Origin of the sequence: Roseobacter sp. N2S, from assembly GCF_031454055.1 — a bacterium.
In the GTDB taxonomy this organism is placed as follows: domain Bacteria; phylum Pseudomonadota; class Alphaproteobacteria; order Rhodobacterales; family Rhodobacteraceae; genus Amylibacter.
In genome coordinates, this window is sequence record NZ_JAVDQB010000016.1 from 1 (window position 1) to 57,230 (window position 57,230).

Annotated in this window: 61 protein-coding genes and 1 pseudogene (1 of these 62 running past the window's edge); 29 read left to right on the forward strand and 33 right to left on the reverse strand. The window is 56.3% G+C overall.

The window, feature by feature from the left end; all coding sequences use genetic code 11:
* From GGE09_RS21975 to GGE09_RS22035, 14 genes are all read left to right on the forward strand, one after another.
* Positions 1-184: hypothetical protein (locus GGE09_RS21975; RefSeq protein ID WP_309748280.1), on the forward strand; the 184-nt coding region annotated here is incomplete at its 5' end.
* 225 nt (positions 185-409) lie between these two features.
* Positions 410-2,038, forward strand: coding sequence for a Mu transposase C-terminal domain-containing protein (locus GGE09_RS21980; protein ID WP_082894773.1), 1,629 nt, complete (start codon positions 410-412; stop codon positions 2,036-2,038).
* Positions 2,016-2,873 (forward strand): TniB family NTP-binding protein, encoded by an 858-nt coding sequence (locus tag GGE09_RS21985; RefSeq protein WP_229678661.1) that lies wholly within the window; start codon positions 2,016-2,018, stop codon positions 2,871-2,873. The genes GGE09_RS21980 and GGE09_RS21985 overlap by 23 nt, the downstream gene beginning before the upstream one ends.
* Positions 2,870-3,829, forward strand: a complete 960-nt coding sequence (locus tag GGE09_RS23475; protein ID WP_111368995.1) for a TniQ family protein — start codon at positions 2,870-2,872, stop codon at positions 3,827-3,829. Before GGE09_RS21985 ends, GGE09_RS23475 begins: the two co-directional genes overlap by 4 nt.
* A 268-nt stretch (positions 3,830-4,097) precedes the next feature.
* Positions 4,098-4,849, forward strand: a protein-coding gene (locus GGE09_RS21990; RefSeq protein WP_205388207.1) for an IS5 family transposase whose coding sequence is annotated in 2 segments (ribosomal slippage) — positions 4,098-4,428 and positions 4,428-4,849 — 753 coding nt in all. Because the reading frame shifts where the segments join, the coding sequence is not laid out codon by codon here.
* 444 nt (positions 4,850-5,293) lie between these two features.
* Positions 5,294-6,289 carry a TAXI family TRAP transporter solute-binding subunit gene (locus tag GGE09_RS21995; protein ID WP_114275069.1) on the forward strand — a complete coding sequence of 332 codons (996 nt, stop codon included), beginning with the start codon at positions 5,294-5,296 and terminating at the stop codon, positions 6,287-6,289.
* Positions 6,290-6,364: 75 nt separating this feature from the next.
* Positions 6,365-8,245, forward strand: coding sequence for a TRAP transporter fused permease subunit (locus GGE09_RS22000; RefSeq protein ID WP_114275068.1), 1,881 nt, complete (start codon positions 6,365-6,367; stop codon positions 8,243-8,245).
* Positions 8,246-8,337: 92 nt separating this feature from the next.
* Positions 8,338-9,717, forward strand: a complete 1,380-nt coding sequence (locus GGE09_RS22005) for an aromatic ring-hydroxylating dioxygenase subunit alpha (RefSeq protein WP_205388206.1) — start codon at positions 8,338-8,340, stop codon at positions 9,715-9,717.
* Positions 9,714-10,529: an SDR family NAD(P)-dependent oxidoreductase gene (locus GGE09_RS22010; protein WP_162792917.1), complete on the forward strand. Its 816-nt coding sequence runs from the start codon at positions 9,714-9,716 to the stop codon at positions 10,527-10,529. The genes GGE09_RS22005 and GGE09_RS22010 overlap by 4 nt, the downstream gene beginning before the upstream one ends.
* Positions 10,530-11,096 (forward strand): 3-phenylpropionate/cinnamic acid dioxygenase subunit beta, encoded by a 567-nt coding sequence (locus tag GGE09_RS22015; RefSeq protein ID WP_114275066.1) that lies wholly within the window; start codon positions 10,530-10,532, stop codon positions 11,094-11,096. It abuts the gene before it with no gap.
* Positions 11,097-11,116: 20 nt separating this feature from the next.
* Complete coding sequence (locus tag GGE09_RS22020; protein ID WP_114275065.1) at positions 11,117-11,338, forward strand: hypothetical protein; 222 nt, start codon at positions 11,117-11,119, stop codon at positions 11,336-11,338.
* A gap of 10 nt (positions 11,339-11,348) precedes the next feature.
* Positions 11,349-11,753 (forward strand): hypothetical protein, encoded by a 405-nt coding sequence (locus GGE09_RS22025; protein ID WP_114275064.1) that lies wholly within the window; start codon positions 11,349-11,351, stop codon positions 11,751-11,753.
* 9 nt (positions 11,754-11,762) lie between these two features.
* Positions 11,763-12,989 (forward strand): FAD-dependent oxidoreductase, encoded by a 1,227-nt coding sequence (locus tag GGE09_RS22030; RefSeq protein ID WP_114275071.1) that lies wholly within the window; start codon positions 11,763-11,765, stop codon positions 12,987-12,989.
* 48 nt (positions 12,990-13,037) lie between these two features.
* Positions 13,038-13,358 (forward strand): 2Fe-2S iron-sulfur cluster-binding protein, encoded by a 321-nt coding sequence (locus tag GGE09_RS22035; protein ID WP_114275063.1) that lies wholly within the window; start codon positions 13,038-13,040, stop codon positions 13,356-13,358.
* Between the two features lie 3 nt (positions 13,359-13,361).
* On the opposite strand, the gene GGE09_RS22040 is transcribed toward GGE09_RS22035, so the two are convergent.
* Positions 13,362-13,811 carry a MarR family transcriptional regulator gene (locus GGE09_RS22040; RefSeq protein ID WP_114275062.1) on the reverse strand — a complete coding sequence of 150 codons (450 nt, stop codon included), beginning with the start codon at positions 13,809-13,811 and terminating at the stop codon, positions 13,362-13,364.
* A 112-nt stretch (positions 13,812-13,923) separates the two neighbouring features.
* A pseudogene (locus GGE09_RS22045) lies at positions 13,924-15,228 on the reverse strand (TRAP transporter permease).
* A 380-nt stretch (positions 15,229-15,608) separates the two neighbouring features.
* Here GGE09_RS22045 and GGE09_RS22050 point away from each other — a divergent pair.
* From GGE09_RS22050 to GGE09_RS22095, 10 genes are all read left to right on the forward strand, one after another.
* Positions 15,609-15,764 carry a hypothetical protein gene (locus GGE09_RS22050; protein WP_162792915.1) on the forward strand — a complete coding sequence of 52 codons (156 nt, stop codon included), beginning with the start codon at positions 15,609-15,611 and terminating at the stop codon, positions 15,762-15,764.
* A gap of 45 nt (positions 15,765-15,809) precedes the next feature.
* Positions 15,810-15,875, forward strand: a complete 66-nt coding sequence (locus GGE09_RS23480) for a hypothetical protein (protein WP_405048576.1) — start codon at positions 15,810-15,812, stop codon at positions 15,873-15,875.
* A 593-nt stretch (positions 15,876-16,468) separates the two neighbouring features.
* Entirely contained in the window at positions 16,469-16,807 is a 339-nt protein-coding gene (locus tag GGE09_RS22060; protein WP_067294723.1) for a DUF736 family protein, read from the forward strand.
* A 336-nt stretch (positions 16,808-17,143) separates the two neighbouring features.
* Complete coding sequence (locus tag GGE09_RS22065; RefSeq protein WP_114275059.1) at positions 17,144-17,404, forward strand: WGR domain-containing protein; 261 nt, start codon at positions 17,144-17,146, stop codon at positions 17,402-17,404.
* Between the two features lie 537 nt (positions 17,405-17,941).
* A complete protein-coding gene (locus GGE09_RS22070; protein ID WP_205388205.1) occupies positions 17,942-18,118 on the forward strand; it encodes a hypothetical protein in 177 nt (58 codons plus the stop codon).
* A gap of 459 nt (positions 18,119-18,577) precedes the next feature.
* Entirely contained in the window at positions 18,578-19,135 is a 558-nt protein-coding gene (locus GGE09_RS22075) for a hypothetical protein (RefSeq protein WP_114275058.1), read from the forward strand.
* Complete coding sequence (locus GGE09_RS22080) at positions 19,128-21,089, forward strand: relaxase/mobilization nuclease domain-containing protein (protein WP_114275057.1); 1,962 nt, start codon at positions 19,128-19,130, stop codon at positions 21,087-21,089. The genes GGE09_RS22075 and GGE09_RS22080 overlap by 8 nt, the downstream gene beginning before the upstream one ends.
* A gap of 15 nt (positions 21,090-21,104) precedes the next feature.
* Positions 21,105-23,045, forward strand: a complete 1,941-nt coding sequence (locus GGE09_RS22085) for a type IV secretory system conjugative DNA transfer family protein (protein WP_309748282.1) — start codon at positions 21,105-21,107, stop codon at positions 23,043-23,045.
* Between the two features lie 285 nt (positions 23,046-23,330).
* Positions 23,331-24,088 (forward strand): IS5 family transposase gene (locus GGE09_RS22090; protein ID WP_114273000.1). Its coding sequence is split into 2 segments (ribosomal slippage): positions 23,331-23,652 and positions 23,652-24,088, totalling 759 coding nucleotides; the frame shifts between segments, so codons are not numbered across the junction.
* 26 nt (positions 24,089-24,114) lie between these two features.
* Positions 24,115-24,396: a hypothetical protein gene (locus tag GGE09_RS22095; RefSeq protein WP_114273001.1), complete on the forward strand. Its 282-nt coding sequence runs from the start codon at positions 24,115-24,117 to the stop codon at positions 24,394-24,396.
* A gap of 17 nt (positions 24,397-24,413) precedes the next feature.
* Here GGE09_RS22095 and GGE09_RS22100 read toward each other — a convergent pair whose 3' ends face one another.
* The 15 genes from GGE09_RS22100 to GGE09_RS22170 form a co-directional block, all read right to left on the reverse strand.
* The gene (locus GGE09_RS22100) at positions 24,414-25,118 is read right to left on the reverse strand and encodes a hypothetical protein (RefSeq protein ID WP_114273002.1); all 705 of its coding nucleotides are present in this window, start codon (positions 25,116-25,118) and stop codon (positions 24,414-24,416) included.
* A 243-nt stretch (positions 25,119-25,361) separates the two neighbouring features.
* On the reverse strand, positions 25,362-26,336 hold the full coding sequence (gene virB11, locus GGE09_RS22105) for a P-type DNA transfer ATPase VirB11 (RefSeq protein WP_114273003.1): 975 nt from the start codon (positions 26,334-26,336) through the stop codon (positions 25,362-25,364).
* A gap of 1 nt (position 26,337) precedes the next feature.
* Positions 26,338-27,777 (reverse strand): TrbI/VirB10 family protein, encoded by a 1,440-nt coding sequence (locus GGE09_RS22110; RefSeq protein ID WP_114273004.1) that lies wholly within the window; start codon positions 27,775-27,777, stop codon positions 26,338-26,340.
* Between the two features lie 2 nt (positions 27,778-27,779).
* Positions 27,780-28,502, reverse strand: a complete 723-nt coding sequence (locus tag GGE09_RS22115; RefSeq protein WP_386630527.1) for a TrbG/VirB9 family P-type conjugative transfer protein — start codon at positions 28,500-28,502, stop codon at positions 27,780-27,782.
* 4 nt (positions 28,503-28,506) lie between these two features.
* Positions 28,507-29,163: a virB8 family protein gene (locus GGE09_RS22120; RefSeq protein ID WP_114273005.1), complete on the reverse strand. Its 657-nt coding sequence runs from the start codon at positions 29,161-29,163 to the stop codon at positions 28,507-28,509.
* A 34-nt stretch (positions 29,164-29,197) separates the two neighbouring features.
* Positions 29,198-30,211: a type IV secretion system protein gene (locus GGE09_RS22125; protein ID WP_114273006.1), complete on the reverse strand. Its 1,014-nt coding sequence runs from the start codon at positions 30,209-30,211 to the stop codon at positions 29,198-29,200.
* Positions 30,211-30,594, reverse strand: coding sequence for a hypothetical protein (locus GGE09_RS22130; RefSeq protein ID WP_082894779.1), 384 nt, complete (start codon positions 30,592-30,594; stop codon positions 30,211-30,213). The genes GGE09_RS22125 and GGE09_RS22130 overlap by 1 nt, the downstream gene beginning before the upstream one ends.
* Positions 30,591-31,358, reverse strand: a complete 768-nt coding sequence (locus GGE09_RS22135; RefSeq protein WP_064224147.1) for a type IV secretion system protein — start codon at positions 31,356-31,358, stop codon at positions 30,591-30,593. Before GGE09_RS22135 ends, GGE09_RS22130 begins: the two co-directional genes overlap by 4 nt.
* A complete protein-coding gene (locus GGE09_RS22140) occupies positions 31,355-32,464 on the reverse strand; it encodes a lytic transglycosylase domain-containing protein (protein WP_201039625.1) in 1,110 nt (369 codons plus the stop codon). Before GGE09_RS22140 ends, GGE09_RS22135 begins: the two co-directional genes overlap by 4 nt.
* Entirely contained in the window at positions 32,461-32,658 is a 198-nt protein-coding gene (locus GGE09_RS22145; RefSeq protein ID WP_082894780.1) for a hypothetical protein, read from the reverse strand. The genes GGE09_RS22140 and GGE09_RS22145 overlap by 4 nt, the downstream gene beginning before the upstream one ends.
* Positions 32,655-35,030 (reverse strand): type IV secretion system protein B4, encoded by a 2,376-nt coding sequence (locus GGE09_RS22150; RefSeq protein ID WP_064224148.1) that lies wholly within the window; start codon positions 35,028-35,030, stop codon positions 32,655-32,657. Before GGE09_RS22150 ends, GGE09_RS22145 begins: the two co-directional genes overlap by 4 nt.
* Positions 35,020-35,298, reverse strand: coding sequence for a type IV secretion system protein VirB3 (locus tag GGE09_RS22155; RefSeq protein WP_064224149.1), 279 nt, complete (start codon positions 35,296-35,298; stop codon positions 35,020-35,022). The genes GGE09_RS22150 and GGE09_RS22155 overlap by 11 nt, the downstream gene beginning before the upstream one ends.
* Before the next feature lie 4 nt (positions 35,299-35,302).
* The gene (locus GGE09_RS22160) at positions 35,303-35,587 is read right to left on the reverse strand and encodes a TrbC/VirB2 family protein (RefSeq protein WP_064224150.1); all 285 of its coding nucleotides are present in this window, start codon (positions 35,585-35,587) and stop codon (positions 35,303-35,305) included.
* A 15-nt stretch (positions 35,588-35,602) separates the two neighbouring features.
* A complete protein-coding gene (locus tag GGE09_RS22165) occupies positions 35,603-36,232 on the reverse strand; it encodes a lytic transglycosylase domain-containing protein (protein WP_114273007.1) in 630 nt (209 codons plus the stop codon).
* Entirely contained in the window at positions 36,180-36,527 is a 348-nt protein-coding gene (locus GGE09_RS22170) for a hypothetical protein (protein WP_064224151.1), read from the reverse strand. The genes GGE09_RS22165 and GGE09_RS22170 overlap by 53 nt, the downstream gene beginning before the upstream one ends.
* Positions 36,528-36,685: 158 nt before the next feature.
* Here GGE09_RS22170 and GGE09_RS22175 point away from each other — a divergent pair, with 158 nt between their 5' ends.
* On the forward strand, positions 36,686-37,243 hold the full coding sequence (locus GGE09_RS22175) for a hypothetical protein (RefSeq protein ID WP_064224152.1): 558 nt from the start codon (positions 36,686-36,688) through the stop codon (positions 37,241-37,243).
* Position 37,244: 1 nt separating this feature from the next.
* Here the strand turns inward: GGE09_RS22175 and GGE09_RS22180 are convergent, their stop codons facing one another.
* The 15 genes from GGE09_RS22180 to GGE09_RS22250 all read right to left on the reverse strand — a co-directional run bounded on the left by GGE09_RS22180 (position 37,245) and on the right by GGE09_RS22250 (position 53,444).
* The gene (locus tag GGE09_RS22180; protein ID WP_064224153.1) at positions 37,245-37,739 is read right to left on the reverse strand and encodes a helix-turn-helix domain-containing protein; all 495 of its coding nucleotides are present in this window, start codon (positions 37,737-37,739) and stop codon (positions 37,245-37,247) included.
* Between the two features lie 254 nt (positions 37,740-37,993).
* Positions 37,994-38,902 carry a DMT family transporter gene (locus GGE09_RS22185; protein WP_064224154.1) on the reverse strand — a complete coding sequence of 303 codons (909 nt, stop codon included), beginning with the start codon at positions 38,900-38,902 and terminating at the stop codon, positions 37,994-37,996.
* 135 nt (positions 38,903-39,037) lie between these two features.
* Complete coding sequence (locus tag GGE09_RS22190) at positions 39,038-40,318, reverse strand: Rieske 2Fe-2S domain-containing protein (protein WP_064224155.1); 1,281 nt, start codon at positions 40,316-40,318, stop codon at positions 39,038-39,040.
* A 501-nt stretch (positions 40,319-40,819) separates the two neighbouring features.
* Positions 40,820-42,721: a TRAP transporter fused permease subunit gene (locus tag GGE09_RS22195; RefSeq protein ID WP_064224157.1), complete on the reverse strand. Its 1,902-nt coding sequence runs from the start codon at positions 42,719-42,721 to the stop codon at positions 40,820-40,822.
* A complete protein-coding gene (locus GGE09_RS22200; protein ID WP_064224158.1) occupies positions 42,718-43,701 on the reverse strand; it encodes a TAXI family TRAP transporter solute-binding subunit in 984 nt (327 codons plus the stop codon). Before GGE09_RS22200 ends, GGE09_RS22195 begins: the two co-directional genes overlap by 4 nt.
* Positions 43,702-43,890: 189 nt before the next feature.
* Positions 43,891-44,418 carry a MarR family winged helix-turn-helix transcriptional regulator gene (locus GGE09_RS22205; protein ID WP_309748283.1) on the reverse strand — a complete coding sequence of 176 codons (528 nt, stop codon included), beginning with the start codon at positions 44,416-44,418 and terminating at the stop codon, positions 43,891-43,893.
* Between the two features lie 98 nt (positions 44,419-44,516).
* Positions 44,517-46,277, reverse strand: a complete 1,761-nt coding sequence (locus tag GGE09_RS22210) for a thiamine pyrophosphate-binding protein (RefSeq protein ID WP_064224159.1) — start codon at positions 46,275-46,277, stop codon at positions 44,517-44,519.
* 21 nt (positions 46,278-46,298) lie between these two features.
* Complete coding sequence (locus tag GGE09_RS22215) at positions 46,299-47,771, reverse strand: aldehyde dehydrogenase family protein (protein ID WP_064224160.1); 1,473 nt, start codon at positions 47,769-47,771, stop codon at positions 46,299-46,301.
* A 70-nt stretch (positions 47,772-47,841) separates the two neighbouring features.
* Positions 47,842-48,279, reverse strand: a complete 438-nt coding sequence (locus GGE09_RS22220) for a hypothetical protein (protein ID WP_064224161.1) — start codon at positions 48,277-48,279, stop codon at positions 47,842-47,844.
* Between the two features lie 9 nt (positions 48,280-48,288).
* Positions 48,289-49,281: an ABC transporter substrate-binding protein gene (locus GGE09_RS22225; protein WP_235602398.1), complete on the reverse strand. Its 993-nt coding sequence runs from the start codon at positions 49,279-49,281 to the stop codon at positions 48,289-48,291.
* Complete coding sequence (locus tag GGE09_RS22230; protein WP_082894781.1) at positions 49,278-50,468, reverse strand: Gfo/Idh/MocA family protein; 1,191 nt, start codon at positions 50,466-50,468, stop codon at positions 49,278-49,280. The genes GGE09_RS22225 and GGE09_RS22230 overlap by 4 nt, the downstream gene beginning before the upstream one ends.
* A complete protein-coding gene (locus tag GGE09_RS22235; protein ID WP_064224162.1) occupies positions 50,458-51,396 on the reverse strand; it encodes a PDR/VanB family oxidoreductase in 939 nt (312 codons plus the stop codon). The genes GGE09_RS22230 and GGE09_RS22235 overlap by 11 nt, the downstream gene beginning before the upstream one ends.
* Positions 51,397-51,804: 408 nt before the next feature.
* Positions 51,805-51,981 (reverse strand): hypothetical protein, encoded by a 177-nt coding sequence (locus GGE09_RS22240; RefSeq protein ID WP_309748284.1) that lies wholly within the window; start codon positions 51,979-51,981, stop codon positions 51,805-51,807.
* A 294-nt stretch (positions 51,982-52,275) separates the two neighbouring features.
* Positions 52,276-52,455 carry an integrase core domain-containing protein gene (locus GGE09_RS22245; protein ID WP_064224163.1) on the reverse strand — a complete coding sequence of 60 codons (180 nt, stop codon included), beginning with the start codon at positions 52,453-52,455 and terminating at the stop codon, positions 52,276-52,278.
* Between the two features lie 230 nt (positions 52,456-52,685).
* Positions 52,686-53,444 carry an IclR family transcriptional regulator C-terminal domain-containing protein gene (locus tag GGE09_RS22250; RefSeq protein WP_064224198.1) on the reverse strand — a complete coding sequence of 253 codons (759 nt, stop codon included), beginning with the start codon at positions 53,442-53,444 and terminating at the stop codon, positions 52,686-52,688.
* A gap of 104 nt (positions 53,445-53,548) precedes the next feature.
* Here GGE09_RS22250 and GGE09_RS22255 point away from each other — a divergent pair, with 104 nt between their 5' ends.
* Genes GGE09_RS22255 through pcaF form a run of 3 tightly spaced genes read left to right on the forward strand, consistent with a single transcriptional unit; the run spans position 53,549 to position 56,160 of the window.
* Entirely contained in the window at positions 53,549-54,268 is a 720-nt protein-coding gene (locus GGE09_RS22255; RefSeq protein ID WP_064224164.1) for a 3-oxoacid CoA-transferase subunit A, read from the forward strand.
* Complete coding sequence (locus GGE09_RS22260; RefSeq protein WP_064224165.1) at positions 54,268-54,960, forward strand: 3-oxoacid CoA-transferase subunit B; 693 nt, start codon at positions 54,268-54,270, stop codon at positions 54,958-54,960. The genes GGE09_RS22255 and GGE09_RS22260 overlap by 1 nt, the downstream gene beginning before the upstream one ends.
* Positions 54,961-56,160 (forward strand): 3-oxoadipyl-CoA thiolase, encoded by a 1,200-nt coding sequence (pcaF, locus tag GGE09_RS22265; protein ID WP_064224166.1) that lies wholly within the window; start codon positions 54,961-54,963, stop codon positions 56,158-56,160. It begins immediately after the preceding gene.
* Positions 56,161-56,170: 10 nt separating this feature from the next.
* Here the strand turns inward: pcaF and GGE09_RS22270 are convergent, their stop codons facing one another.
* Positions 56,171-57,085 carry a LysR substrate-binding domain-containing protein gene (locus GGE09_RS22270; protein WP_082894783.1) on the reverse strand — a complete coding sequence of 305 codons (915 nt, stop codon included), beginning with the start codon at positions 57,083-57,085 and terminating at the stop codon, positions 56,171-56,173.
* A gap of 75 nt (positions 57,086-57,160) precedes the next feature.
* Here GGE09_RS22270 and pcaD point away from each other — a divergent pair, with 75 nt between their 5' ends.
* Positions 57,161-57,230: the start of a 3-oxoadipate enol-lactonase gene (gene pcaD / locus GGE09_RS22275; protein ID WP_064224167.1), read on the forward strand. Its footprint extends 713 nt past the window's final position; the window shows 70 of its 783 coding nt (coding positions 1-70); it begins with the start codon at positions 57,161-57,163; its stop codon lies beyond the right edge, outside the window.

Here is a 57,230-nt window from a genome sequence, read left to right on the forward strand (position 1 = left end):
GTCGGTCGGATATGAAATTCGTGACATGGTGTTCCTCCAGATTGTGTTCATGGATGTTCGTGACATGGTGTTCCTCCAGATTGTGTTCATGGATGTTCGTGACATGGTGTTCCTCCAGATTGTGTTCATGGATGACGGGAGCCTCCTCTGTTCCTGCCGTTCCACCATAAACGTAGAGGTCTAATTTTATGGGTGTCAAGTTCAAATTTGAGTAACATCAACGCCTTTTCCACAATTCGTGTCGTTGTGCCCTAATTAAAGAGAATAGAGGCTAATTTTTCCCTGACTTTTCAATGGCTGCTTGTACCTCTATTTGTGGCATTGTACCTTTAATTAGGATACTGTACCCTAATTTAGGATACAAGATTATCTGTGGATAACTTTCGGCGATTTGTGATGAAGACGCGCTGTGAAATCTGAAGCCGTTGCGAAACATCGTGCTGCTATTCTGCGGCCGCTTCTTGAGCTTGAAAAAAAGGGCGACCCAATTGGTCGTGCCATTGGCGACGCGGCATGGGAGTTGGGTCTTTCCAAAAGCTATACTTGGAAGCTTTACCGTCGTCTCAAAGAGAACGATGCTCGATCCGTTGCGCTGCAACCGGGTCGGCGCGGGCCTAAACCTGGAAAAGGGCGTCTTGCTCCGGATGTGGAGCGCATCATCAGCACCACCCTTAGCCGCTACTATCTGGTTCGAGAACGTTCAAGTTTTTTGCGCATTTGGCGTGAGATACGCTCAGAGTGTGATGCAAAGGGCTTCCAGCCTCCGACCCGTCGAACAGTTAAGCGGCGGCTAGATGCGATGGACCAGCGTAAGGTCATCTCAAAGCGACATGGCGCGGACGTAGCTGGACAATTGTTCGCAGCGCGTCCTGGCAAACTCGACGTTCCCGACCCACTCGACGTCGTGCAAATCGATCATACCAAGGCCGATGTATTTTTGGTCGATCACATCGATCGACAGCCTCTTGCGCGGCCGAACCTGACGATGGCGATCGATGTCACCACGCGTGTGGTGTTGGGCGTATACGTGAGTTTCGATGCACCGTCCGTTCTGTCGGTTGCGCTTTGTCTCGACCATTGCGTGCGCCGAAAGACAGTGCATGTGCCCGGCACCCTTGAAGAGCTTACCTGGCCTACGGCTGGTATTCCGAAGGCTGTTCATGTGGACAATGCCCAGGAGTTCCGCAGCAGAGCGTTCAAGTCCGCGTGCGAGGATTGGGGCATTGATGTTTCCTATCGTCCCAAGGGCGGCAAGCATTACGGAGGTCACATTGAGCGCTTGATCGGTACAACTATGGGTTCGGTTCACGTATTGCCTGGAACCACGCACTCGTCACCCAAAGACAAGGGTGACTATAACAGCGAACAAAACGCGACTTTGACGCTTGCTGAGTTTGAAGACTGGCTTCATCTTGAAATCTGTCGGTATCACAACACCCCGCATCGGGCTCTTGGCCGGACACCTCTTGCTGCCTGGAGCGATTTGGGTGGCGATACAGCAGGGCGGCAAGTTGTCGATGTGGACGCGTTTCGATCGAGCTTCATGCCTTTTGAATGGCGCAAGCTTGGCCGCACAGGGATCACGCTTTTTGAAGTGCGCTACTGGAATGATGCGTTTGCGTCCTTGATCGGGCGGGGCAAAGAGAAGGCGCAAGTCAGATTTGATCCGCGGAACCTATCGAAGATTTGGGTGCAGGTAGACGATGGTCGCATGATCGAAGCGCGCTACCGAAATCTCAGTCATCCCGAAATCTCTCTTTGGGAAAGTCGCCGCGCCCGCAAAGAATGGAAAGAAAAGCACGGTGGGCGGATCCACGAAAAGGCGCTGTTTGATATGGTAGACGCGCAAAGGCGTCTGGCCGAGGCAGCGCGCCAGAAAACCAAGGCAGCCAGGCTGGGTAAAGAGCGGGATGCGCGCCTGTCAAAGGCCCCAAAGCAGCGCGACCCTTCTCGTGAAATGTTCGCGATTGATACCGGCAACCCTGATCTTCCAACCTATCCCATAGATGAATTTCATGACCCAAAACGAAAGAATTGACCGCATTCGCAGCGACCATTGGATCGCTTTTGATCGTGCAACGATTGTCCTCAATCGATTGACATCATTGATGGAAACACCGCGACAAAGTCGCATGCCAGGTTTGATGGTCTATGGGAGCTCTGGCATCGGGAAGACGATGATCGCCAAACGTATGGCGAGCAAGTATCCCACTCAATACAAGAGTGATCTCGGGATCACCAAGACACCTGTATTGCTGCTTCAGGCACCACCCGCGCCGGATGAGAGAAGGTTCTACCAACACTTACTATCTACGATTGGCGCGCCCATGTGGGGGCGTCGCACAGTCTCGGAACTGGAGGTTCGGGCGCTGAACCATCTCAGAGACATGGACCTGAAAATGCTCATGATTGACGAGGTGCACAATCTGCTTGCCGGCAGTTACAGGGAGCAACGTCGGTTCCTCAACATGCTACGGTTCCTCGCAAATGAGCTTAGCGTATCGCTCGTGGTCTTTGGCGTTAACGAAGCGCTTGATGCCGTCCGTGGCGATGACCAGCTTGCGCGCCGGTTGGATGAACATTTTTTGCCGCTTTGGGAAGACGATGTAGAGTTCTCACGTCTGATCCAAACACTGATCGCGGCCATGGCGCTGGAAAAACCTTCGGGCCTGACCGTTGCTTCGCTCCGAACCATCCTGAAGGTGACCGGCGGGGTCACGTCCCGCGTCTTTATCATGATTAAGTCTCTGGCCATCGATGCGATTCATTCTGGGGAAGAGAGGATTACGGATGAGGCTGTCGCGACATGGCGGCCGACCTGGAACAAACATGCGTGGACGGTTCCGCTTGAGACGGCCGTTGAGGCCGAGTGACCATCAAGCTTCTGCCCCGCCGACCACCACCCCTATGCGATGAACTGCTTTCGAGCTGGCTTACCCGGCTGGCACAAGCCAATCACTGTTCAACCGAAGAACTGTGCGGCTATCTTGGCTTGCAAAGGGGCAGGGTGCCCGACCGCTCGAGCGACCTTGAGCAAGTTTGTGTAGACCGATTGTGCGCGGCTGTTGGAAGAAAACGTACCGAGATTGCGGCGATGACATTGCCAAATTTGAGCGCCCGCTCATTGAACTATCTGGCAACACATGACTTTCAGACCTGCACATATTGCCAAGAGCAAACGCCGGATCTGGTATTGCGCCACTGGCGGTTTGCTTGGTCGACAAACTGTGAAAGTTGCGGTCGGTCTCTGGTATCGACATGTCCGCATGCTGGTATCTCAAAGCGTATGAAAGCGCGTGCGGTTCAGGGGGCTAAAAGATTGGCGTCAGCTGTAGTCTCTGGCGACCAACAAAGCCTGCATCAGTTCAGACAAACGTCAGACCTTCTGCGATTGTGGAAATTGGCGGATGCAGATGCGCTGATCTCTGAGAACCAAGCCCAAAGAACAATTGTTCTCGCTGCGATTGAACTCGGATCAAAGCACCCGTTGCTTCGCACTGCCTATCGGGTGGCGCGAAACAACCGGGCAGCGCGGAGTCTGTTGCGTACGTTTCCGCGACAGAGTGAGGCTTTGGAGAATCTCCAGAGCTGGGCCCGACTTCATGAATATCGATATGCAGACCAGGGAGCCATAGGCCGCCGAGCTAGAACACGAGGGCTCGGAACAACTGGACTTGTGCCATCCGAGAGAGCGCTTCATGCGGCACGACGCGCAATTGAAGAACTCGGCTCCAACACTGATCGACATGCACTTCTGCTCCGCGCGCAAGAGATTTGGCAGACGGAACCACTCATCCGAAGGTCGCCGAAACCTGTGGACATATCCTAAATAGAGGCACAGAAATCGCCAAAATAGGCCAGAAGCGGTAATTTCTCTTTTATTAGGGTACTACGACACCCATCCTTCCGCACTGAGGTTTGTTCTGCGATTGAAGCCCTTCATTGATTTGAGGGAGTTTCTCGATGGGAGCTACAAGCGAGTTTCTCACACCTGTGCCACGGCGATCAGATGGCAAGCGGGAGTGGCCATTGGATCTGTTCAGGCTTCCCAAATCCTGTGAGTTCTGAATCAAGGTTGCAAACAGAGGAGGGCAACCTTGACCCGTCATGTCTTGACCGACGCCCAATGGGCGATCATCGAACCTTTCTGCCTTGGCAAGGCCACAGATCCCGGCCAAACCGGACGCGATCCACGCCTGTTCATGGAAGCTGTGTTGTGGATTGTGCGAACCGGTGCGCAATGGCGGGAACTGCCCGTCGAATTCGGGAAGTGGAATTCTGTCTTCAAACGGTTCCGGCGGTGGGTGAAAGCTGACGCTTTTTACAGCATGTTCAGGACCTTGGCTGCGGACGCCGATTTCGAATACGCGATGATCGACGGTTCCATCGTCAAGGTCCACCGCTCCGGCCAGGGCGCAAAAGGGGGACTCAGAGCCAGGCCATAGGGCGCTCGCGCGGCGGCATGACGACGAAGATCGTTGCCCTGACCGACGCGCTTGGCAACCTTGTCGATTTCCGCCTGTTGCCGGGGCAAGCGCATGACCTGCGCGGCGTGCCGGAGTTGATCGACAGCCTCGCCGCAGATCACCTGCTTGCGGACCGCGCCTTCGATGCCGATTGGCTCCGAACCGCGCTGGCCGAACGGAGCATTGCCCCGGTCATTCCGCCAAAATCCAACCGCCGCTTTCCTGCCGAGTTCGACAAGGAAACCTACAAATGGCGTCATCTGATCGAAAACCATTTCGGAAATCTCAAGGAAAACAGAGGCATCGCCATGCGCTCGTGCAAGACCGACCAGAGCTTCAAGGCGTTCATTTCACTGGCCGCATCAATCACTCAACTCAGATGAACGTCAACAGGCCCTAGCTTCGTGCGTTTGAAAAGGAGTCCCGCCTGCTTACCGCAGTTGACCGGATTGCACTGCGAAGCAGGGAAGAACTCTGACGAGCTGGCATCTAATGTCATATTTAAGGGCAACAAACGGCGCCCAACGCGACAGCCGTGCATCGCATTTCCGGGGCGCGCTTGCGCAGGCTGTGCTGAATGTCACTTGACCAGTTCGCCGGGCGATAGCTGACGAAATGCAGTCATGTTCATACGGCCCACATAACTACATGTATTAAAATGAATTATCATCAAAAATTTGCCAGGCGGACTGTCTACTCTCCGGAATATAATAAACATGTTGACTATAATTTGGGCCGATGCTAAACCTTGACCTGCGACAAATCGTCGGATTCGACATCGCACCGGGCAGGGAGGAAAGCCCGGACGACCAATCAGGGAGGACTACATGAATATTCTTGTGAAGACCGTGGCGGCAGGGATTCTGTCGGTTGCGGCAATTTCGTCTGCTGCACATGCAGAGCTGAAAAGCATCACGATCGGGACGAATCCTGCTGGATCGACGTTCTTTCTGATCGGTGGCGGCCTGGCTAAAATGTATCAGGAAACGCTCGGAGTTCGATCGACGGCACAACCGCAGGGCGGATCATCGATCTATCTGCCGATGATCAACAACGGCGAAATGACGCTGGGCCTGTCATCGTCGATGGATGCCGGGCTGGCCTATACTGGTGAGAGCTTTCCCGAGGCGAGCAAGGATCTTCGCACGCTTGGCCGGATCTGGATATTGCCATACGCCTTCATCGTTTCGGGCAATTCCGGCATCAGCAAGATGGAAGAGCTGAAGGGCAAGCGGATCATGGGCGACATGCCCACCAACGTTGCCCTGACCCAGCTTAACAAGGCCATGCTGAAAAGCGCCGGCCTTACGCCTGAGGATGTCGATTTCGCCAAGTCAGGCGGCTTGCTGGATGGCATTCGAGCCGTGGTCGAGGGCCGGGCCGATGCTGCGCCGGTTGCCGTGACGATGCCCCAACTGATCGAGGCAAACGGTTCTGCTGCCGGGGGTATCCGCGTGGTTGCGAACGGTGTGGCCGCAGATGAGGCATTCTATGGTGCCGAAGTGCCGGGAACCCGTCTGGGAGTCGCCAAACCTGTCGCCACACGACCATTTATCGTGGGTGAAACCAGTATCGTAAACTACGACACCCTGCTGATGACCAGCACTGTGATCTCCGATGACGATGCCTATACCCTGACCAAGGCGCTCTATGAAAACTGGGAAAAGCTGACGAAGGATTACCCCCCTTTGCGCAGCGTTGCGCAGGCAGCACTTGCGCTTGAGGAGCCGACGGTTCCTTACCATCCCGGCGCGGTCCGCTTTTACAAAGAGGTCGGCCTCTGGACTGATGCACACGAGGCCGCCCAGGCGCGTCTGAAGTAACCCCCCCCACGATCTGCAACCCTCGTCCCCCCTCGCGCGCGGAGCCGTGTGAAGGGGGCAACAAGGAGCCATGTGATGACAACGCTCAATCAGCGAGTGCTGGATCTGTTCGTGATCCTGTTGTGTGGCCTGGCCATAGCCTGGGTCATGAATATCCCGGAAATGCTGGGCGTTTCGCTGGTCACCCAGCAGATAATCGCCATCATCGTCGGCTTGGCAATCGGGATTGCGTTTCTAAAACACCCATATTCGGACCGCAGTGCGCCAGTGGATCTGGCACTGGCACTTGCCGCCAGCGCCAGTTGGTTCTGGTATGCGCTGAACTTCGAAGAGTGGATGTTGATGATGGCCTATCGCACTCCTGCTATGTGGGTGCCGGGCATTCTGGCGATCGGCCTGATGATGGAGGCGCTGCGCAAATCGGGCGGTGTTATCATCACCGGACTGGTTGGCGTGATTGTCGCCTACGGCTTTCTGGGCAACCATCTGCCTGGCGTGTTTCAGGCCGAAGTGTTTCCGCCCGCCAAAACGGTCCTCTATCTTTATGCCGATAGCAGCGGAATTCCGGGTATCGTCCTGAGGATTATCATCAACCTGGTGCTGCCTTTCATTCTCTTCGGCAAGATGATGGAAGTTGCGGGCGGAATGACATTTTTCACCAATCTGGCAATGCGAATGCTGGGCCGTTGGCGGGGTGGACCGGCCAAAGGTGCATCGTTCGCCTCGGCCGCGTTCGGGATGCTTTCCGGCTCAACTGTCGCCAATATTCTGTCGACCGGGATCGTCACCATACCGTTGATGAAAAAGACCGGCTTCAAGGACTACCAGGCCGCCGCAATCGAGGCCGTCGCCTCGAACGGAGGCCAGATCATGCCGCCGGTCATGGGGGCCACGGCGTTCATCATCGCCGAGTTTCTGCAAATTCCATATAGCGAGGTTGTCCTGGCCGCGATCACCCCGGCGCTTCTCTATTACATCGTTCTTTTCGTGAAGATCGACGCGATCGCATCCCGCGAAAACATTCGGGGGCTCGGTGACGAGGAATTGCCGAGCCTTAAGGAAACGCTGAACGGAAGCTGGGTGTTTTTCGTCCCGCTGGTCATCATGATCTATCTGATGTTCATTGTGGGCTATGATCCCGGCCGTTCGGCCATCGTGGTCACCGGGATCCTGTTTCTGGCCTATGTCGTGCGCAGCGAGTTCCGCCCGAAAATGGCGGACATCTGGGCGGTGATCAAGGGATCGGGAACCGAATCTATCCCCGTCATCCTGATCGGCGCGGGCGCCGGTGCCGTGATCGGCGTGATGAATTCCTCCGGCTTTGCCTTCCAGCTTACGCTTCTTCTAACCCATCTCGCCTCTGCCTACGGCTTGTTCATGATGCTGTTGGTCGCGGCTCTGGTGTCGATTGTGCTGGGAATGGGGATGCCGACCGTGGCCGTTTATGTCGTGCTGGTCACCATTGTAGCGCCGACGGTGATTGACCTGGGTGTAGACCCGCTCGGGGCGCATCTGTTCCTGTTTTACTTCGGCCTGATGAGCATGATTACCCCTCCGATCGCCATGGGCAGCATCGTGGCCGCTCAGGTCGCAGGAGCGAATATGTGGACGACCGGCTATTATGGTTTGCGTCTGGGGATCAGTGCCTATCTGCTGCCCTTCCTGTGGGTCTATAATCCCGCGCTTCTGCTCGATGGCACGCCCGTGCAGATCGGCATCGTCCTGGCGAACTGCGCGGCGGCGGTCATGCTTTTACGGGCGTCGATGCTGTCGAGCACACTGTCGTTCATACCGGAATGGCTCAACGCGGTGCTGTTAATCGTGCTGGCGGTGATCTGCGGCGGGGCAACCGTCTGGTTCGGCCATGACAGTATCATTGCGCTGGCATTCTCCGCATTGGGCCTATTGCCGACCCTGATGAGGCTCGCCCGTTCGCACCCGGCAAAGACCGCCTGATCCCGGCCAGCCGGGTGCTGGCCTGAGAGCCCAATCCAACCTGCTGCGTCAGTGAATTCTTTCAGGCAGCAAACAAGAACTGGAGACTATGAATGAACAAGGTATTCGACGCCACCAGCATGACAGATCTGGACGAAGGCGTTCTGGATCGCGGCGCTTTCGTCAGCGAGGAAATCTATCGCCAGGAGCTTCAGACGGTTTTCACCCGCGCCTGGCTGTTTGTCGGCCATGAAAGCCAGATCCCCAATCCGGGCGATTTCTTCAGCTCGCGGATGGGTGAGGAATCGGTGATTTTGGTCCGCGACAAAGCCAGCGTGATCCACGTCTTTCTGAACTCCTGCCGCCATCGCGGTATGAAGGTCTGCCGCTACGACCAGGGCAACACCTCGCTCTTTACCTGCCCATACCATGCCTGGACCTATGCGACAGACGGCAAGGTGCGTGGCATCCCGCAATATAAAGAGTTGTACGACGGCGTTCTCGATCGCGAAAAGTGGTCGCTGATCGAAGTGCCCAAAATGGTCAATTACAAGGGAACGATCTGGGCCTCGTGGGATGAGAACGCGCCGGATTTCGAAACCTATCTTGGCGAGGCGAAGCTGCATTTGGATCAGGCGCTCGACTGTCGTGACGGGCGGCCGGGCGGCTCAGAGGTGATCGGCGTTCATAAATGGGTCTTTCCGTCGAACTGGAAATTTGCTGCTGAAAACTTTCTGGGCGATTCCTATCACAATCCAAGCCACCGCTCGGTGGATCTGATCGGTATCGGACCATCGGCCCGGCAGGGCATCAAGGGTCGGCGGGATAATGAGCTGGAGATGGCAAAGCATGTCTGGATCGGCTTTGCCGCGGGGCATGGTGTGCATTCCGCCGTGCAGGCGATGGGGGCCGAATATGTCAGCCAGTTCGCCAACGACCCGGAAATCGAGGCCTATTTCCGTCATTGTCATGAAGAGCGCAACCAGCGTCTGGGGGATGACGCCCGGTTGCTGCCGTTTACGGGCACGATTTTTCCGAACACGTCCTATCACGGGCGTCAGCCACGCAATTTGTGTGTCTGGCATCCGCACAGCCCGACCGAAACCGAGGGCTGGCGGTTCTTCTTTGTCGATGCCGACGCCCCGACCAAGGTCAAGGATTTCCTGCGCCGGTTCTACATGCGTTATTCCGGGCCTGCCGGAATGACCGAGCAGGACGATATGGAAAACTGGCTGTATGCGACCAAGGCCAGCACCGGCACCATCGCGCGGCGCTATGCGTTCAACTACCAACTTGCCCGCGATCAGGCCCATTTGGACCCTGAGGTGAACGGTCTGACGGTGCGGGGCAGGGTCAACACGAAAATGACCGAGCATATGGCCCGCGGATATTACCGGCGCTGGAAGGCCTATCTGGACTGCGCCGACTGGGATGAGCTGCTCGGTCGTAACGACCCGCGCTTTGCCGCCACCAAGAAGGGATCGCCGCAATGACGCGCGGGGTTGTCATCGTCACGGGTGGCACGTTTGGTCTCGGGCGCGAAATTACCCTATGCCTCGCGGCGAAGGGCTATTCGGTCGTGGCCTTCGGGCTTGAGACGCCACAGGTTTCCAGCACCGCGCAAAATGCCATTCCCGGCCTTCGGGCCGAGGCCGAGGCACACGGTCTGGATGTGGCCCTGCTGGAGGCCGATGTCTCCGATGAAACGGATGTCGCACACGTTCTCGCGGCGACGCTGGAGCGTTATGGCCGGATTGACGGGCTGGTCAACAATGCTGCGATCGGCCCCTTGGGCACGATCCTGGACACGGAGCCAGATCTTTGGAACCGGATCGTCGCGGTCAATCTGCGCGGCCCCTATCTGATGGCCCGCGCGGTGATCCCGCACATGGCCGAACAAGGCGGCGGCTGCATCGTCAACGTGGGGTCTGGCGCCGGATGGGGCAAGGAGAACATGGCGGCCTATGCCACAACCAAGGGCGGGATCATTGCCCTGTCGGCCGCCATGGCGCTTGACCACTTCCACGACCGGATCCGTGTCAACACCGTCATTCCCGGCGGCGGGGGCATCGTCGCGGGGATGAGCCTTGGGCGTGTGCAGGGGGATCGCACAAAACTTGGCCCTGACGCGGTGGGCACCGTCGCCGGACGCGTCGCCAATGGCACCGATCTTGGCAATGCCATTGCCTATCTGATGTCGCCCGAGGCCGAAGCGGTCAGCGGCACGATTATCGATGTCGGCTGTTTTGCGCATCAGGGCAGCTCAACACCCAACAAGCGCAAGATTTTGAAGGAGAAAACCTGAATGGATATCAAGGAACATACCCCCACGATCATCCGCGACGACGCCTATTTCCGTCTGCGTCAGGAGGTTGAGGAATTCTTTTACGACGAAGCGGCCATGCTTGATGAACGCAGGTTCGACGAATGGCTGGACCTGATGCACGACGACATCGTGTATTTCATGCCGATGCGCCGCAACGTCAAATTCGGCATGCATCAAGACCGTGAGGATACGCTTCTAGAAGAAGGCATGAGCTGGTTCAACGAAGACAAATGGACGCTTGAAAAGCGGGTCGAACAGATCATGACGGGTGTTCACTACGCAGAGGAACCGCTGTCACGGGTGTCACATCTGGTGACCAATGTGCAGGTAACCTCGGCTTTCCCCGATGCCGCCAATGCGACTGAAATCAACACGAGTTGCCGCTTCTATATCTATCAGAACCGGGTGGAGCACGAGCATTACAGTTTCGTTGGTCGCCGCTATGACACCCTGGTCCGCGATGGCGGCCGGATGCAGGTGCGGCACCGCCGGATCATTCTCGATCAGAATGTTCTGCTGGCGAAATGCCTGACGGCGTTTTTCTGATCCTCAACGGAGTACCAATCATGCAACCCAAAGGGAATGTCGATATCGGTATCGGCGTAGATCTGATGCAGATCGCCACGGGCGATGTGCTGCGGCTGAAAGACGGGCGCCTCGGAACCGTGGTCGAAAACATGCAAGACGGTCAGTGGGTCGAACTGCAGTTCCCGGATGCGGCCACCGGAGATGAACTCGAACTGATCCACAGTCAGGAAATCGACCAACTTGTCCCCCGGTCTGAATAGGAGCTGCGCCATGCTGCGGATGCGTTTCATGCCGTGCGATTTTCACCCGATCCTTCTGGTGCTTGGCAACGCGGCGGACCTTGCGCGGTTTGCCGATCTGCTGGCCGGATTTGCCCGCACGGGAGACGCGATCGATCTCGAACGGTCCGGAGTGTTTTCCGAAGATACCACGGTTCGCCTTGTAGAAGAGACCACTCCGCCGGGGCTGTGGCGCGATGGCACATCCGGCAGGCGCCTGATCTGGCGTCTGACGCGCGACCAGGCCACGGAATTCGCGCGCGAGGTCAGCAAGATTGCCGACGGCCACACGCTCGCCGGGTCAGCGACACTGGAATGCGAGGTGCTCAACGAGATCCGCATCAAGGTTTCGTTGGGGGAATTCGAAGACGAATTCCTGCTTGGAAACGCCTGTTGAGAGATGATCATGGCCACACAAGCGCAAACCATTGTGATCCTTGGGGCAGGGCAGGCCGGGGCGTCGGTTGCGACGCGGCTGCGCGAAAACGGTCATGTCGGCCGCATTGTCCTGATTGGCGACGAGACGGATCCGCCCTATCAGCGCCCGCCCTTGTCAAAGAAATACATGACCGGCGAAATGGAATGCGAACGGTTGTATCTGAAGCCTGCCGAGGCCTATGCCGCGATCGGGGTCGAACTGATCACCGGGTGCCGGGCGCTGGCCATTGACCGGGTTACGCAGCAGGTCGAGTTGACCGGGCACGAGGTGCCGTTGGGATATGATCAGCTTGTTCTGACCACCGGGGCACGACCGCGGGCTTTGCCCGAGGCGCTCGTGAACGGCTTCGACAATATCCTTTGTTTTCGTGAAATGGCCGATGCCAACCGGCTGCGGGCCCTGATGGCGCCAGGCCGGCGCATGCTGGTATTGGGCGGCGGCTATATCGGGCTGGAAACCGCAGCCGTTGCGCGTGGTCAGGGACTGGATGTGACGATCGCCGAACAGGGAGAACGCATTCTGGGGCGCGTCGCCTGTGCCGAGACAGCCGATCATTTTCGCAACCTGCATCAGGGCAACGGGGTGCGGATACTGGAAAATACCCGGCTGGAGCGGTTTGAAGGCAAGGACGGTGTGGCGGAGCGGGCGATCTTTGCCGACGGGCGCGCGATCGACATCGATCTGGTGGTGGTCGGGATCGGCATACTGCCGAACCAGGATCTGGCCGACGCCGCCGGGATCGACTGCGATCAGGGTATTCTGGTGGATGAGATGTGCCGCACCTCCGATCCACGTATCCATGCGGCGGGCGACTGCGCGCGGTTCCCGTTTCAGGGCCAGCCGACGCGGCTTGAATCGGTGCAAAATGCGATCGCGCAGGCCGAGCATCTGGCCGACAGTCTGACCGGGCGCTGTGTGCAGGGCTACGCCCCGGTCCCGTGGTTCTGGTCCGATCAGTATCAGTGCAAATTGCAGATTGCCGGGCTGAGCCGTGGCTATACCCACATCGTTCAGCGTTCGGGCGGGCGGCCCGGTGCCGTCAGCATCTGGTATTTCGATGACAGCGGTTTGATCGCCGTGGATGCGATCAACGATGCGCGCGCGTTCATGCTTGCCAAACGCTGGCTCGAACAGCCCAGGCGCCCGGCGCAAGAAATGCTCGGCGATCCGCTATGGGATCCGAAAACATTCTGAATACGACCGGCGGACCAGTGCCGCCCAGACAAATCAAAGGAGGGCCGGATGGTCACTATTACTTATGTCGAACCGGATGGAACCGAACGGACCGTCGATGTGGCCGAAGGCAGATCGGTCATGGAGGGTGCCGTGTCGAACGGCATCCGCGGGATCGTCGCGGAATGCGGCGGCGCGTGTTCTTGCGCCACCTGCCACGCCTATATTAATGCCGAGTGGCTTGATGCCGTCGGCCCTGCCGAGGGAGACGAAGCGGACATGATCGAATTCGCCCTGGATCCGCGGCCCAATTCGCGGCTGACCTGCCAGATCGAGGTCCATTCCGGGCTGGAAGGGCTCCGGCTGGAAATTCCGGCTGAACAGGCGTGACGGTCAGTCGGCCTTGAGCGCCGCCAACTCTTTCAAAAGGCTTAGCAGCTGGGCCGATTTTTCTGCCCCGAACCGCTCGACGATATCGCGTGAGATACGGTTTGCCCGTGGCTTCATCTGTTCCAGAAATTCATGACCAGAGGGGGTCAGTTCAACATTATAGGCCCGCAGATCTTCGGTATTTCTTTTGCTCTCGATATATCCGCGCTCGGTCAGGGCGCGGATGATGCGGGTCATGCTGACCTTGTGGATACAGGACCGCTGGCAAACCTCGCTGAGCGCCACCGGGCCGTAATCCGAGATCACCCGAAGAACGCGCCACTGCTGTTCTGTCAGGTGTGCCTCGGCCAGCAACTCATTGAACTGGGTCACGATGGCATGGCGTCCGCGGGTACAGGCGATCGCCAGAGATCGTTCGGAATATGGAATATCGGGATCAAAAGTATCGGGCATATTGTCCTAACTATGGCGATAGTATGCGGGGCGGAAGCGGCCCACACTTAATACTCTCAACGCCCTCTTTCCGCAAGAAGGCCACCAAAAGCGGTCCGCTGGCCGATACCGGCTAGTCGAGTTTCGGCAGTATCTTGCCCTGTGCGCCTTTTCTGCGGATGAACAGCACCCATGCCACCGCAAGGCCTGTGCCAATGGCTTCCACCCATGCGGCATGCGCGAAGGCCCCCGACGGGATAAGCACCATCGCCCCGGCGATCAACGCCCAGATCCTGCCAATCCGGTCGAGTGGTTCCGAGAAATACCCGGCAATCACGATCGAGATCAACCAGACCCCGGCAATCTCCGTGACCACGGCTATCAGGCTTTCGCCAACTCCGCCTTGCAGCAACAGCGACGGCGAATAGACGAACAGGAACGGCAGGATGAATGCGGGCCAGCCGATCCGCACAGAGGTAAGCGCGGTTTGCATCGCGCTGGCTCCCGCGATGCTTGCCGCGGCAAAGGCGGCGACAGCAACCGGCGGCGAGATCATCGACAGCATTCCAAAATAGAAGATGAAGAAATGCGCGGCCATCGGTTGTACGCCCAGTTCCAGAAGCGGCGGGGCCGCGAGGGTTGCCACCAGCAGATAGATCCCGGTGGTGGGCATCCCCATACCCAGAACAATGCAGATAACTGCGGTGACGAGCAGCAACAGGAATAGATTTCCATGCCCGAAACTGACCAGCAGATAGGTCAGCCCGAAGCCCAGCCCAGTTACCTGAAGAATGCCGGTCATCAGCCCGGCGACGGCGCCGATCACGATGATTTCGACACAGCCGTTCCCTGTTTGCATCAAGGCATGCCAGCGATCCGCCAGCCGGATGCGATGGCCCTTGTACGCGAAGGCGGTGTTCATCCCGATCAGGGCCAGCGTGGCCCACATCGCCGCTTCGGCGGGGGACTTGTTTAGAAAAAGCACTGTGCCGACCAGAACCGAGAACGGGATCGGGAAATACCATACGTCGCGCAGGACCTGGCGCAGCGGCGGGATTATTTCGGTTGGCACTGGCGGTATATTCGACACCCGCACTTCAAGATCAGCCTAGATAATAACCGCGAGAAAAAACAGAACCGAGGGCACGATCGCGGCAATCACCACCTCAGTGTAGGAAACTTGCAGGAACTCGGCCATCAGAAAGGCGGCGGCCCCCATTTCCGGCGGCATCATCTGCCCGCCGGTCGATGCCACGGCCTCAAACGCGGCAGCCATATGGGGGGTGAACCCGCCACGTTTCATCAAGGGGATTGTAATGACCTCGGTCGATGCCACATTGGCCACCGCACTACCGGATATGGACCCGAACAGTGCCGAGGACACGATGGCGATTATTGCCGAACCGCCCCGGCTGTGACCGACCAGTGCTGTTGACAGATCGGTGAACCATTTTTACCCGCCGGTGGCCATCAGAACGGCCCCGAACAGGATATAGACCACGATGATATTAACGGCGATGCTCAACGGTGTGCCAAGCATGGCGATACTGTCCACCGCCAGATATCCCAGCTACCTGACGGCATATCTAAAAGCGCTGATCCGGAGCACATTTGGCGCAGCCGCATGGAACGGGCATTTCACCAGGTCGGCTTCTCGGTCCCACGATGATTGCTGCTCTTGTCGCAGTGCCGCGATCTTGCCGCAGCGTCCAAAACGGCCTGTCAGCCATTCCTGGGCCACATAGCGCTAGTCCGATTGGAGCATAGCGAACCGGGTCCGCCCTTCATAGAGTTTCCGCGGGAAAAGGGAGGAATCAAATGTTTACCAAAATGTGCATGGCTGGCCTCATGCCTGTCATGGCGCAAGAAACCGACTGGCCTATGGATACCGTCAAGATCGTCATTCCGCTTTCGACCGGCGGTGGCTCCGATACTTTGGGGCGCACGTTTGCTGATGCGTTTTCAAAAGCCTAGGGGCAGCCCGTCATCGTCGAAAACCGCGACGGCGCGAATGGCAATCTGGGAACTGACTATGTTGTCAGGGCCAAGAAAGACGGCAACACCATCCTGATGACCGCCATGTAGGAATGCCCCGTCATCATTTGCTAAAAGATGATATTCGGCGACTTCCGGATTGCATTGGCCACAGCTGGCATAGGGCCAGTGATGGTCGTGATGCGCGGATCGCAGGTTATCAGGCTGCCGTGGAGGTTCTGTTCGAAATCCGGGTGAGCCCAGCACGGTATCGATGCTTCGACGGTCTCCCTGCGGCTCATCCAGACAACACACATCGCGTTGCCACGGGAACCAGCCGTCGCGGCACATGAGACAGGATCAGGCAAAGCTCTGACTCGTCCGGGTTCGGATCGGGGCAAGAGGACAGAGAAGACACCGCACCCCGCAGCATCTCTGTCGGCTGTTCGCCCAGTTTCCTTCGCGGCCGCCGCACTTCTCCGGGCGTCTGAGTTGCATGACATGCTGGTCGCAGCTGTCGTCCCGTCCACAAAGGTTGTCGCCGATCTTTTTCCCCTGACCCACCAAGGAACAGGGGTGGGCCATTCCTCGCGAGGCAAAAAGACCGGTGCCTGCCCCTCTCCGCTGCGCTTCGCCTTCGGTGTGGCCGGGCCTTGGCCAGCTGCAAAGTGACCATCATTGCAACGCAAACAAGGAGAAAAGCAATGACCACGAACTGCATCAAATTCACCAGCGACGATATCGAAACCGCAAAAGGCATCGGCTCAATCTCAACCCTGACTTTCGACCTCGACATCACGGTCGAACCAGTCGCCAGCTCCAACCCGATGGCCCCGACGCACCGCGTCCTTGGCCGCTCGCCTCGCGGCAAACTGGTCGAATGCGGTGGCATCTGGAAGAAGCAGAACAAAGACACCGGCTCTGATTACTTCACCCTGACGGTCCGCGATCACGCCTTCAACGCCAATCTTGGCAAGGCCGCGAGCCAGGATGACATGTCCCTGCAGGCCATCATCCCCTGGGGCCCCAAAGACGCCGCCTGATACCACCAGCCAGACCGCTTCGGCGGTCTGGCTTCTCTCTTGTCTCCTGTGGGTCCAAACAAAGCGAAGGTCTCGCAACGGCATCAGCTTCGAACGATGCCAGAATTGACAGTTCTGGGGGTTGGACTTTCTTGGTGACAGGCTTCTGTGATTAGATTGAACCGGCACGACACAAGGTGCCCACCCTAAGTCATGCCGCTGGCTTTGCCTCTCGGCTCCCTGGGCCGTCACGGCCCTGTGAAGCTTTTGGGCACGGTTTTGCGAGCCCAACTTAAGGGGGATTCATTCTTGAGCCTTTTGCGCTATGCTGATCACAAGCGGGTAAGGACCCCAGCCATGCGGTATCGCCTCGAAAAGATCATTCCAGCAAAACGGCAGCGCCGTTTTTATGAGTTGAGCGTTTCTCAAACGCTGTTTGGCGAATGGTGCCTGACCCGCGAGTGGGGGCGGATCGGCGCGAAAGGCGGACAGAAGATGGCGGCATATCTCGCGTCAGAACAGGACGCGATTGTTGCTTTGCGGCAGCTCAAGGCGACCAAGACCCGGCGAGGCTATGCGGCGATCCCTGTCCAGTTGGAAATGTTTCCACCCTCTTGAGGTGAACGCTGACAGTTGTTCTGGAAGCGCCGACCTGTTGGCAGGATCGAGGGGGCGAGCAATTCGAATTCATCTGCATCGCGCGGCCAATCTACGCGGCCCGAACCGCCAGAGTTTCACACCAAGATTGGTTAGGTATTTGACAATGCCAGCATGCAGTTCAGCATGAGAAACGATGATCAATGTTCGCATGTGGCGCTCCATTCCATTGACCTGTTGGCCCATCAAATCGCTAGCCCGGAGGCGAGCGGTCAGCAACACTTGGGGGAGGTTTCTGGACGGCCAGTCGTATTGTGTAACAAAGCTCGCGAACATGCTGTCTCTCGCCGCTGGCTCGAACGCGTGCTCTGAATTTCTTTGATTTTATTTGACACACAAAGACGCCTTTCGGCCTTGAGCGCTGCTGCGCATCCCTCACAACAAACATCCCACAAGCATGCTCCATTCCATTGCGCCCCGTGCCGGGTGCAGCCCACTCTGAAGCCGCCGGTCTTTTCCACGATCCGTCCAACGACGATCAACAGAAAGGATCACAACATGACATTTGAGCAATCTCTCGATCTCGCCGAACTGCAAGCCGACATGGCATTTGAAACCTACCTCTCCGCCTTTGAAGAGGATGACCATCCAGAGGTCATAGATAGCCTCGCGACCGAGGCTCTGCTCGCCCAGGATCGCTTCGCCGATCTGCGCAATCAGGATCTGGCTCACTGAGCCAGATACCCCGATCTGGCATCGTCAGCCGTGGTGGTTGGCGGTGCCAACACAGGCACCCCGACAAGCGTCGAATTGCCTGTTGGTGATCGCTTACTACGATCAGATCGAGCCGGTTCTTGACCGACATATTGAGTTCATTGAAAGCCGTTTGACACCCATGGCCTTTGCAATGCGGGTGCCAACACGGCTGTGCATTCTGCACCTTCACTTTATGTCGGAAGGCTCCCCAGACGGTGCCAACTGGCAGTGGCTCCTCGTACCAGAATAACGCTCATTCCGCTTCAAGCCATAGCCATAACGGCCGCCTAGTATTGTTGAAGATTTATCTCCACCAAGCCAGCCCTGAAGTCGAATGTTGCATATACTGCGTGGAGTAGTTCCCAAAGCTAAGTGAGAAAGAAAGGACGTTGGCAGGATATGCCAATTGTTTGCACATTTGGTCTAGGGGTCTAAACAGTGAAGGCGAAGCGCAAAAACCTAAAGCTTGAACAGCGCATTGATCTTGCACGGCGCTATCAGGCCGGTGAGCCAGCGGTGGCATTGGCCGCGGTGTTTGGCGTTACACAGCGCCATGTCGCACGGGTGGCCAAAGAGCAAACGGGCGAAGGCCTGTCGGTGCGTGATCCCTCGGAAACCGTGGCGTTCCGCGCGACCCAATCCGAGCTTGCTGCCTTTGACGCAGAGTGGCGCGCGCGTGGCTTTGCCAATCGCTCTCAGGCGCTCAATTCAGTGCTGCGTGGACGCTGCGGATTTCTGGATCTGGGGCAGGGGGAGTTGTCATCCTTTACGGCGTCTTGGCGGCAGGCAAAGGATCTGACGGATGACATGCGCCGCCTCTCCAAGGCGGTGGTTCTGGGCAAGTTGACCTTGTCGGATCAGGACCGAGATTTGCTCATAGAACTCGCCGATCTGACCCGTGGGTTGAGCCGTGAAATGGGAAGGATGAAGGATGCCGCGCGCGTGCGCGGCGGCAAGGGTTGGGATGTGATCGAGGAGGCCGCGCGCGATGCGTAATACGGCAGCCCTCTATGAAGCCGTCATGGGCAAGCTCTGGGAGAATGAGCAGATCAGGGGCAAGGCCAACGCCCGGATCGAGGCGCGAATGGCGGGCCGCAGGCAGGGGCGCAGCTACGCCAATACCGGCCGCGCCTCGCTGCGCAATGTGGCCAAGGCGGCGTCGGGCCAGAGCCGGGCCGCGATCTTCAAACGTATCCGATCGGGTGGCTGCAAGACGCGGGCATCTCTCGGCAATCAGCTCTCCTATGTGAACGACAAAGCGGTGTTTACCTATTCCTCGATGACCAATGCGCTGACCTCGGATGCGGTGCTGGATGAGGCGCAAAAATCAGAGATCATCGAGGACTGGGCAGAGACCTGGCGCGGAACAACCAAGCTTGGATTTACCTCGCATATGCTGCTGTCGTTTCCGACGGATGTGACAGTCGATCAGGTCCGCGACATCACTTTGGAATGGGCCGAGCATTTCTTTGACAGCGGTGAGTATGGCGACCAATGGGATTACGTTCTGGCGGTCCATGACGACCGCGCCCACAAGCATGCCCATATCCTTTTGAACAACCGCGGTGTTGATCAAGGCACTTGGTTTTCCTGCTGGGCCGAAGGCGTGATGTCACCGCAGCTGATGCGCGAGAAACAGGCCGAGATTGCTGAGAAGCATGGCATCATGCTGGACGCCACCACGCGTCTTGAGCGTGGCATCTACGCCAAACCTGCGGGCATGGAAGAGATTTATGCGGCCAAAGCCCAAGCGCGCCGACCGCAGGAAATTGCCCTCACCGAGCAAGAACGCGCGATGGCCGAAGCGCAGGTGACGGCGTTCGCCAAAGACTACAAATCCGTCGCCGACTTTTTGGACCGCATGGATCAACGGGCCATCGGCAGCGCTGTGCGCTCCATGGCCGAGGCGATGGGACGCGGCGCGCCTTGGCATGGCCCCGGCAAAAATGAACAGACAGGAGAGATCGACATGAAGGACATCACAACCGTGGGTCAGGCCACGGAGTATGCGGAACGCGCGATCGAGGCCATTGGGCTGAAAATCGAAGAGTTGGATGCCAGCGCGCGCGCGGCGTTTGAGGTTAAAACCGCCCCGGTCCTCAAAGAGTTGTCACGGATGGTGCCGGACCCCGAACTGCAAAGCCGGTTTAACAAGGTGCTGCTGGAACCCTACCCGCCGGGGGCGGGGGACGCCGCTTTTGTGGCCGAGCTGACTTTGGGCAATGACGACGCGCTGGAGAAGCTGGTCTCTTACGGCGAAGACCACGGTCTTGATACGCATGACATCCTTGGGCGCTATGAGGCGGGTGGGACCAAAAACTACGGCTTGGCGCAGAACTGGGTTGAGCGCGACATGAATGCGGTCCTGGCTCAAGATGGGTTGAACGTTGACACTGCGACAGAACCGCAACGCATCGCGGCGCTTGAGGTGGTAGATACCTTTATGGATGGCATGGCGGATCGGATGCGGGAGCTGTCTGGTGATCTGTCAGCCGGGCACGGTCTGCTGCGCGATGATCCAGCAGAGACCAGCGAGTTGTCAGTGGTCGATAATCACGACATCGGGGACAAGTCTGAAGCCCTTCAAGGTCTGGCCGACATTTTGAAACATGGGCGTCTCAGTGAAGTACAGGAAGCTGTGATCAACGGCGAGTTAAAGGTCGAGCTGACGGCGGCGCTTGGAGAACGCGGCATCGCGGCGTTGCGCAACGGAAACTATGCAGTGCTGGACGACGCATTGCCGAGCAAGTTCGACCAAATCACCGTCGCGCAGGAATACCTTGAGATGATGCGCGAGGAGACGGGTGATCTGCGGTTCACCGAGCGTGCTGCCGAGCTGCAGCAGGACAAGTCCGTCGAGATTGCAAAGATGATCCAGACCTCAAAAGAGCAAGACATGTCGAAGGCCCTCGAACAGGGCCGCGATCTTGATGACGAGATGGGTTTGTAAGGGGAGGGTGAGAATATGCAGAAGTCACTTCCTCTCTGGGCGGCTGTCCCCATCGGTGCGATTTGCGGTGCCGTCGTTGGAACGATCATTGCCAGCTTCTATCTCACGCTGGCGCTTAAGGTTGGGTTTGACAATTTTGATATGCTGGCCGTCTGGAAGGCGGGGGATGCCACGCGCTTGGCGCATCCGGAGGCCTTTAAAGTGGCCTTCGGGGCGATAGGATTTGGTATCATCGGGCTTGGTGTTCTGGCCTTTGCTTGGACATTCCAGCGCGAGCGCAGCGAATATGGCACCGCCCATTGGCAAAGCAAAGCCGAGCTTAAGAAAAACAATATGCTGCAAGATGCGGGTCGTGGCTTTGTCTGCGGCAAGTTAGGCAAGCCAAATTCGAAAGGCCCGTTTATATCGTCGACGGTGATCCCACATGTGATGATGGTGGCGCCAACCCGCGCCGGGAAGGGTGTGGGCTTCGTGATCCCGAACCTTCTGGGCTTTGCGGGATCGGTGGTGGTGCTCGACGTCAAAGGCGAGAACTTTGACAAGACCTCGCGCCTGCGGGCTCTGAATGGCGATGAGGTGTACCGCTTCAGCCCGTTTGACTGGTCCAATGCAACCCATTGTTACAATCCGCTGGCCCGCATCGCCAAGGCCCCGAGCTTTGCGCAGCGCTTCACCGAAGTCAGCATTCTTGCGGATCTGTTCCTGGATAAGGACAACAAGACACTCGACACCTTCTCGGAGGCGGGCAAGTCGATCTTCGTTGCGGCCTGCCTGTTGGCGATTCAGCGCGGCAGGGCAACCCTGGGCGAGGTCAATCGCATCGTGGCCGGAGGGGATTACAAGAATGCGCAATACAAGGCCTACGCCGAAGAAGCGGAAGAGGCTGTGGTGCGCGAGCTTTGGACCAATGCGGCCAGTGCCTCGAGCCGTTTGCTGACCAGCAACATCCAGGCCCTAATGACCGCAGGCCTTAAACAATGGGACAATCCGGCGGTGAGGGCGGCAACGCGGCGCAGCGATATCGACTTTTCGAAATTCCGCAAGAAACCGCAGTCGCTCTACATCGTCGTCTCGGAGGATCATATCGCGACCCTGGCCCCGCTATTGCGTCTGCTCTTTGCCGATTTGATCGCAAGTCTGCGGCTGAATGAGCCGGCAGAGGATGAACCCTGGCCGGTGATGATCATGATCGACGAGTTCCAGCAGATGGGCGCGATGCCCTATCTGGAACGGGCGATCCATTCCTTGGCCAGCTATGGTGGCCGCGTGGCGATGATCGCACAGTCGCTGGCGTCACTCGATCGGATCTACGGCCCGGAAGGCCGTGAAAGCCTTGAGAACGGCGCGGGGCTGAAGCTTTACATCACCCCAAGGGATCAGCGCACGGTGCGTGAGGTTTCTGCCGCTGTCGGCAGCACAACACGTGAGGCCGTCACGCGTATGTATGGGCGCAACAAAGGGGTGTTGGGGGCGACTTCGACATCAACACGCCTCGAAGAACGCCCGCTTCTCTCTGAGACGGAAGCGCGGCTGATGGACCCGGATGAGGTGATTATTCTCGCCTCGCCTCAGCATCCGATCAAAGCGCAGCGAATTAAGTACTATGATGATCCTTTGTTCAAGGAATTGGTCGAAAAGCAGGAAGGGCGGGCGTTTCCGTATCCGCCAATCGTTGAGGGCGTCGGGCCTTGGGAAGAAATCGAGCCTAAGCAGGGCAAAACCGATGCCGAAGGTGAACCCTCAGAGCAGGCAAAGCCTGCTAACCAGCCCGAGGATCGCAACGCCCTAAGGGAGGCACGTGCGATGATGATGGGTCAAGATGCGTCAGGCGAAACCGAAGACTTGCACCCTACGCCAGATCCTGACGACCCCCTCCCGCCAGAGTGGGAAGATGTTTTGCTCGAGCAGAGCGACTTTCTGGATGCGCTGATGGAAGAGCAGGGTTTGGGGAATTGATGTTTTTTGCAAACCAAGCACCAGGCAAAATAAAGGCGGCATCCAGGAGGAGGTGGATGCCGCCTATTACTGTCGATTGGCTCTGGGAGGAGGTAGAACCAATCTCTGATATTGAAGATAGGAGCAATGCTGCGGTTGCACAATAGGCGGGCTATGCAAATGTTGCATTGCAGCATTGCGTTTGGTTGCTTGTGGGTTGCGCGCTGGCATTAGGCTCTGGACCCATTAATCCGCTTGAGGCCATCAGGCCTGCATGATTCAAGCTCCTCAAACTGAGGGGTGATTATGAGCAATCTTTATTGGCTGAGCGAAGATCAGATGGCGCGGCTCCGGCCGTATTTTCCGAAGAGCCATGGTGTGCCCCGCGTTGATGACCGGCGCGTGCTCAGTGGGATTATCTTCATCAATCGCAATGGGTTGCGGTGGTGTGATGCACCTAAGGAGTATGGGCCTTCCAAGACACTTTACAATCGTTGGAAGCGGTGGAGTGACATGGGTGTGTTCGCGAGGATTATGACGGGACTGGCTGCTGAAGCACCCGACCACAAGACGATCTCAATCGACGCGACCTATCTCAAAGCGCACCGCACGGCCTCGAGTCTGCGGTTAAAAAAGGGGGGCGTGGACGTCTTATAGGGCGAACAAAAGGCGGTATGAACACGAAACTGCATGCCGTCACTGACACGATTGGACGGCCGATCCGGTTCTTCATGACCGCGGGCCAGGTCAGCGATTACACTGGGGCCAGAGCCCTGGTAGAAAGCCTGCCAGCCGCCGACTGGTTACTGGGAGATCGGGGTTATGACGCAGATTGGTTCCGTAAGGCCCTTGTAGACAAGGGAATAAGGCCCTGCATCCCCGGACGAAAATCGCGCGACAAGCCTGTCAAATATGACAAGCGCCGCTACAAACGACGCAACCGGATCGAGATTATGTTCGGCCGACTGAAAGACTGGCGACGGATCGCCACCAGATACGACCGATGCCCAAAGGTATTCCTGTCTGCAATCGCCCTCGCTGCAACCATCTTGTTTTGGTTATAAATCAATGAGTCTGGAGCCTAGGCGCAGTGAGCGCCCAATTCAAAAGTATCTGTGTTTTGGTCGACGCTGGAGGCATGGTTCGTCATGGAATTATCATGCTTGGTTACCATAATGGTGCTTTCGAAAGCGACGTATTGCTTGTTGACGGGGAAATCATCGGCGAGTGGACCTCAGATGATGAAGAGTGGTGCCATTTCACCGCAACTGATGCTGCTATGGTTTCTTGCAGCGCTCCGTCACCATGGTTGTTGCATGACTCGATAGCAACATGGATGAGAGAAACCAGTGGTGAGAAGGATCCAGACTGATGGCAACGCCGTCGTCCTTATGGTTTTTGTCGCGCTACAGTCATTACACGTGAATATTGCTTAATCCATTTGGCCTTGTCAGGGCTGAGCCATGTGATCAGCTCCATGATTTGGCTGTATTCTTTTGTGATGTTGCGATGCAAGATTGGTTCATGATGGAATACGCGGTTGCGAAACTCTCGAACGGCGTCGCACCGAACATATAGCGCGTTGTATGTGACGGCAGGTGGCAGATCCGCAAATGAAGCATGAAGGTTCGCCCAAAAAACGGGCTCGTGCCGCGCAAGCAACATGTTTACCCAAAATCCAAAATTGAGCTCTGCGGTCATGCCACCCGATGTAACGGCTCCTTTTTTACGGAGTTTGTCGCGAGCTGTCTTGACGATGCGCTTGCCATTCCCGATTTGCGCGAGAAATGTCGGATCGTCCCACCAAGTGGGGCCGTATAGAGCAATCAACTGTGTGGATATGATGTTGCGCAGGCACACTTCTGATGCGCTTAACACGGGGAAAAAAGCTTCGCTGATCAGGATGTTCCAGCCATACAGGTCAAGTGCACGTTGCGTATCATGACCTGCCGCTTTGAGATATTTGGTTAACCGATCTTGAGAAATTATATTTGATACCAATGCCTTAATGCTCCGTTCGGTCCCTAATCGGTCTAGACCGTTTCTCTTGACAACAGCGCGAATTTCACCATATAAGGAGTCAATCGAAGACAAAGTTAGGTCTTCAACCTCTTAGATGCCCGCGACAGCCGTAATAGGTCCTCGCGGGTTTTCGCTTTCTAGTCATACCTTTACTGACCATGACCGACAAGGCGGCTACTTTTGGAGTGATCCCGGATTCGGACTGTTAAGTGCAAAGGAGTGCCTTGTAGCCCTGGTTCCGCTGGCAGATTGTTGGCCTATGGGTCGAAAAGCGCGAGTCCTAGTGTGGTTAGCACGCACCCAACGGAAAGCACTCTATTCGTTCATCGGCAGGTAAAACTCCGTAATCCCCCGCCGCCCATCTGCGCGCCCGAGTTGAACAATCACATCAATTGATTTGCGGATGTACTCGCGCACTTCGGCGAAGGTCAGGGGCGTGCCAGCTTGGAGGACCATGATGGCCAGCCGGTCAATGGCCAATTCGGCAGTTTCCGCGTGGATCGTTGAGACCGAGCCACCATGACCAGTGTTGATCGCTTCTAGGTATGTGAGCGCTTCTGATCCGCGTAGCTCGCCCACGATGATCCGGTCCGGCCGCATCCGCAGGCTGGCTTGCAGGAGCGCATTGGCGCTGCGTTGGGAATTGGGGCTTCTCTCGGAAAGAAGGGATACCGTGTTGGGCTGATCGGGAAAAAGCTCAAACGCATCTTCGATGGTGATCAATCGCTCACCATGATCCACATGGGAGAGAAGGTTGCGTGCAAAGGTGGTCTTGCCTGTTGATGTGCCTCCGCTCACCAAGATGTTCAAGCGATCTTCAATGAGGGACTGCAAGGCTTGGTCGAGGTTGGCTTGGGACAGGTCAGCGACTTTGCGCATTTTCTCGCGGCGCAGCGTTTCCAGAGATACAGCTTCCCCAAACAGAAACGCAGGTTTGAACTCGCGCGCGGCTTTGGGTGCAAAGAGGCGGATGGTGATCGAGGCCCCTTGCTCAATCGCGGGCGGCACGGCGATCTGAACCCGCAACGGGCGACCCGCATAATCGATTTTACCAGAAACCAACGGGTTCTTTTCAGAAACGCGGGCCTTGGCATCGCCAACGATGCTCTGTGCGAGGTTTTGCGCGGCCTTTGCGTCAACACGTCTGCCGGCCCGGCGCATGGCCGCGTCTCCGGCCACTTCCACCCAAACCTCGCCATTTGGGTTGATTGCCAGTTCGACAATGTCATCGCGGCTTAACCATTCGCGGAACGGTTCAAAATACTGCTCAAGATAGGATGTGGGATGCATGTCAATCAAAAATCACAATATCCCGATCCACGAGCACGGTTACATTTGCGCCCTGATCGACATAGATCGTCGGTGTGATGGCGATCTGCTCGGCAATGACGCTGCCCACGGCATCCTGCAGATCCTCGCCAACGCTTTCCAGAACAATACTGGTGGTCTCGTCGCTGGCGGCTTCTGCGGCAACAGAGGGCGCGGCACCAATGACGGAGATCAAAGCGGCACCCCCGAAGCGTTCCATGAACTTGGTATCGACCAGGCCTGTTAGGCCAGAGCGGCCCAATTGATCGCCACCGGCTGAGGCAATCTCCATCGAGATCCCGTCAGGTGTGAGTATGCGGGTCCATAGGATTAAGATACGCTTTTGATTGATGTCGATGCCGGAGCGATACTGGCCAAAAAGGCGCGAGCCGCGCGGGATCAGAACCCGCTCGCCAGAGAAGGCCAGGACCGGTTCTGAGACGACAGCCACGACATTGCCGGGCAGGTCGCTGTTGATCGCAGTTTGCAAGGCGGCCTGAACGACCGACCCTTGGGCCAGCGTCCGGTCTGGATGCTCCATGCGGGCGGCCTCGTCGATTTGCAGCGGGTGCGCCGCGCGCAAGAGGTAGTCTTCGTTTTCCCCAACGCCTGCGCGGGGCTCACCCGCGAGGGTCGTCCCTGAGCCCGGTGGCGCGTTCTGCCCGCCCGTGCCCGCACCGCCCGCGAACACGACGGCGGGGGAGACGATCTGAGCGCGTAGCAATTCATCTGCCTCTTGGGCGGCGGCGCGGGCGCGGTCTTCCTCTTCAAGGCGGCGGCGTTCTTCGAGCAAGCGCTGATCCGCGATCAGGCTTGATTGGGTAAGCTCACTCTCGAGGGATTCCCGTTGCGCGCGCTCTGCATCAAGCATGGCTTGAAGCCCTGACAGGCGCACAGCGTTCTCACGCGCTGTTGCGGCCAGTTCCGCATCTTTCTCGGCGATGGAGGCTTCAAGCGCGTCAGTCTGTGCGTCAAACGCCTCGCGTAGATCGCTAACGGCAGCTTGGATTTCAGAGTTGCGGGCTGATTGGCTGGCGGCAAGTGCTTCGCGCAAGGCTGCGAGTTCGCGCAGGACGGTTTCATCGGGCACCGGGGCAGGGACCGGTTCTGCGACTTGCGGCTCTAACGCCTCCTCGACGGCGATGAGCGCATCTTCCACGCGCTGGTCTTCTTCGTCAGCCGGAAACTCCAACCGTCCGCCGTTGCCGGTTCTTTGGTCTTGGAAGGATTCAACATCGGAGGTTTGCAGCGGGTCGGCGGCATCCTGTAGGCTGGTGGCAAAGACATAGGCGAGCGCGGCCCCGCCCAGCCCGAGCCCGGCGGCAAGGGCACCGACACCAATGCGGCTTCGTGGTTTCTTAGCGTTGCGGTTCTGAAAATTGTCCAAACGATCCTGCAGTTCAGGCGGGTTCTGATCTGCCATTCTTAATTCCCCACGGTAAGGGCGGTTTCATCACGCTGGATGCAGATGGCCTCGTCGCCAATGCGTAGGGTCCAGAACGGATTGACTCCGAGAACGCGCACGGTGTTGCCTTGCTGGGTCCAGTTCACTGTGCGCTCGCGGCCATCGGCGTCGGCCTTGAAGAGCGCAGGCTGGCGCGCATTTTCCGGGAAGGTGAAATAGGTAAATCGGCCATCGTCATAAACACTGGAGGGCCGGAAATCGCCGGTGCCTGATGCCATATAGGCATAGTTGCGCGGAGCCTCATATCCTTTTGGGGCAGAGGTGTTCGGGCGGCGATCTTCAGGATATTGAAACCGCACCTCAAAGAACATGCCGGTACGGCCTTGGATATGTCCTTCGCGCAGATGAAACGAATAGCTGTGGCGATTGGTGATCACCGTCATATTGGTTGAGGCACCGCCCACATGGGGCTTGATGGTCAGAACGTAGCCAAGCTCGGGGATTGGATCGACCTGAAAACTCTCGGTGTCGCCGACGATGACCGCTTCAAACCGCTCGCCCGGTCCAAAATGGATTGTGGTGGCATGACGCAGATCGGTTTCGATCGTGTAGACTTGGTTCTCGTCGTAGGTTGCGGTGCGAATGCGGATATCGAGCGGGCCTCCAGAGGGTGTCGCTTCTGGGTAGGCGGCACTGGCAAGACAAGCGGCGAGCGCCGCGGATATGAGTGTCAAATTGTTCAAGGGATCAGTTCTCCAGGGTCTCAGCGTCGACCCGGTAGGAGGTCACGACAAATCCGAGCGGATTGGCCCAGACGTCTTGCAGACGCTGGCGGGTTTCAGGGCGGAATTCATAGGCGAGGGTGGCCACGTATTGACGGGTCACGGTGCGCACATCGCGCGGGCGGCGTAGCGTGCGCGAGAACCGGACCTGCGCAACACCGGCTTCAATCTGATTGACCGATTTGATGACCACTTCGATCTTTGCGTCTCGGCCATAGACGGTGATGGGGTAATCCTCATTGGCCGAGTTCCAAAGATCGCGCAGGGTGCGGGCGGCATCGAGATCGGAGCGGCCGAGCACGGAATTGATCCGGCTCTCACCGTCGGTGACATCAAAGGTCTCGCGATCATCGACATAGGCCACAAGATTGGCCTGGATGATGGCGTCGCTCTCATCGATTGACAGGGCCTCGACGTGGGCGACGCGGTCCATCTCGCCGGTTTCCTTGTCCACCACGACAACAACGGTTTCGGTGGTCTTGAGCGGCAGCAGGCTGACGGCTCCGAGAAACCCTGCAAGCCCGACAATGACGCCAGCGCCCGCGATGAAATAAGCAAAGCGCTCGCGGCGGCGCGGACCAAAGATCATGTCCACTTCAAATTCATCGCGCGCTTTGCTCATCGGTGTTGTCTTTCAGGAAGTTTAGAGGGAAGGATCAGGGTTTGCGAAAGCTCTTGAGGACACCAAGCGCGGCACCGGGGCTTTGTCTGACGGCGCCGCCGACGGTTGTGAGACCGTCACTGACACCGCGCCGCATCTCGTGGGGTGTCTTGCCGGTGGTCAGCCGGGTGGCCCCGCCCGTGCCATACATGCTGGTATTGACCATGCCGCGTCGCGCAAGACCGGTGATGCCGACGGCGTTGGAGGCGATACCCATGACCCCTGTGAGGTTAGAGGCGATGTAGGGAACCGCAGCCATGATCCCCGCACTCAGGATCAGAATGACGAGAAACGGCAAGATCAGGCTGACGGTGGCGACATCACTCGGATCTGCCGAGGCATCGCCAATGGCTTCTGCGATGGCCACGATGATCCCGGCGGCCCCGGCTGCGGCGACGGGCATCAAGGCATAGCCGATGGTGGCACGCGCCCACGCCTCAAAGAGCGAATGGGTCGGTTTGAACAGGGAGCAGAGGATCATAAAGGGCGCGATCACAATCATCAGTGCGAAGACGATCTTGGCGAACGCAATGATACCTGCCGTGATGGCGGCGAAGAGCGCGGAGAGCACAAAGAAGATCGCGCCCAGAACCGCGCCAAAGACCCAACCAGCGCCATCCCCGATGGCATCGCCATAGGCCGTGATGCGCGCGACCATGCGGTCGAGGCTCTCATAGACACCCGCCTCATCGCCGGAGGCCGTTAGATCGAGGATAGCAGCGCCAATGCTGTCGGGCACGTCGGTGGCGATGTTGTAGATGATCTCGAAGTTCGCCCAGGTCTGCGCAAAAATGGAAATGAGCAGCAGCTTGATGCCAAAAGCAAAGAAGCTGCCAAAACTCATGGGTCTGAGTTGCATCACGACATTGATGCCAAGAAGGATTAGCAGCAGGGCTGCGCCGGTGGACAAGACGTCACCTATCGCGGCGGCATTGGTGACAAATCCGGATTGCGCGACCGTATCGACGGCGGCGTCCACTTGGCCAAGGATGTCGCGAATAACCCCCATCAGTTGGCGCAAGCCGCATCGCGGGTGGCGAGCATCTCATCCGCTTGCAGACGCAATTCGGCGACTTTGAACGGCAGCAGCGGATTATCTGACGTCACATAGCCTTCAGCCTCCAAGATGACCTCGTCCCAAGGAATTTGGGTGAGATAACATTCACATGAGCCGGTCTCTATCCAGCGCTCGGCGGCCATGATCCGCAGGATGGCGCGGTAACCGTTGCGGATGTAGGGCGACGGGTTGAGGATAGTCGGCGCGCGCGGGGCTTCGCAGACCGAGGGCGTGTCCTCTTCAACCGCCATTGTGGAGAAGTTACTGGAATCTGCGTTCGCGAAGCTTGTAAGCGGCAGGATGAACAGGGCGACGGATGCGACGAGGTGTTTCATTCGTCTACGGCCATGGTTCTAAAGCTGCGCTCAGCCGCCAGTGTGGAAGCGTCAACAACGCCCAATTGCCCCGCACTGACGCCTTGCGCGGCCTCGAGCCGCCAGATCTGGGTGAGAATGATGCCAAGCTCCGCGGTGATGCGGGTGTTCAGATCGACAGCGGCCTTCAGGCCGTCTTGGTCATCAATCAGGCCAACCATCGTTTCCAACCGGTCAAGACTTTCACCCGCCTCTTCGTGGCTTTCTTGCGCGGCCACCGACAGCATGGCACTGGCCCCGGCCTGTGTGGCGATCCGGTTGTCGGCGGGCTCATCAGAGGAAGACAGGCTTGCGAGGGTCTCAGAGGAAAATCCACTGCCTTCGAGCAAACGCCTGACTTGGCGATCAAGACCGCGACCGGGTTTGAACCCAGAGAGGAAATCTCCATCGGCAAGACTTCGCGCCGTTTCAATTGGCGCCATCAGGCTGCCTTTGAGGCGCTCGAACTCTTCGATGGTCGCGAATAGCTCTCCCAGAGCGTTGCCATCAATCAGGGATTTCAGCTGGGCTTCGAGGTTGAGGAGTTGCGAAATTTGTGTCTCCAACTCCTGGCGCATGGTGGCCAGTTGCTGAAGCTGCACGTTGAGGTCTGTCGCCATATGTTCAAGTTGCGCAACAAGCTGGCCCAATTGGCTGCCATCAAAGGTGGGAACGCCTTGCGCCGATCCGGGTATTGGCAGGATGGCACTTAGTGAAACCGTTGTGGCGAGTAAAAAACGTCTCATTCAGAAACTCCCATTTGCATGAATTGCCGCTCTGACAGGCGGTCTGCGGCCAGATGTTGGGCAAATGCCGCTTCGCGGACCTGATTGGCGGCCATCAACCTGACGCGCAGGCTGAGGATCCGGCCGATCTCGGCCTTGGCATAGGTGTTGAGTTCCCAGGCTGCCTTCGCATTGGGTTGCGCATCGATCTGCTGGATGATCGCGCTCAGTCGGTTGATGACCTGTGCGGTCGTCGCAAAGCTGTCGGCGGCGTAATAGATGCCAGCATCCGAGATATTGGCGTATTCCGCGAGGGCATAATCAGAGGGAGAGAGCGTACCCAAGGCGTCTGCCCCGCCCACCACCGCGAGATATTCGTTGTAGAACTTGGAAATGTTGCGCACGTAGCCTTGGGTCTCGGCAAAGGGCGGCACGCCGCCGTATTCAATCACGCGACCCGGGCCTGCATTATACGCGGCCAGCGCTTTGGGGATGGTGCCAAAGGCATTAAGTTGGGTGGTGATGTAGCGCGCGCCGCCGCGCAGGTTTTCAATCGGAACATTGGGATTAACACCCATGTCGGAGGCGGTGCCGGGCATAAGCTGGGTGAGACCGTAGGCCCCAACCGGGCTGGTCGCGGTGATGTTAAACCGGCTTTCTTGCTTGATCAGAGCCTGAAACAGGCAGCGCCATTGCGTGGGCGACAGCCCTGCGCGCGCCACACCCGGAGCACCGGCATATTCCGAGGCGACCTGTACGATCATCATCTCAACGGTTTCGCGTCCCTCCCCAAAGAGGCGCGCATCCATCGGATGATTGGAGACCACGGGATAGATCTGATCCGCGCCAAAATCCGCATTGCCCTCAAGGGCTGCGATATTAAAGCCGGGTCCGGTGATGGCAGCGGCCATTTCGTCTAAGACGCGCAGCTGATCGGCTTCCAACCCTTCGATGGTTGCGCCGACACTATCGATGTCGTTCTGCACGCCAAGATCCTCGAGCAGGCTGTCAAAGATTGAGACATTGCGCGCGATCGCGGTGCGATCCGTTGTTGGCACGCCCTGCGAGGCGGCCAGCGCGGGTAGCGTGCTGAGAACCAGTGCAGATATGTGCAGTGACAATCTCACGAGGCCGATGCCCCGATGGCTGTGAACCCACAATCCATGTCTTGAGCGGGAGCGGTGAACGATAGCGGGGTTTGCGCAGACCGCGTCACTTGCGCCGCGTTTTTGCGACCCACGCAAGGGGAGGTTGCCTCGGTGTAGCGTTCGCAAGCTGAGAGTGACGCGGCAAGGGCAAGGAGGGCGAGGGTTGGTCTCATAGATGTCTCCAAAAATCAGGGGTGGTGCGCCAGTCTGGCCCGACAAGGTTTTCGCCAATACGGCCCCCGCCCAAGATGTTGAGCAGAGGCCCGAGAGCGCTCAGGTCTGCATCCACAAAGACTGAATCTCCCGCCGAGCGGACCAATGCGATGCGCTGCCCGATGGTGGGTTCCGTGAGGAGTGCCGCCTCTTTGGGGTTCACGCGCAAGAAATCAAAATCGGATGGTTTGGCACGATCATTGGGAAACAGGATCTGGGTCGGGACGGTTTCAACGATGGTTTTGCCGACGCGGCTGCCTTCGAGCTGCGAGGGGTATTGCGTCATCATGATCACAACGCAGTTCATCTTACGCAATGTAACGAGCCAGTTTTCCAGCCGCGCCCCAAAATAGGGATCGTCGAGCAGCTTCCAGGCTTCATCAAGCACGATGATAGTGGGGCGGCGGTCCTCAACGACGCGCTCGATCTGGCGGAAGATGTAGGAGAGCACGGCCATGCGCTCGGAGGTCATGTCGAGGATTTCAGTCATATCAAAGCCGGTGATTTCACCGGAGATGTCGATGGCCTCGCCGCCTTCGGGCTCATCAAAGACCCAACCGTAGCGCCCGCCGGGGGCCCATTCAGCGACGCGCGATTGCAGCTCGCCCTCATCATCCAGGGCTTGGAACAGGGTCTCAAAGGAGGCAAAATCCTGTAGGGCTGGACCCGCATTCGCGTTTTGGCCAACGGCGTTCTGCACGGCGCGGGACTGCTCGCCGGTCAGGGATCCGTTGCGGGTCAAAAGAGTTGAAAGCCAATCGGAGAGCCATGCGCGGCCCCGTTCGTCAACTTCGGTCGCAAGAGGGTTGAGACCTGTGGGCACACCGGCGCGGATTTCTTTATAGCGTCCTCCCAAGGCGCGCACGGCCATCTCAAGCCCGCGATCTTTGTCAAAGAAGAACAGACGCGCGCCGACGCGTTGGGATTGCGCCGCGAGGAACGCGGTTGTGACGGTCTTGCCCGTCCCCGTCCGCCCGAGCACGAGGCTGTGTCCCACGGTTGGTTCCTTGTCTGCTGAGCCCGCCTCATGGAAATTGAACCGGTATCCGGCAGTGCCGACGGTCGGCAGGATGGAGATCGGCTGGCCCCAAGGCGATTGATTGCCACGTCTACCCTCCACACTGCCATGCAGGGCCGCGAAGTCCGCAAAGTTGACGGATGAGATCGGCGTTTTTCGGGCGCGGTAGCCGAAGTTGCCGGGCGATTGGGCGAAATAGGTGGCTTTGAGCGCCATGTTTTCGCGCACGATCACGGCCATGATTTCTTGGCCGACCCGTTTGATCTGCGCGGCCGCCTGTTCAAGCGTATCGCGATCATCGGCATAGACGGCGACGGAGAGATGATGATCACCAAATCCGATGCGGCCCGCTTCCTGATCATCGGCTGCCACGACCAATTCTTCGCGCAACGAGACGGCGGCATCATCAGAGGCATGCATCTGGCGGATGATGCGTTGAATCCGCTCGGCCATGATATTGCCGGGGATCGGCGAGAAGGAGTTGGTCAGGACCATGTCGAGCGGCAGATCCAACGCGTCGAGCAGCGTGACGTCTGTGATTGACGGGTAGCTTTTGATGCTGAACAGAGATCCGAACTTCTGTTCGCCAGTTGTGGCGCAAGTGATAGTCACCACCTCGCCGTCAAAGGTCGCGCGACTATTGCTCAAGGTCTGGGATAGGGGCAGGGCACTTTGACCAAAACCGATGGGTGCAAAGCTGCCTGCATTCAAAGCATTGAGATATCCTAGCCATTCGCCACCCGCGCGCGTAAGGCGCACCGGGTTGGCGGAAGACAGGGCCACTTTGAAGAATCCGACCACTTCATTGAGCTCTTGGACCCGAGCATCGCGGTCCCGTGCCCAGGCTTTGCGGGCAAGCGCGCGGATCAGTGGTAGACGTGCGCCGATACTCGGGCGGCGAACAATGCTGATATAAAGCTGGCGCTTCTTGGGTTGAAAATCGCTGATATGACGCTGCCAGCGTGTGTCGAGCTCTGCGGCAAAGCTGTCGCCATCTATGGGTGACAGGGTAAGGTCTTGCGGCACGGATATCCGGTGGATGTAGTAGCCAAAGACATTGCCCGTCTGTGCAACGATAGCGGCCACCGCGCGTTTAAGGGCGTCCAATTGATCATCGGGCGTGGTCATCGGGTTCAGGCCATCAAGGCGCAACGTTGCCATGAGATCGCCTTCGCGCAGAACCATCACATCGTCGCCGACCAGCGAAAAATACGGCAGATGCTCACCAAGGTAGCTTTCGCGGGCGAAGTCTTGTCCCCCGGCCTCCAGAACCGCTGAGGCAACGGGGCGTGATTTTGTTTGATCAAGCACCAAAGCTATCGCCTCCCCAGAACTTGCGGTTCTTGGTGGCGCGGACGGTGCCAAAAGACACCCTCAATACCTCAAAGAAATGCGGTTCCTTGTCGGCAACAAACCAGAGAATGGGATAGGCGATGATCCCGACCAGAAAGAAGACCAGGGATTTGGTCCAGATGAACGGCAGAACGATCCCCATAGACAAGGCCACCAGGTATCCGACAGGGAGGCCTAGGTACTTTGGTGGCCGCGCGAGGCCTAAGAAGAGAGAGGACCGCTCTGCCACCGGGTCACGCGAACCCGTCGACGATGGTGCCTGCCGAGAAGATCAGCACGATACCGATGATGACGGATGCGAACCAACCCCAGTTCAGGCGGCCCATCATACACATGAAGCCGGTGCCGATGACCGCAAGTGTTGCCACTGAAATCCCGATGGGGCCGGTCAAGGCAGACTCAACGGATTCCAGCATGGTCTGGATCGGAGAGAGGTCTTGAGCCAGGGCAGGTGAGGCCGCCAAGCTGAGCAGCAGGCCCAACTTTATGCGCTGAAGGGTTTTTCGATGTTTGGACATGGGTAGCCTCGCGGGTCAGTTAAAGGTGAGAACAAGGGCCGGTCGATCGCGTGGTGCATCTTGCGCAACTCGGGTCGAAGCATCTGGGTTGGATAATGTGGAAAGGCGGGCGCGAATGCGATTGACGCGGGCAATGTAGCTGCGCGTCTCGGCAAAGGGCGGAACGCCTTGGTATTCGACAACGCGATGCGGGCCTGCGTTGTAGGCGGCAAGGGCGAGATCAATGTCCCGAAAGCTTGCCAACTGCGCGAGGAGATAACGCGCAGCGCCATCAAGGTTCTGAGACACATCAGTGCGATCAACGCCAAGGCCCCGCGCGGTTGCCGGCATGAGTTGCCCCAAGCCATAGGCACCAACGGGGCTTTGTGCGGTTGGGTTGTAGGCGCTTTCGGCCTCAATCATCGCCTGAAACAGCAAGTGCCAATCTCTGGCAGTGAGACCAACGGATGACAGCGCCCGGTTGTTCTGATGGCGCGTCGCAGTTGCCTGAATGGCGGCCAGAATTGCAGGCTGAGCGCTGCTTGAACGCGCGAGAGCGGTTACATCGGTCTCCGCACCGTCCCGTTCATCGTGAAACGTCCAGTTAGAGGATCTAGTGAACCCGCCCTTGATCACCAGCAGATCCGCCGAGCACGGCGTCGCCATCCAGCTTGCTGACATCAAGATCAATAGAGACCGGCCGGCCGTCGCCGTAAGCGTTGTGGTGATTAACCAACCCGGGCCAGATCGCGAACTTGCGCACTTCGGGCCCGTGCTTTTGTACCTTGGTCGCCACGAGGATAAGTTCTTCGTCGCCCACGGAGTAGATGCACTGATAGCGCGGCTTTCCATCTCCCGTGACCTCGACAAGCTCATACCGACAGCTGAACGCTACCTTCCTCTCGATGAGGTCCTTCACACCATCCAAGGTGATCAAACTAAGGTGTCTCGCTATCGGCATGGTCCCTCCCCTTGAGAGACCTTCTACATTAATCATTCCAAACAAAATACAGGATTGGAGTCAATACATACAAAAAGGACAAAATATAAAAAACGTTGAAATTGATGAAAGAGGCGATATTCTGCCTATAGTTGAAGTGACTTTACGGGAGTACAATCATGAAGAAGTGGGTTTTGGCAGGCGCTCTGGTCGGAGCGATTCTCCCCGTTCAGGCGAAAAAGGCGCATGCTTACGATATGGATTGCGCCATCATGCTCTGCATGGCGGGTGGGTTTCCGCCGAGTGCTGTCTGTGCGGCGGCGTTTCGAACGATGATCCGACGGATCACGCCCTGGCCCAGTCGGCCGCCATTCGGAATTTGCACCTATGCTGCTATTCCCGTTGAACTCGGTGGACCGGGCGGTGAAGCAGATCTGGATATTTCGACGTCGGAATATGCTTGGTTACGTCGCACTCGGGTAATCTGGTGGTACGGCACCCGTAGTGAAGACCGGGACGGGGACACGCGATACAGTTGGTCCATCAAATCTTGCGACGGTGAAAATCGTAACTGCCGTTACATCGAACGCAGGTATGGGTCACATTCTCGCTGGCCGGCGTCATTTATTAGCGGCAACGATCAATTGCTGACGACATTTGGGGAAGGTCGGGCGATCATGATGGAATACAGTGACTTCGAAGGAACCATGGATCACTCGGAGTGGTTTCGATATTGATTTACGGTTCGTTCCCCTTAGAAGACCCAATGTTGCGCACCGTGATCATGGTCTCGGGAATGTTTTCCAAACCCTTTTCCCAATACCGAATAATTTCGCCGTTGTTCCACGTGTAGTCGCTCCAAACCACAATCGCGGATCCATCAGAAAGTATGACGCCCTCTTGAACAATACTCGCCTTTAGGCGTTTGGATTTCTTCGGGCTTGGTTTTGAGCTTTCATCGGCAATTTCCATCGGGCGAAACACTCCCTTATCTTTATCGAAGCGTTGTACAAACTGGAAAGGCTCGTCTCCGACAAGCAGCCAGGACGGCACGACATTTAAGGCCGTCGCGATCCTCTCAACCATGTCCAAACTGGCCGAATTCTTCGCATTTTCCAGCTTGCCCATGTAGCCGCGATTGACCTTCGCTATCAGCGCAAGATCTTCCTGACTGATGCCGCGTTCGCGGCGCAGTTTCTGAATGTTGAGGCCCACTTGGTGACGAAGTTTCATGTGACTGAAAACGCCACAGTGGGTCACATTTAGCCACTCACTATATTATACATTCGGTGAAGGAATGAAAGAAAAGTGTATGTTTTTAAAGGGGAAAATCAAAAAGGTAAAAGGGGCGGCACTGAAAGGTTCAGTGCCGCCAGTACTTCACCCACAGGGAGGAGGTAGAGGGTGAAATGCGATTTTCGCCAGGACTCGGGGACGTACGAAAGTGGGACGGGTCAAGACAACAGATCCACTGTCGATAATACAGCTTAACCCATTGCTACCATCGCAACACCAATCGCGGCGACTATTGTCGCGAGGATCATCGCGCGGCCCGGCACTGGTTCGCTCTTGAACAGGTAGGCTGCAAAATATGCACCAACAAACATCTCGAGCGACCCAATAATCGCAACCACCGCGACAGGTGCCGAAAGCAAAGCAAAGAACAGTAGGATTTGCCCAAAAGACATTCCGAGGGCAGCCATCCACTGCCAGATGCCGGACGACTTCAAAACAGAGGTTATCGCCATGCGATATCGAACACTTATGCACGCCGCGATAAAATACCACACAACACCGGTCAAAGCGCCCACAAGCGCGCCCAAGGCAGCGTCTGGCAGGTCCTCCAATGCCAATTTGCGCGCGACATAAGCGAGAGCATAACAAAAGGCTGAAACCGCTGCCAGCAAGAGGCCGAGCTGGAGATTACCCGTGGATATTGCGGACGCTTTAGCGGAGATTTGTGGCACCCGTACCCACATTGCAACGGCGATGCTGCACAGGATCACGATCATACCCACAAGAACCATTATCGAGTAACGCTCTTGAAGCAGGACAAAAGCAAGTGCTGTGGAAAACACCGGGATCAGCCGCCTGAACAGGCTGGAGCGAATAGCACCGGATGGCGCAATAGACCGGAAATTCGTCAACCGCCCAAAAACTGTCGCTAATACACCCGCGGAGATGAAGAACCCGATGCCGATCAGAAATGAGCGCGTGTCGTCAACGGTCGTGAGGTCGATGCCGCACGCCAGCCAGATCACGCTCGACAGGGCGAGCGTAAGCATGATTGAAAGGAAGACACCGTTGTCGCCCTTCGCTTTGGAGGCACCCTTGGCGACAGCGGCACCGGCGATGCCAAAACTTACCGCCGAAAGTAGTGCATATATCTCACCCATATTGGCTGCCCTTCAATTCTTTAGCGGCCTGTCTAAGCTAGACTCGCTGAAATCGGTTGGCCATTCCGCAAGTGCAAACAAATTGCGCACCCACCTTTGACAGGTCGGTGCGCAGTTTGGCCTAGAAAACACAGCTTACTCGGCGGCTTGATCTGCCGACGGGGAAGAAACAAGTGTACGCCAATCGACTTCTTTCGGATGAACACCTTCGTGGGACGCAATTTGCCCCTGCGGGATTTCGGACTCCGTTCCGATCGCCTTGCCGCCATCTGCCACTTTCTGCGCGGCATCTGCCATCAAGCGGCGAAACTCGACAATCGCCAGGTCGGACGCGCCAAGTGTATCGGTAGAACGCTGTACCCGGCTGCCCATGGACACCCACATGATGATATCTTCGTTCGGAATACCGGGAACACCTGTGAAATGGCCCTCTTTCATCAACTCACGGTCTTGCATGAAGTCATTTTCGAGTGTCCGCTTGGTCTGCCACTTCTTGTCCACATCCTTACCTGGAACCGCGTGGTTAAACGCGCGCCATTCGGCATTCGATGGTACATTGGGGCCACCAAATGCCAGAAAGTGAAATGCGGTTTCGTCGTCATTAATTGGCACGATCACGCTGGCCACTTTGTAATTGTTGTTTGGCGGAATCAGTGAGTAGTAAGGCGCGATGAACTCGGTGATCCGGAGATAGTTGTGCGTCTTGGCATTCTTGATTGGTTTGCGGATCGCGGCGTAGTGGAAACCATAGCTCGTCGTTTCGGTCTGCATGCGCGGTGACTTGTCCGTCGAGGGACGGTACCAAGCCTTGTCATCTGCCGACGCACTTTCGACCCGGGCGGGCTTCATTGTGGACGAGTGCAAAGAGGAAGAGTGGGCAGAATCAATCTGACCTTCGTGGATTTGGGCCCAGTTTGCAGGAACACGGATCTTGAGTACCGCAACCGGTGTATCCTCCTCCGGTGCGAATGCAGGCGGTTGGAATTCTGGCATGTCGTCTTTTTCGCCCAGCCATGCCCAGACAAAACCACCCCATTCACGTAACGGGTAGGCGCGCGCCTTGACCTTGTCCATCAACGGGCTGCCTTCGGGCTCCGACGACATAGCGACAACATTGCCATCAACGTCCATCTTCCAGCCGTGATACAAGCAACGAAGCCCGCAATCTTCGTTGCGTCCGTACACGAGAGAGGCTTTGCGGTGCGGGCAAAGCTCATCGAGCATCCCAAGGCGACCTTTTGTATCTCTGAAAGCAACGTAAGTTTCGCCGAGTACCTCCACACGCAAAGGATTGCCGTCGGGTGTATCGACTTCTTCGACAAGGCACACCGGTGTCCAGTGTTGACGCATGAGCTGCGCCATGGGAGCATCGTTTTCAACACGTGTAAGAAGCTCGTTTTCTTCGTGAGTAAGCATAAGTTCCTCCTTAGCAAAAGTGACTACATTAGTTTGATTAATTACTTAGCTATCTAAGTTTATATGTCAAGCTGAGAACTATAATTACAGAAATTTTAAATTTCTGTAATTATAGTTGGGCAAAGCCTTATTGATATAGCCAGTCGTGAAGCTGACGGTTCAGGAATGGCAATATCAGACCGGTAGTCAGGCCCGTCAGGCAAGTCGCGATGATGAACAATGAAAGGACCACAGGCGTTGAATTGAGCACGTATCTGGAGGCAAGCACCAAGCATACCAGCGGAGGATAGACCGCGAGCATGCTCACCGCCCACCTTTTCCAGAAAACAGGCATCGAGCGCATCTCTACGAGGTCTGATTCATCTCTAGCCTGTTTGCCGTTAGTGATTTTACTCTTTGCTGGCACGGCTATCTCCATTGTCTAACGAGGTCATTTTTGTTCTGGCCAATCGCGAATTGGAACGGCAAGGCACAGGGTGCGCCCTGCCATTCTTTTGTGGTTCACGACAGGTTTACGGGGTCCTGCTTGCGAAGCAGCACGACGTAGCGCACAGCCATCGCGATAATCACGGCAATACCTGCAAACGCCAGTGGTATGCTTGGCAAAACCGCGGCAATGGCAGCAAGCACCAGGATAATCCGCTCCACCGGACTTAGTGCTACGCCGATATAGCCCTCGATCGAAATCGCTATTGCTGCAGTAGCAAACAAACCACCGATCAAAGCCACAGTGTTCGTCGTGAAATCACCTAGCAAAAGCAACCCGGGATTCCAGATGAACGCAAATGGCATAAGAAACCCGATGGCTGCGAGCCTAACTGCCGAAAATGCAATCTTGAACGGATCTGTATCGGCAATTGCGGCCGCTGCCAGCGCTGCAACCGCAATCGGTGGCGTAAGTGCAGACATAATTGCGTAGTAGAGCAAGAACATGTGGCTTTGAAGAATCGGATATCCGAGCTTAGCCAGCGCGGGACCAACCAGTACTGCTGCAAGAATGTAAGCACTTGGAGTCGGCATTCCCAAACCCAAGATGATCGTCACAATGGCGGCAATTATCAACGTCAAAGCCGCCTGCCCTCCACTGACTGTCAGGATCACGTTAGCTGACTTCATACCTAATCCGGTCATCGATAAACCACCAATCACCAAACCTGCAGCGGCACATGCACCGGCCACTGGAAGAATTCGAAGCGTAGTTTCGCCAAGCCCCTCTACGATCTGCCATGGCGAAAGCCGCGTGGCTTTCAGAAGGCCAGAGGCTATGACTGCCGCCAATACTCCAACACCCGCAGTGAATGTGGGCGAATAACCTGCAACAAGGGCTGCTACTATCCCGAAGATAGGTATGAGAAATACCCAACCTGTCCCGAACGTTTCAGCAGCTGTCGGAATTTCGCCATCGGACGGTCTGAGGTCTTCCTTAACGGCCCTGAAGTGAACCTGAAGAAAAACGCCTAGGTAATAAAGCAAGGCGGGAAACAACGCAGCTAGCACAACTTCTTTGTAAGGGACTGTGGTATATTCGGCGAGAATGAATGCCGCTGATCCCATAATCGGTGGCATCGCGCTACCGCCTGTAGATGCCGCAACTTCTACCGCGCCTGCAAAACGAGCACTGTAACCAAGGCGTTTCATCACGGGAATGGTAATCGAACCGGTCGCGACCACGTCCGAAGTCGGGCTTCCCGACATTGTTCCGTAAAGACCCGAAGAAAGAACCGCAATCTTTGCTGGACCACCCCTCGATTTTCCGGTGACCAATGAGGCGAGGTTAAAGAAAAACTCTCCGCCGCCTGATTTCGACAAAAAAGTACCGAACATTACGAACAAAAAGACATAGCTGGCCACAACCTGAATCGGAACGCCGAAAACTCCGTCTGTAGTAAACACCAGAATATCAAGAAGATAAGTATATTCAGATATGCCGTGTCCGAATGGTGGCGGAAGGTAAGATCCGAACTGGTTGTATAGCAAGAACAGGACGACAACGCCCGTCAAACCCAGACCTGTGGTTCTGCGCGTCACTTCCAGCGTCAGGAATAACAAAGCACTTCCGAAGAAAAGCTGTGCCGGCGTGAACGGATTGAGCAAGCTAATGCGGTCCGAAATTGCCCCGGCATTTAAGAAGAAAAAGATACCGCACGAGATACTGAGTAGCGTGAAAATCCAATCATAGAAGGGCACTTTGTTCGGCGCGTTAGGTGTTGCACCGATCGCGACAAACAAGATTGTGTAAATTCCGCTGACAAAAAGAATGCCCAGAATAAGAGGGTCGGAAATTGTGAACAAATTCGCGTATACGACCCAACCCGCAAAGATTGTTGAGGCAATAATCAGGGTGCGCTGCGAACCAGCCGCAAGCGTACGCCTGCGGCCGGTGGCTACAAGAGAACCTATCACTCGATCAAACCTGCTTCTTTATAGACTGCAGCTGCAGCTGGGTGGAATTCAAGAACGCTCGGCTTTGCAAGAAGTTCTGGTGACAGCGCTTTCATGGCTCCGTGTACGGCGCGAATTTCATCCATGTGGTTAAGCAGCGAGCTTGCCAGAGAACCTGCGGTCGCGTCGTCCATTGCATCTGTGGTGACCAGAAGTGCTCCGAGGGTAACAGTTTCAAGATCGCCAGCTTGATTAGGATAGCTGCCAGCAGGAATGACCATTGTACCTGTCCCGAATGCTTCATTCGTCGCGGCGATAACCTCCGCAGGAACCGCCAGCAAAACAACATCACTGTTTTCGTTCACAGCTCTGAAGGAAGAGTGGTTAATGAAAATTCCGTTTGTGATCATATCCAGGCGCCCGTCCTGAATCAAATCGGCCTGCTCGTTCGCTCCGGCGCGAACAAATTGTCCGCCTGCGTTGCTAAGTGACTCCTCGGTTACACCAACCGATTCTAGCATATGCAGGGCTATGTTTGACGTAATGTTGCCGGACCGGTTGATCCCGATCCGCACCGCTGCCCCGCTGGTCGCGATATCGTCAAGACTGTCAATGTTGTATTTTTCAGCAACCGAGCGCTCGAGGAAGAAATGCATTGGTGCCCAGTTGTACATGTAGCCAATGGCGCGCATGTTCTCAACGGGTGCTTGGAACGGCTCACCGCCGTCCAGTGCGATTTTTGCTTCTGCGTCATGTACCAAACCAAGGTCCGAACGGTTGGTGCCAAGCAGACCGATGTTCGCAAAACCACCACCAGTCGCCTGATATGTCACGACAGAAGATGAATCATCAACTTTGGTCGCGCGGTCAATACCAGCGCCGAGAAGCGACCATAGCCCGCCGGGGTTACCACCGGACAAAGTAAGATTCACAGGTTCCGCGACGGCGAAAGTCGTTGTTGCAGCGATGCTAATAGCAGCCGCCAGTGCAGTCAGTCTCATTAGGTCTTCCTCCCAGTTTGCTTTGCGGCAAAAACCGTCAAAACGTTTTTTCAGCGGTCGGCGGACCGACTACATACTTAGACGTCTATGATTTAATCAAATCGCGCCGCTGTCAACTACTTAGATATCTTATTTTTTAACAAAAATCGAAAATATCGACTGCACACAGAATTTTTCTGGGGATTCAGATCAAAGGCCGTTGCGCGAACGCGTAGAGGGAATCTTTAGGCCTCGGGAAGCGCCAACCTTTTCATCATGTTCAAGGTTTCGAATCATTTTGCTCAATGCACGGCGCAGGATCGTAACCTCATCATCCTTGAGCCCTTCAATGGCAAATTCGTTGGTTTCAACAGCCATTGGCTCTAAACGATCGCGCAAATCCCAGCCCTTCTCGGTCAGAAAGGCATGTTGGCGTCTCTTGTTGCTGCCAACGTTCCGGCGAACAATAAAGCCAAGCTCTTCCATGCGACGCAATGCGGAATGCGCGGTTGGCTCGGTCAAGTGTGCCTTGTCGCTCAGTTCACGCTGTGAAAGGCCATCGTGGCTCCACAATATTCGTAAAAATATCCACTGGCCGAACGTCACGCCCTCGGTGTTTAACCGCATCTGTAAAGACCGGTTGAAAGCGCGCGCAGCAAGTCGAACCAACCGCGCAATTCGCTCTTCCGACTGTCCGGCCGAATGCGGAATGCTACCTTCAGGGGGTAATTCTGTCACTTGTGCATCTCCGGGTTCGCGATTTTTGCCTGCGACCCAACGTTGCATGCATTCTATGTTATTCGCGATGAATACGCCAAACGGGAGAATTACTCAAATCAGTTGTTGGTCATCCCGTCGGTCATGTCGTCGCTATAGCCAGGCGTCACTCTTGCATCGACAACAACGGTTTTTCCTTCTTGCGCGGCACGGATCGCCTCTGCGAGTGTTGTGTTTAGCTCCCCGATCGTCTTCACCGGCCCGAAGGCCTTGGCTCCTTGCGCTGCTGCAATCGCGGCGATATCGATGTCCGGCTCGCCGATTGCCTGCCCGACATGTTTGTTTTCTACGGGCCGGCTCCGATCAATTGCGACGCGCTCCTGATGCACCTCATCATTGAAATAAGACCGGTTGTTCGCGACGACTATGAGCAACGGAACTTTGTGATGTGCTGCCGTCCAGATTGCGGTTGCCCCCATCATGAAATCGCCATCCCCCAAGACAGCGACCGGCAGGCGATCGGAATCTTTAAACGCGAGGGCGGATCCAACAGCCATTCCAGGCCCTGAACCGATGCCTGCGCCGCCATCATATCCGAGATAATCCAGAGGGCCGCGGAAATCACATTTCGAGCCGTTCCAGCTCAGTGTGAGGCGTAAAAAGCTCGCGGTTTCCTCGCTCAACGCGTCGGCCAAAACATCAGAAAGAGAGTCGATGGATATCTGAGCATCCGGATGATGATCGGGACGCGCCGGTGCCTCGATTGCCATTTTCCCAACAGCCATATCTGAAAGCCCCGCTGCCAGACAGATTGCACGGATCGCTTCGTCGGGGTCCGCCAACATGGTAAAGTCCGAAGGTGAGAGCGACTGGTGGTCCAGCGACCAGCCATTGGTCAGCAGGGAATCGAGCGAGATATTTACAACTTTAGTGCGCTCAAGGTCGACATCGGCCTGTTGCAATGTTCCACCAAGATCAACCCAATCGAAGCTGACAACCAGATCGGCTTGACCGATACGCTGCGCAGCATCCTGCGACACAAAGTAGCCCGGTGCACCAAAATGCAGTGGATGGCATGTTGGAAATGCTGCGGCGGTCTTGATATCAGTGACAACACGGGCCCCGAAATGCTCCGCGAGCGCGACGCGCCGGTCCCAATCTGCCTGATCGCGCGACACCCGCCCCATCAAGAAGACCGGTTTTTCTGATGTTTCCAGCAAATCTAAAACCGAACGTGCATCGGATTCGGAGAATTGCACCATTCGGGGTGCGGCATGGCGCTCTGGCGCCGGGAACTCCGGCATTTTGTCAATTGGCTCTTCTTGAACGGACACGTCAAAACAGACATAGGTTGGCGCATTGGGTGCCGTCTGTGTAATTATCGAAGACCGCAACATCGAAGATAATGACGCCTCCAGCGATGCGGGCTGGTCATCCCATTTCACATAGGGCCGTATGATCGCAGCCTGATCGCGCGACGTATGTATCCAGTCAATCCAAGGCCTGCGCTTGGCGGCATCCACCGGACCCGTCGCGCCGAAAATCAGCATCGGCACGCGGTCGCACCACGCATTATACACGGCCATAGAAGCGTGCATTACACCGACATTGGCATGCAGGATCACGGCCAATGGTGTGCCCGTAACTTTGGCCCAACCATGCGCAATGGCAACGGCGTGTTCCTCGTGCAGGCATAACAGCATCTGCGGATCGCGATTGCCCAGGTAGTTGACGAGGCTGTCATGTAGTCCTCGAAAGCTCGACCCAGGATTGAGCGCCACATAGGGCGTGTCGAGCTTGCGCAGCATCTCAGCAATGGCATCGCTGCCGAAAAGCTCTGTGATTTCGCTGGGAATTGGGCGGTCTAGATCATCGTTCATTGCTGTCTCCAACTATCCTGCCTATTGGCCGGACAGGTTGATGTGAATGTTCTTTTCGTGGGTAAAGGAAAGCAGTTCGCCAATACCTTCTTCCCGGCCAATGCCGGATTGTTTTACGCCGCCAAACGGCGCACCGAGGAAGTGTTTGCCAACCTCGTTGATCCAGACGAACCCGGCCTCAACGCGATTTGCCGCGCGATGCGCTTTCGCCAGATCGCGGCTCCAGATCGCACAGGTCAGGCCGACATCAAGGCCGTTGACCTCTTCAAGCATCTCGGTCTCGTCACTCCACCGCCGAACGGCGAGCACAGGGCCAAAAATTTCTTCCCGCGCGATCCGCATTTGTGGCGTTACGTCGGCAAAAATCGTGGGCGCTATGAAACACCCGTCTGCCAGCGCGCCATCGGTCACTGCATGCCCTCCGGTCACGGCGTGCGCACCTTCGGATTTGGCACTTTCAATAAATTCCATCACACGATTAAAATGCGTTTGGGATACCAGTGCCCCCATCGTCGTCGCGGGATCTGTTGGAATGCCGGGTTGGTAACGCGCTATTTTCGCGGGCAATTGCGAAACGACAGCATCATGTAGATCATCATGCAGGAAGGCGCGGCTGGTCGATCCGCAGGATTGCCCGCACCAACCAAAATTCATGCCAGCGACAATCGCATCAGCAATCTTGTTTGGGTCACTGTCGGGATAGGCGATCAACGCGTTTTTCCCACCAAGTTCCAACAGGACCGGTTTAAGTGTGTCCGATGCACTTCGCATTACAGCCTGACCTGCGGCCACTGATCCGATCAAGGTGACTTTTGCCACGTCCGGATGTTCGGCCAGCGCGGCACCCGCCTCCGTGCCACCGGGCAATACGCTGAATACCCCCTCGGGAAACAAGCCATCGACCAGCTCTGCCAGTCTCAACGCCGAAAGCGGTGCCTGCACAGGAGGCTTGATAATCACCGCGTTACCTGCGGCCAGCGGCGCTGCCATCTTTCCTCCGCAGAACAGGAACGGGTGGTTGAAAGCAAGGATGCGTGCGACGACGCCCAGCGGTTCGCGGGTTGTCATATTCACACGATCAGGGCCCATCGGGATCGTGTCACCTTTCATTTCGGTCACGAGACCCGCAAAGAAATCCATTTGCGCCGCAGCAATCGCGGCATCGCCAAGCATCTCGGTATAAGGGTTTCCGCAGTTGGCCGCATCGATCATGGCTAGTTCGTCACCGTGAAGTCGTAGTAGCGTGGCTACTTCTTTAAGGATACGGGCGCGTTCAAGCGGGACAACGTCGCGCCATTCCAAAAAGCCCTTCTGGGCCCTCTTAACAACGGCATCCGCATCCTGTGCACTGGCCTCTGCAACCGATGCCAGAACTTTCCCTGTTGCCGGATTCAAGGTGTCGACATAGCTGCCCGCGATAGGGGCCTGCCATGTGCCACCAGCATAAATATCAGTGCGACGCGGCAACACCTTGTCCAATTCCGGTTGTGTCATTGCACACACCCTCCCAGTTTAAGCGATTTTCAAATGGCCTGCTCTACAGGGACAAACCATGCGGATGGTTTCAGGCCGCGACGAGCTCGAGGAAACGCTTCCCCGTCATGACCTCGCGCAATGGCAGGGCGTCTTGTGCTTCTGTCAATTCGACATCATAGCTCAAACCGCGCCCATCCCACAGCCACCAATAGATAATCTCGCCCTTCTTATCCCGTATCGGCATGCGAAAGGTCGGAAAGTCTTGGTGAACAGCCGGAACTTCGAAATTCCCGACGATCTCGAAAGAAGCGCCCGCGCGCTTCAAGGCCGTACCGAGCGGGATCATCGCTATGAACTGCGTCTTTCCCGCTACCAGCGCGCCAATGTCAGATGGCCTTTCGTCAAGTAGGCCATCCAAGACGCGTACAACAGGGGGATAGCTCGAATGGTAGTGCGTGATCTGGGCATAGGCCTTCCTCTGGCCGACCTCGATCTCGACCACTTCTCCTGGGGTCAAATCGGTCATTTCACTTCCTTACAGACTATATGCTTCGTAGGTTGACGGGTGGAACAGATCCTCGACCGAAACACGCTGGGGCGATAGGCCCTGATCGTGGTGATACTGCAGAAACTTATCCAGCACATGGGTGTTAGGGGCCACGCCGTAAGACCAAAGATCGGGACCCATAACCGCGCGCACGCGGTTTAACGTGTCCTCCACAAAGGGCATTGTCACTTTGGTGGCCGACGTGTCATTCAACGCCTCCTGCGCAGCGGCCTTTGACTGTGTGAAGCCTTTTACCAATGCGCCCGGCAGCCAAGGATGTTCTTCAGCCAAACTACGCCGCACTCCTAGAACGTGCATGATAGGAAAGATCTGAGTTTCGCGGAAATAGTCCTCTGCCGCTCCGATACTGTCAGAAAAGAGCCGCCCCACATGCGGATGACCCTCTGAAAAACAGCGCGGCCAACGCGGGCCGATGAAACCGTCGATTTCCCCGTCTGCTAACATCTGGTTAAGTGTCGAGCCTTCGGGGGCAAGCGTTACGCGAACGTCATCGGGCAAATCGACCTTGATCTTCTCGGGGCGACCTGGAGTGTCCATGCCGCCACGAACCCACTCAATATCGGAAGGCTTCACCCCGAAGTGTTCTTCAAGAATGCCGCGCACCCAGACATTTGCGGAAAGCTGGTATTCCGCGATTCCGATCTTGCGCCCTTTCAAGTCCTCGGGACGGTCAATTCCTCGGTCGGTCCGGATGTAGACGGACGTATGGCGGAATGCACGGCTCAGAAACACAGGGACAGCGACATAGTGCGGATCACCGCGCGCTACCGATATTGAATAGGATGACAGTGACAACTCGGAGATGTCGAACGCCTGATGCCGGAAAGCACGGAAGAACATTTCTTCGGGCGAAAGAAGCATCGGCACCGGATCGACGCCATCAATCTTGACTGTGCCGTCCACAATGGCGCGTGTTCTGTCATAGTTGCCCATTGCGAGGGAAAGGGAAAGGTTGGTCAAAGTGTTTCCTCCTGAAATTTTACGCCGCATTGCCTTGCGAGCGGTATTTTTTTGCCTGTTTCAGCCGAGCTTAGGATCGCATGGCAAACTTCCAGACTCGCCCTGCCCCACGCTGCGGTTTGTGGCGGCGCTATATTTTTCCTGACAGCGGCCTCAAGGGCATCGATTACGGTTTTACGTGGCGCGGCGTTAAGCGGTACTTCGATGTGCTTCCGCTCTGTGTCGCCAAAAATGTCGATACCGCCCGGGCGCAATCTCAGATCGGCACGGTCACACAGAATAAGGATCGGCCCAAAATGTTCGTTATTCTGAGCTGTTGGCGGCACGGTACCCGCTCCATATGTGCGGGTGGCCTTCAGCTTTGTCTCTGCCGCTGAGTCGAGCGTCTGCAGCGCACGGCGCGCTTCGCCATATTTCGCGGGATCTTTCATGCCTCCAAGTTCGGCCACATTGTCCATCCAGATATCGCTGTCGAAGTGCGCGTATCCCGAATAGGTCAATGACGCAAAGCTGCCACCTTCGAAATCCATCAAGGCAGAATACGCGCCCTCTGTCGGGCGCTCCCTATCCCATACACCGGTCATTGCCGTCACATTCTTCGCGCGGCCACCACAGAGCAGCCTAACGATATCAATCTGATGAACGCCTTGGCTGAACAGAACCCCGCCGCCTTCTTCGGTCCGCAGCTCTTCGGGGCGGCGCGGTCGATAGAGAAAGTCAGTATAATTGAACGCCTGCACCATCCGAACTGCACCGAATTCACCGCTCTCGATTATCTGCCGCGCCTGGAGAACTGACGGATCAAAGCTGTGACTGGGCCCGACGATCAGATGAACACCCGCGGATCTCGCAGCCTCCACCATCATGTCCGCATCTTCCATCGTAACAGAGAGCGGCTTGTCGACCAGAATATGCTTGCCTGCCGCAGCAAAGATAGCAACGTGCTCGGCGTGCATCTGATGCGGGGTCGCAATATACACGGCTTCAACCTCAGGGTCTTCGGCCATCTCTTCCACACAGCTATAGCCGCGCCCACCGAACTCTGCCTCAAATGCGGCACGGCTCTCGGAACGTGGAGCGGCGGCCGCGACCAACTTGACACGGGGATCGTTTTGGAAGGTTCGAAGCATCAGCACGAAGGCCCGCCCAAGCCCGGCAACACCGAGGCGAATAGGTTCAGAGGTCAAGAACAAGATCCCCTTCTTCGGCCCGTGAAACGCAGATCATCACATAACTGTCTTTCTCTTCGTCCATCAGCACCATGTCCCGGTGATCGACCTTCCCGGAGACGAGCCGGGTCTTGCAAGTACCGCAGGTACCGCTTTCGCAAGAACTCACGGTCGGCACACCACTTTCCCTCAGGGCTTCCAGTATGGATCGATCTGCAGGGACCTCGATCGTTATGCCGGATTTCTCGAGCTTGACCTCGAATGGTTTGTCATCAGCGCGCACAACTTCGACAGGCTTGAAATCCTCAAAGATCACGCGACCTTCGGGCCAGTGTCCGGAAATGGCTTCGATCTCGTCAATCAGTGGTTGCGGTCCGCAGCAATAGACTTTCATGTCCTTGGGTTCTTCAAAGTGATCCCAGAAATCAAAAACCGCTTCGGGATCGCCGCCATCGTGGTGCAGTGTCAGCCGGTCGCCGAGCGTGGATTTCATCTCTTCAAGAAACGCTGTGTCGGCCTCGCCCCTTGTGCAATAAATTACCTCAAAAGGCTTAAACTCGCGCAATAGTTGCTGAGACATAGCGTAAATTGGCGTGACACCAATACCACCCGCGATGAGAAGGTAGTTCTTCGCATCGGTCAGCTCAAAGGTATTTTCCGGGACCTCAACTTGTAGCTCGGTCCCCTCTTGCGCATCGTCATGCATAGACATCGATCCGCCGCGACCATTAATTTCACGCTTCAGGGCGATCTTGTATACTTCGGGGTCTTTCCCGTCATTGACAAGCGAGTATCTTCGCATCGCACCGGACGGTGTCTGTACGGTTATATGGGCACCTGCCGTGAAGGACGGGAGCTTCTCTCCGTCAGCGGGTGCCAGCGTAAATTCACAAATGTGCTCGGTCAGTTGGCGCCTTTCGGCAACGGTCATCTTCAGGGCATCCATATTCCCGTCCTCTTTTCTAGGTCGCCAATTCTGATAGGCTTTGATCCATTCACAGAACAAATAATTAGATAACTAAGTTGTTGTCAAGATTAGACATGAACAGAATTGCACGGCGGCACAGGTTGAATAAAATTAAGAACAATTGCAGGTGCTTACGCAATCGAAAGGCCCCATTCCTTTTGTTCTTGCCGGTACGAATGTTGGATATCGACGCCACCACCCGTGTGGAGTCGTAGGTGAGGTGACGAGATCTCGCCCGTTAGACCAAGGCGTTAGCGTCTGGCCGCTTGTTCTGGAATGATCGAAGCATGAACCCGTTTCAGCGTCGTTGATACAACAATCAAATTAGCTGACCAGCATGACGACCTATAATTATTGTACATTGCTACACGCCGACGTCACAAAGGCTTAGCTTTGGGCGCGCACCTCTTCAACCAGATCAAGCAGCCGTGAGCAGATCATCTCTGCCTTGTCCGTGATACGGGAGGTTGGGCCGTGCACACCGACACCAAGGAGGCGGCGATGCCCTTCCGGAACAGGGATCAGGGCTGAGACCATAGAGGCGTTCCAGTGGGCCGTACCCATGAGCAGATCCTTTGCATGCAAAACGGAGACTTCACGTTCGCGATGTTCTTTGATTGTAGCTAGGAACTCAGATTCAGGTAACGAGTTGGGTTCTATCAATTGAGTTTTTACACTGCATCGATAAAGGTTGCGGGCTTCAGCAAGTGAGGCGCGGCTTAGCATGAGCCAACCAATTCCGTTCTGGATCATCAACCGCCTCGTACCGGCCGTAATATGCGAGTTCATTCCCTCGTAACGGTGCAGCGAAACAATATGAACCGCCCCTTGTTTGCCGGAGAACGTTTGGTTCGAATGTTAGGCTGCTTTTTCATTTGGGTTCAAGGTTGCATGGAACATCTCCTCTGCTTCATGCGGCGTGACATATCCGATGGCGCTGTGCAGGCGCTTGGTGTTGTACCAATCGACCCATTTCAGCGTTTCCCGGCTTTGTTGATGGCGTGGATGCCCCCACCTACCGGCATCGTAGTGTGCCACAGTGATGTTTCAGAAAACATCACTCAAAGGGAGAGCATCCATGTCAGAAGTTAGCATAATCGGCATAGACCTTGCAAAGCGCGTGTGTCAACTTCACGGGGCTTGCGCAAACGGAGCCGTTATTTTTGAACCTCTTCAATTAGGGGGCGGAGCAACAGGTGCATGGCTGAGTGCGGTTTGTGAATTGCTCGTGCAAAAAAAAAGGAATTTACGGAGTTGATGAACAATTTCTACAGAATCCGCCTTAGCCCCGCTTGAACCATCAGAAGCTTCGGAAGAATTGTTTCAATCAATCCTTCTGCGGGTTCTGGAATTGCGGCCATTCCTGTGTTCAATGCCGCGACAACATTGCTCCTCTGGTCAAAAAGAGGCACGGCGATCGAGCGCAAACCAATTTCGACTTCTTGGTCGATGATAGCATAGTGTTGTTCCCGGCTTAAATCCACGCACGCCATAACGTCGACGGGGTCTGTGATGCTGTGAACGGTTCGTGGCGTCAGGTCCGAAGCTTCAACAATTGCCTCTGCTTCTTGGCGCGGCAAAGCTGCCAAAAGCACCCGCCCCATTGATGTGCAATGGGCAGGAAGGCGGGAGCCCGGCATAAGCCCGATGGACATCACCCGCTTTTGCGCGGCGCGTGCAAGATAGACAATTTCGGTGCCGTCTAGGATAGAAACCGAGCAGCTTTCGCCGATCTGATCGGTAAGTTGATCCAGCCATGGCTGTACCAGTTGTGGCAAAGGCAATGATGCAATAGCGCCCAACCCCAATCGCAGAGCGCGTGGTGTCAGCGTAAAAAATTTGCCGTCATAGTCGGCGTAGCCTTGGGAATGCAAAGTAAGGAGGCAACGCCGCGCCGTAGCTCGATCCAAGCCAGATTGTTTGGATACATCTGTAATCGAAAGCTTGGGCGTTTCTGCACCGAAGCATTCAAGAACATGTAGCCCTTTGGCCAAAGAGGAGATTGTATCAGGAGATTTGTTCGCCATGCGCATCACTATGTTCGCATGGCGAATAAAGATCAAGATGCGCACAAACAGTTTCGCGTAAGCGACAGAACGATCTACATCGGCAACAAGAAAAGGAGTGTTTCATGGACAAAACCATCCCTAACTTGGAAAAGGCGATTTCCGAAATCCCCGACGGCGCGCAGATCATGATCGGCGGTTTCGGCGGTTCTGGCGCACCAATCGAGCTGATCCACGCATTGATCGACCGCTTTCGTGCAACTGGCAGCCCAAAGAATGTCACTGTAATTAACAACAATGCCGGAAACGGATTTATCGGCATCGCAGCCATGATCAAAGCTGGAATGGTTGGCAAGATGATCTGCTCGTTTCCGCGCAGTTCCAACGCAGAAGCGTTTAATGAGAAGTATCTTGCTGGCGATATTAAACTAGAACTCGTGCCGCAAGGGACTTTGGCCGAACGCATTCGTGCGGCTGGGGCGGGCATTCCTGCGTTTTATACGCCGTCATCCTTTGGCACCGAACTCGCGAACGGCAAGCCAACTGAGGAATTCGAGGGAAAAAGGTATGTGCGAGAGCGCTGGCTAAAGGCGGACTTCGCTTTAATCAAAGGTCAAGAAGGCGACACTGTCGGAAACTTAACCTATCGCCTCGCAGGGCGGAACTTTAATCCGCTGATGGCCATGGCCGCTGACAAGACCATCGCGCAGGTAACCGTATTGGGTGCTGCTGGAACCATAAACCCAGAGCAAGTGATAACGCCCGGCATCTTTGTCGATGCGGTGGTTGAGGTTTCAAATCCTCAGCAAGAAGAAGTGCTCGTGCGCACAGGAGTGGTTCACTGATGACTGATTTCAACATTCCCGATGTAGCCCTATCCAACGCTCAAATTGCGTGGCGCGCGGCCCAAGACATCGAAGACGGTTCATATGTGAACCTTGGCATCGGTTTCCCTGAGATGATCGCCAAGTTCCAACCCGATGGTCGCGATGTTACCTATCACACTGAAAATGGCGTTTTGGGTTTTGGCAAAGCGCCGCTTGAAGGCGAGGAAGATTGGGACCTGATCAATGCAGGGAAAAAGGCGATTACGTTAAAGCCCGGCGCTTCGTTTTTTCATCATGCTGACAGTTTCGCGATGGTTCGCGGCGGGCACCTCGATTTGGCTGTTTTGGGAGCCTATCAGATTGCACAGAACGGCGATCTGGCAAATTGGCGTGTCGGTTCAAAGGGCGTGCCTGCCGTCGGCGGTGCGATGGATTTGGTCCATGGCGCAAAACGGGTCGCTGTTGTCACCGATCATGTCACCAAAGACGGTAAGCCCAAGTTAGTCGAATCCTGCACCTTCCCACTTACTGGTGTGGGATGTGTAACGCGGGTTTATACCTCACTGGCTGTAATAGACATTGCGGATGGTAAATTCGTTTTGAAAGAAAAATTGCCGGCGGTCACCCTAGCTCAATTGCAATCGGTGACGGGTGCGACACTGCACATTGATGGCGAAGTTGCCGACCTTATTGTTCCTGAGGATTTGTAAATGACTGACGTTTATATCTGCGATTACATCCGCACACCGATTGGCCGATATGGCGGCGCTTTGTCAACTGTGCGCGCCGACGATCTGGGTGCAATTCCGCTAAAGGCTTTGGCTGAACGCAACCCTAAAATGGACCTATCTGCTATTGATGAAGTAATTTTTGGCTGTGCCAATCAAGCGGGCGAAGACAACCGCAACGTCGCTCGTATGTCTTTGCTGTTGGCAGGCTATCCGGATTGCGTCCCTGGCACGACGATGAACCGGCTCTGCGGCTCAGGCATGGACGCGGTGATAACTGCGGCGCGTGCCATTAAGGCAGGCGAGGCCGAATTGATCGTCGCAGGCGGTGTCGAATCCATGTCACGTGCGCCGTTTGTAATGCCTAAGGCAGAAACCGCGTATTCCCGCGCAAACACCGTCCATGACACAACCATTGGCTGGCGCTTCGTTAACCCAGTGATGAAAAAGCTATATGGCGTCGATTCCATGCCCGAAACTGGGGAGAATGTTGCCGAAGATTTTGGCATTACCCGCGCAGATCAAGATCATTTTGCACTGCGATCACAGCACAACGCAGGCGCCGCGATAGCGCAAGGGCGTTTTGCCAAAGAGATCACACCGGTAAGCGTTCCGCAGCGCAGAGGCGACCCAATTATCGTGTCCGAGGACGAACATCCGCGGCCATCAACCACGTTGGCAGATCTCCAAAAGCTGAAGACCTTCGTCAAGGCTGACGGAACCGTGACAGCCGGGAATGCCTCTGGTGTGAACGACGGCGCTGCGGCGCTCATCCTTGCCAGCGAAGACGCGGTGAAAAAGCATGGGCTGAACCCAATCGCCAAGGTATTAGGCGGCGCTTCTGCTGGTGTCGCGCCACGCATCATGGGTTTTGGCCCCGCGCCTGCGTCGCATAAATTGATGGCACGGCTTGGTCTGACGGTGAACGATTTTGCGGTCATCGAACTGAACGAAGCTTTTGCCTCACAGGGGTTGGCCACATTGCGTGATCTGGGCATTGCTGACGATGACGCTCGTGTAAATCGTAACGGCGGCGCGATTGCGTTGGGGCATCCGTTGGGCATGTCGGGTGCGAGGATCACCGGCACAGCGATGCTGGACCTTAGAACTGGTGAAAAATCTTTATCGACCATGTGTATTGGGGTCGGCCAAGGTATCGCAATCGCCTTGGAAGCCGTCTAGAATAATTGCATCAGCGAGCAGTATTAAGTGCCGCCCGCTGATGCAGCAATACCGCCAATAGAGTCGCCAAGCTGTTCTGGCCAGCGCCGGTCTTGCGCGTCAACCCAATTGCGCCTGACAAATAGTCGACCTTTAAATCCATGGCGACAAGGCTGCCGTTTTTCAGCTCACGCGCAACGACACCCTTTGAGATAAACCACAACATATTCGAACGTTCCAGCATTGTCAGTGCGACTGGTAAAGCTACGGTTTCGAGCGCCGGACGCAGATCAGACAGACCCATGGCTGACAGATACTGATCTACAGATTGTCGAATGATGGCGCCCGGGTTGGGCAGGATAAGCGGGTATTCCGTAAGCATCTGAACCGGTTTAAGGCCAAGTGCCGGATGATCAGCGCGCGCGACCAATTCGATAGGTTCGTCATAGAGGTGTTCAAACGACAAGCCTGGCATATCCTTTGAATTGGGCATGCGGCCTATCATAAGATCAATCTTCCCAGAACGGAGCATGTCGATCAGATAGTGATTTGGACCGGTAAGCACACCAATGCGCGCGTCAGGACGCTGATCATAAAACTCCAATGCGACCGAAGGAAAAAATCCGCCGGCCACAGTGGGCAACACCCCCGCTTTGACCAGATCCGTATGCGACGGGGCGCTAAGCACCCGACACCCGGCCTCGAGGCTTTGTAGTGACGCCTTTGCATGGCGGCGAAAAACCTCACCACCCGTTGTTAGAATAGCGCGTCGCCCTGTACGCTCGAATAATTGGCATCCAAGCTGCCCCTCAAGATCGGACAAGGTTTTGGACATCGCAGGTTGCGACACATGCTGCGCCCGCGCTGCGCCCGAAATCGTTCCTGTCTCCGCAATTGCGAGGAATGCCTCAAGGTGACGGAGCTTTAGATCTCTTGGTATATTCATTTGATTATACCTTTAGCATAGTTTTGTATTTTTTCCATGCTTTTAATTATGGCACATTAACATCAGGAGGAACCAATGCACGCACTAGATTTAGAGTGGGGCACCATGCATCTGAGCCTATCAAATGGCGACGGACCCACCCTCG

Bases quoted from the DNA above. Each gene is read 5' to 3' on its own strand.
- GGE09_RS22240 (WP_309748284.1), bottom strand. From the start codon at position 51,981: ATGGGTACGGCCCACTGGAACGCCTCTATGGTCTCAGCCCTGATCCCT.
- GGE09_RS22025 (WP_114275064.1), top strand. From the start codon at position 11,349: ATGCTGCGGATGCGTTTCATGCCGTGCGATTTTCACCCGATCCTTCTG.
- GGE09_RS22000 (WP_114275068.1), top strand. From the start codon at position 6,365: ATGACAACGCTCAATCAGCGAGTGCTGGATCTGTTCGTGATCCTGTTG.
- GGE09_RS22010 (WP_162792917.1), top strand. From the start codon at position 9,714: ATGACGCGCGGGGTTGTCATCGTCACGGGTGGCACGTTTGGTCTCGGG.
- GGE09_RS22210 (WP_064224159.1), bottom strand. From the start codon at position 46,277: ATGAACGATGATCTAGACCGCCCAATTCCCAGCGAAATCACAGAGCTT.
- GGE09_RS22270 (WP_082894783.1), bottom strand. From the start codon at position 57,085: ATGAATATACCAAGAGATCTAAAGCTCCGTCACCTTGAGGCATTCCTC.
- GGE09_RS22020 (WP_114275065.1), top strand. From the start codon at position 11,117: ATGCAACCCAAAGGGAATGTCGATATCGGTATCGGCGTAGATCTGATG.
- GGE09_RS22185 (WP_064224154.1), bottom strand. From the start codon at position 38,902: ATGGGTGAGATATATGCACTACTTTCGGCGGTAAGTTTTGGCATCGCC.
- GGE09_RS22035 (WP_114275063.1), top strand. From the start codon at position 13,038: ATGGTCACTATTACTTATGTCGAACCGGATGGAACCGAACGGACCGTC.
- GGE09_RS22065 (WP_114275059.1), top strand. From the start codon at position 17,144: ATGCGGTATCGCCTCGAAAAGATCATTCCAGCAAAACGGCAGCGCCGT.
- GGE09_RS22070 (WP_205388205.1), top strand. From the start codon at position 17,942: ATGACATTTGAGCAATCTCTCGATCTCGCCGAACTGCAAGCCGACATG.
- GGE09_RS22080 (WP_114275057.1), top strand. From the start codon at position 19,128: ATGCGTAATACGGCAGCCCTCTATGAAGCCGTCATGGGCAAGCTCTGG.
- GGE09_RS22040 (WP_114275062.1), bottom strand. From the start codon at position 13,811: ATGCCCGATACTTTTGATCCCGATATTCCATATTCCGAACGATCTCTG.
- GGE09_RS22120 (WP_114273005.1), bottom strand. From the start codon at position 29,163: ATGAGCAAAGCGCGCGATGAATTTGAAGTGGACATGATCTTTGGTCCG.
- GGE09_RS22145 (WP_082894780.1), bottom strand. From the start codon at position 32,658: ATGAGACCAACCCTCGCCCTCCTTGCCCTTGCCGCGTCACTCTCAGCT.
- GGE09_RS22220 (WP_064224161.1), bottom strand. From the start codon at position 48,279: ATGACCGATTTGACCCCAGGAGAAGTGGTCGAGATCGAGGTCGGCCAG.
- GGE09_RS22085 (WP_309748282.1), top strand. From the start codon at position 21,105: ATGCAGAAGTCACTTCCTCTCTGGGCGGCTGTCCCCATCGGTGCGATT.
- GGE09_RS22215 (WP_064224160.1), bottom strand. From the start codon at position 47,771: ATGACACAACCGGAATTGGACAAGGTGTTGCCGCGTCGCACTGATATT.
- GGE09_RS22135 (WP_064224147.1), bottom strand. From the start codon at position 31,358: ATGAGACGTTTTTTACTCGCCACAACGGTTTCACTAAGTGCCATCCTG.
- GGE09_RS22060 (WP_067294723.1), top strand. From the start codon at position 16,469: ATGACCACGAACTGCATCAAATTCACCAGCGACGATATCGAAACCGCA.
- GGE09_RS22125 (WP_114273006.1), bottom strand. From the start codon at position 30,211: ATGGGGGTTATTCGCGACATCCTTGGCCAAGTGGACGCCGCCGTCGAT.
- GGE09_RS22005 (WP_205388206.1), top strand. From the start codon at position 8,338: ATGAACAAGGTATTCGACGCCACCAGCATGACAGATCTGGACGAAGGC.
- GGE09_RS22030 (WP_114275071.1), top strand. From the start codon at position 11,763: ATGGCCACACAAGCGCAAACCATTGTGATCCTTGGGGCAGGGCAGGCC.
- GGE09_RS21995 (WP_114275069.1), top strand. From the start codon at position 5,294: ATGAATATTCTTGTGAAGACCGTGGCGGCAGGGATTCTGTCGGTTGCG.
- GGE09_RS22235 (WP_064224162.1), bottom strand. From the start codon at position 51,396: ATGGATGCCCTGAAGATGACCGTTGCCGAAAGGCGCCAACTGACCGAG.
- GGE09_RS22170 (WP_064224151.1), bottom strand. From the start codon at position 36,527: ATGCCGATAGCGAGACACCTTAGTTTGATCACCTTGGATGGTGTGAAG.
- GGE09_RS22175 (WP_064224152.1), top strand. From the start codon at position 36,686: ATGAAGAAGTGGGTTTTGGCAGGCGCTCTGGTCGGAGCGATTCTCCCC.
- GGE09_RS22180 (WP_064224153.1), bottom strand. From the start codon at position 37,739: ATGAAACTTCGTCACCAAGTGGGCCTCAACATTCAGAAACTGCGCCGC.
- GGE09_RS22260 (WP_064224165.1), top strand. From the start codon at position 54,268: ATGACTGATTTCAACATTCCCGATGTAGCCCTATCCAACGCTCAAATT.
- GGE09_RS22015 (WP_114275066.1), top strand. From the start codon at position 10,530: ATGGATATCAAGGAACATACCCCCACGATCATCCGCGACGACGCCTAT.
- GGE09_RS21985 (WP_229678661.1), top strand. From the start codon at position 2,016: ATGACCCAAAACGAAAGAATTGACCGCATTCGCAGCGACCATTGGATC.
- GGE09_RS22130 (WP_082894779.1), bottom strand. From the start codon at position 30,594: ATGAAACACCTCGTCGCATCCGTCGCCCTGTTCATCCTGCCGCTTACA.
- GGE09_RS22110 (WP_114273004.1), bottom strand. From the start codon at position 27,777: ATGGCAGATCAGAACCCGCCTGAACTGCAGGATCGTTTGGACAATTTT.
- GGE09_RS22200 (WP_064224158.1), bottom strand. From the start codon at position 43,701: ATGAGACTGACTGCACTGGCGGCTGCTATTAGCATCGCTGCAACAACG.
- GGE09_RS22250 (WP_064224198.1), bottom strand. From the start codon at position 53,444: ATGGCGAACAAATCTCCTGATACAATCTCCTCTTTGGCCAAAGGGCTA.
- GGE09_RS22165 (WP_114273007.1), bottom strand. From the start codon at position 36,232: ATGGCGACGCCGTGCTCGGCGGATCTGCTGGTGATCAAGGGCGGGTTC.
- GGE09_RS22190 (WP_064224155.1), bottom strand. From the start codon at position 40,318: ATGCTTACTCACGAAGAAAACGAGCTTCTTACACGTGTTGAAAACGAT.
- pcaF (WP_064224166.1), top strand. From the start codon at position 54,961: ATGACTGACGTTTATATCTGCGATTACATCCGCACACCGATTGGCCGA.
- virB11 (WP_114273003.1), bottom strand. From the start codon at position 26,336: ATGCATCCCACATCCTATCTTGAGCAGTATTTTGAACCGTTCCGCGAA.
- GGE09_RS22050 (WP_162792915.1), top strand. From the start codon at position 15,609: ATGTTTACCAAAATGTGCATGGCTGGCCTCATGCCTGTCATGGCGCAA.
- GGE09_RS22160 (WP_064224150.1), bottom strand. From the start codon at position 35,587: ATGTCCAAACATCGAAAAACCCTTCAGCGCATAAAGTTGGGCCTGCTG.
- GGE09_RS22255 (WP_064224164.1), top strand. From the start codon at position 53,549: ATGGACAAAACCATCCCTAACTTGGAAAAGGCGATTTCCGAAATCCCC.